Annotated in this window: 49 protein-coding genes (1 of these 49 running past the window's edge); 6 read left to right on the top strand and 43 right to left on the bottom strand. The window is 43.2% G+C overall.

The genetic code is table 11. The features are described 5' to 3' along the window. The 10 genes from OCV43_RS04365 to OCV43_RS04320 form a co-directional block, all read right to left on the bottom strand. Positions 1 to 981 carry the 5' portion of a deoxyguanosinetriphosphate triphosphohydrolase gene (locus tag OCV43_RS04365; RefSeq protein ID WP_022244023.1) on the bottom strand. It extends 27 nt beyond the left edge of the window, so 981 of the gene's 1,008 nt are visible here — the first part of the coding sequence; the start codon lies at positions 979 to 981; its stop codon lies beyond the left edge, outside the window. A 160-nt stretch (positions 982 to 1,141) separates the two neighbouring features. Next, the gene (locus OCV43_RS04360) at positions 1,142 to 2,320 is read right to left on the bottom strand and encodes an aldo/keto reductase (RefSeq protein WP_227701151.1); all 1,179 of its coding nucleotides are present in this window, start codon (positions 2,318 to 2,320) and stop codon (positions 1,142 to 1,144) included. 462 nt (positions 2,321 to 2,782) lie between these two features. After that, positions 2,783 to 4,918: a beta-propeller domain-containing protein gene (locus tag OCV43_RS04355; RefSeq protein ID WP_262623506.1), complete on the bottom strand. Its 2,136-nt coding sequence runs from the start codon at positions 4,916 to 4,918 to the stop codon at positions 2,783 to 2,785. 65 nt (positions 4,919 to 4,983) lie between these two features. Continuing rightward, positions 4,984 to 5,493 (bottom strand): RNA polymerase sigma factor, encoded by a 510-nt coding sequence (locus OCV43_RS04350; RefSeq protein ID WP_262623505.1) that lies wholly within the window; start codon positions 5,491 to 5,493, stop codon positions 4,984 to 4,986. 95 nt (positions 5,494 to 5,588) lie between these two features. Continuing rightward, entirely contained in the window at positions 5,589 to 7,184 is a 1,596-nt protein-coding gene (locus OCV43_RS04345) for a potassium/proton antiporter (protein WP_262623504.1), read from the bottom strand. A gap of 78 nt (positions 7,185 to 7,262) precedes the next feature. Next, a complete protein-coding gene (locus OCV43_RS04340) occupies positions 7,263 to 8,006 on the bottom strand; it encodes a DUF6062 family protein (RefSeq protein WP_262623503.1) in 744 nt (247 codons plus the stop codon). 91 nt (positions 8,007 to 8,097) lie between these two features. Continuing rightward, positions 8,098 to 9,432, bottom strand: coding sequence for a methyl-accepting chemotaxis protein (locus OCV43_RS04335; protein WP_262623502.1), 1,335 nt, complete (start codon positions 9,430 to 9,432; stop codon positions 8,098 to 8,100). 52 nt (positions 9,433 to 9,484) lie between these two features. Further along, positions 9,485 to 10,792 (bottom strand): alpha-amylase family glycosyl hydrolase, encoded by a 1,308-nt coding sequence (locus OCV43_RS04330; RefSeq protein WP_262623501.1) that lies wholly within the window; start codon positions 10,790 to 10,792, stop codon positions 9,485 to 9,487. Between the two features lie 346 nt (positions 10,793 to 11,138). Further along, the gene (locus tag OCV43_RS04325; protein ID WP_262623500.1) at positions 11,139 to 13,772 is read right to left on the bottom strand and encodes a heavy metal translocating P-type ATPase; all 2,634 of its coding nucleotides are present in this window, start codon (positions 13,770 to 13,772) and stop codon (positions 11,139 to 11,141) included. A gap of 14 nt (positions 13,773 to 13,786) precedes the next feature. Beyond that, on the bottom strand, positions 13,787 to 14,101 hold the full coding sequence (locus tag OCV43_RS04320; RefSeq protein ID WP_022244014.1) for a metal-sensing transcriptional repressor: 315 nt from the start codon (positions 14,099 to 14,101) through the stop codon (positions 13,787 to 13,789). Positions 14,102 to 14,560: 459 nt separating this feature from the next. On the opposite strand from OCV43_RS04320, the gene OCV43_RS04315 reads away from it, so the two are divergent. Beyond that, on the top strand, positions 14,561 to 15,904 hold the full coding sequence (locus OCV43_RS04315) for an MATE family efflux transporter (RefSeq protein ID WP_022244013.1): 1,344 nt from the start codon (positions 14,561 to 14,563) through the stop codon (positions 15,902 to 15,904). A gap of 287 nt (positions 15,905 to 16,191) precedes the next feature. Here the strand turns inward: OCV43_RS04315 and OCV43_RS04310 are convergent, their stop codons facing one another. Beyond that, positions 16,192 to 17,748 (bottom strand): phosphate--AMP phosphotransferase, encoded by a 1,557-nt coding sequence (locus OCV43_RS04310; protein ID WP_117842007.1) that lies wholly within the window; start codon positions 17,746 to 17,748, stop codon positions 16,192 to 16,194. A 284-nt stretch (positions 17,749 to 18,032) separates the two neighbouring features. Between OCV43_RS04310 and OCV43_RS04305 the strand changes: the two genes are divergently transcribed. Both OCV43_RS04305 and OCV43_RS04300 read left to right on the top strand, forming a co-directional pair. Beyond that, positions 18,033 to 18,275, top strand: a complete 243-nt coding sequence (locus tag OCV43_RS04305; protein WP_227701473.1) for a hypothetical protein — start codon at positions 18,033 to 18,035, stop codon at positions 18,273 to 18,275. Between the two features lie 116 nt (positions 18,276 to 18,391). Continuing rightward, on the top strand, positions 18,392 to 19,147 hold the full coding sequence (locus OCV43_RS04300; protein ID WP_022244011.1) for an exodeoxyribonuclease III: 756 nt from the start codon (positions 18,392 to 18,394) through the stop codon (positions 19,145 to 19,147). Between the two features lie 56 nt (positions 19,148 to 19,203). On the opposite strand, the gene OCV43_RS04295 is transcribed toward OCV43_RS04300, so the two are convergent. From OCV43_RS04295 to OCV43_RS04285, 3 genes are all read right to left on the bottom strand, one after another. Then, positions 19,204 to 21,864, bottom strand: a complete 2,661-nt coding sequence (locus OCV43_RS04295) for a sensor domain-containing phosphodiesterase (RefSeq protein WP_262623499.1) — start codon at positions 21,862 to 21,864, stop codon at positions 19,204 to 19,206. A gap of 5 nt (positions 21,865 to 21,869) precedes the next feature. Beyond that, positions 21,870 to 23,348: a methyltransferase gene (locus OCV43_RS04290; RefSeq protein WP_262623498.1), complete on the bottom strand. Its 1,479-nt coding sequence runs from the start codon at positions 23,346 to 23,348 to the stop codon at positions 21,870 to 21,872. A gap of 86 nt (positions 23,349 to 23,434) precedes the next feature. Next, the gene (locus OCV43_RS04285; RefSeq protein ID WP_331494967.1) at positions 23,435 to 24,223 is read right to left on the bottom strand and encodes a peptidoglycan recognition protein family protein; all 789 of its coding nucleotides are present in this window, start codon (positions 24,221 to 24,223) and stop codon (positions 23,435 to 23,437) included. A gap of 222 nt (positions 24,224 to 24,445) precedes the next feature. Here OCV43_RS04285 and OCV43_RS04280 point away from each other — a divergent pair, with 222 nt between their 5' ends. Further along, positions 24,446 to 24,580, top strand: coding sequence for a hypothetical protein (locus OCV43_RS04280; protein ID WP_022244007.1), 135 nt, complete (start codon positions 24,446 to 24,448; stop codon positions 24,578 to 24,580). A gap of 21 nt (positions 24,581 to 24,601) precedes the next feature. Here the strand turns inward: OCV43_RS04280 and OCV43_RS04275 are convergent, their stop codons facing one another. The 17 genes from OCV43_RS04275 to aroE form a co-directional block, all read right to left on the bottom strand. Then, on the bottom strand, positions 24,602 to 25,984 hold the full coding sequence (locus OCV43_RS04275) for an MATE family efflux transporter (RefSeq protein WP_262623497.1): 1,383 nt from the start codon (positions 25,982 to 25,984) through the stop codon (positions 24,602 to 24,604). Continuing rightward, entirely contained in the window at positions 25,974 to 26,423 is a 450-nt protein-coding gene (locus OCV43_RS04270) for a winged helix-turn-helix domain-containing protein (protein WP_117842012.1), read from the bottom strand. Before OCV43_RS04270 ends, OCV43_RS04275 begins: the two co-directional genes overlap by 11 nt. Before the next feature lie 94 nt (positions 26,424 to 26,517). Then, entirely contained in the window at positions 26,518 to 27,810 is a 1,293-nt protein-coding gene (locus tag OCV43_RS04265) for a C40 family peptidase (RefSeq protein WP_262623496.1), read from the bottom strand. A gap of 125 nt (positions 27,811 to 27,935) precedes the next feature. Continuing rightward, the gene (locus OCV43_RS04260) at positions 27,936 to 28,073 is read right to left on the bottom strand and encodes a hypothetical protein (protein WP_227701468.1); all 138 of its coding nucleotides are present in this window, start codon (positions 28,071 to 28,073) and stop codon (positions 27,936 to 27,938) included. A 217-nt stretch (positions 28,074 to 28,290) separates the two neighbouring features. Continuing rightward, positions 28,291 to 29,277: a Gfo/Idh/MocA family protein gene (locus tag OCV43_RS04255; RefSeq protein WP_022244003.1), complete on the bottom strand. Its 987-nt coding sequence runs from the start codon at positions 29,275 to 29,277 to the stop codon at positions 28,291 to 28,293. After that, positions 29,274 to 30,620 carry an MATE family efflux transporter gene (locus OCV43_RS04250; RefSeq protein WP_262623495.1) on the bottom strand — a complete coding sequence of 449 codons (1,347 nt, stop codon included), beginning with the start codon at positions 30,618 to 30,620 and terminating at the stop codon, positions 29,274 to 29,276. The genes OCV43_RS04255 and OCV43_RS04250 overlap by 4 nt, the downstream gene beginning before the upstream one ends. A gap of 27 nt (positions 30,621 to 30,647) precedes the next feature. Further along, the gene (larC, locus tag OCV43_RS04245; protein WP_227701466.1) at positions 30,648 to 31,964 is read right to left on the bottom strand and encodes a nickel pincer cofactor biosynthesis protein LarC; all 1,317 of its coding nucleotides are present in this window, start codon (positions 31,962 to 31,964) and stop codon (positions 30,648 to 30,650) included. Further along, positions 31,951 to 32,706 (bottom strand): nickel pincer cofactor biosynthesis protein LarB, encoded by a 756-nt coding sequence (gene larB, locus OCV43_RS04240; RefSeq protein ID WP_227701465.1) that lies wholly within the window; start codon positions 32,704 to 32,706, stop codon positions 31,951 to 31,953. Before larB ends, larC begins: the two co-directional genes overlap by 14 nt. Continuing rightward, on the bottom strand, positions 32,685 to 33,569 hold the full coding sequence (locus OCV43_RS04235; RefSeq protein ID WP_262623494.1) for a phosphatidylserine decarboxylase: 885 nt from the start codon (positions 33,567 to 33,569) through the stop codon (positions 32,685 to 32,687). Before OCV43_RS04235 ends, larB begins: the two co-directional genes overlap by 22 nt. Positions 33,570 to 33,618: 49 nt before the next feature. Beyond that, on the bottom strand, positions 33,619 to 34,302 hold the full coding sequence (locus OCV43_RS04230) for a CDP-alcohol phosphatidyltransferase family protein (RefSeq protein WP_022243998.1): 684 nt from the start codon (positions 34,300 to 34,302) through the stop codon (positions 33,619 to 33,621). 7 nt (positions 34,303 to 34,309) lie between these two features. Beyond that, entirely contained in the window at positions 34,310 to 35,350 is a 1,041-nt protein-coding gene (locus OCV43_RS04225; protein ID WP_262623493.1) for a lysylphosphatidylglycerol synthase transmembrane domain-containing protein, read from the bottom strand. Continuing rightward, on the bottom strand, positions 35,340 to 36,041 hold the full coding sequence (locus OCV43_RS04220; RefSeq protein WP_227710824.1) for a phosphatase PAP2 family protein: 702 nt from the start codon (positions 36,039 to 36,041) through the stop codon (positions 35,340 to 35,342). The genes OCV43_RS04225 and OCV43_RS04220 overlap by 11 nt, the downstream gene beginning before the upstream one ends. Before the next feature lie 157 nt (positions 36,042 to 36,198). After that, positions 36,199 to 37,557 carry an RsmF rRNA methyltransferase first C-terminal domain-containing protein gene (locus tag OCV43_RS04215; RefSeq protein ID WP_262623492.1) on the bottom strand — a complete coding sequence of 453 codons (1,359 nt, stop codon included), beginning with the start codon at positions 37,555 to 37,557 and terminating at the stop codon, positions 36,199 to 36,201. After that, complete coding sequence (locus tag OCV43_RS04210) at positions 37,535 to 38,707, bottom strand: class I SAM-dependent methyltransferase (protein ID WP_331494966.1); 1,173 nt, start codon at positions 38,705 to 38,707, stop codon at positions 37,535 to 37,537. The genes OCV43_RS04215 and OCV43_RS04210 overlap by 23 nt, the downstream gene beginning before the upstream one ends. Then, complete coding sequence (locus tag OCV43_RS04205; RefSeq protein WP_227701461.1) at positions 38,707 to 39,219, bottom strand: shikimate kinase; 513 nt, start codon at positions 39,217 to 39,219, stop codon at positions 38,707 to 38,709. The genes OCV43_RS04210 and OCV43_RS04205 overlap by 1 nt, the downstream gene beginning before the upstream one ends. A 61-nt stretch (positions 39,220 to 39,280) precedes the next feature. After that, positions 39,281 to 40,054 carry a type I 3-dehydroquinate dehydratase gene (gene aroD / locus OCV43_RS04200; RefSeq protein ID WP_022243992.1) on the bottom strand — a complete coding sequence of 258 codons (774 nt, stop codon included), beginning with the start codon at positions 40,052 to 40,054 and terminating at the stop codon, positions 39,281 to 39,283. 15 nt (positions 40,055 to 40,069) lie between these two features. Continuing rightward, positions 40,070 to 40,945, bottom strand: coding sequence for a shikimate dehydrogenase (aroE, locus tag OCV43_RS04195; RefSeq protein WP_022243991.1), 876 nt, complete (start codon positions 40,943 to 40,945; stop codon positions 40,070 to 40,072). Between the two features lie 294 nt (positions 40,946 to 41,239). Between aroE and OCV43_RS04190 the strand changes: the two genes are divergently transcribed. Beyond that, on the top strand, positions 41,240 to 41,401 hold the full coding sequence (locus tag OCV43_RS04190; RefSeq protein ID WP_227701458.1) for a hypothetical protein: 162 nt from the start codon (positions 41,240 to 41,242) through the stop codon (positions 41,399 to 41,401). Between the two features lie 145 nt (positions 41,402 to 41,546). Here OCV43_RS04190 and OCV43_RS04185 read toward each other — a convergent pair whose 3' ends face one another. The 12 genes from OCV43_RS04185 to OCV43_RS04130 all read right to left on the bottom strand — a co-directional run bounded on the left by OCV43_RS04185 (position 41,547) and on the right by OCV43_RS04130 (position 56,523). Then, a complete protein-coding gene (locus tag OCV43_RS04185) occupies positions 41,547 to 44,135 on the bottom strand; it encodes a translation factor GTPase family protein (RefSeq protein WP_262623491.1) in 2,589 nt (862 codons plus the stop codon). 41 nt (positions 44,136 to 44,176) lie between these two features. Further along, on the bottom strand, positions 44,177 to 45,505 hold the full coding sequence (locus OCV43_RS04180; protein WP_262623490.1) for an AAA family ATPase: 1,329 nt from the start codon (positions 45,503 to 45,505) through the stop codon (positions 44,177 to 44,179). Positions 45,506 to 45,534: 29 nt separating this feature from the next. Then, complete coding sequence (locus tag OCV43_RS04175; RefSeq protein ID WP_262623489.1) at positions 45,535 to 46,830, bottom strand: vWA domain-containing protein; 1,296 nt, start codon at positions 46,828 to 46,830, stop codon at positions 45,535 to 45,537. 48 nt (positions 46,831 to 46,878) lie between these two features. Then, the gene (locus tag OCV43_RS04170; protein WP_262623488.1) at positions 46,879 to 47,850 is read right to left on the bottom strand and encodes a leucine-rich repeat domain-containing protein; all 972 of its coding nucleotides are present in this window, start codon (positions 47,848 to 47,850) and stop codon (positions 46,879 to 46,881) included. Positions 47,851 to 47,882: 32 nt separating this feature from the next. Next, on the bottom strand, positions 47,883 to 49,166 hold the full coding sequence (locus OCV43_RS04165) for a M14 family metallopeptidase (protein WP_262623487.1): 1,284 nt from the start codon (positions 49,164 to 49,166) through the stop codon (positions 47,883 to 47,885). A gap of 149 nt (positions 49,167 to 49,315) precedes the next feature. Continuing rightward, a complete protein-coding gene (locus OCV43_RS04160) occupies positions 49,316 to 49,747 on the bottom strand; it encodes a flavodoxin (protein ID WP_022243985.1) in 432 nt (143 codons plus the stop codon). A 12-nt stretch (positions 49,748 to 49,759) separates the two neighbouring features. After that, positions 49,760 to 50,377, bottom strand: coding sequence for a DUF3793 family protein (locus tag OCV43_RS04155; protein ID WP_117842031.1), 618 nt, complete (start codon positions 50,375 to 50,377; stop codon positions 49,760 to 49,762). A 511-nt stretch (positions 50,378 to 50,888) separates the two neighbouring features. After that, positions 50,889 to 53,150 carry an ABC transporter permease gene (locus tag OCV43_RS04150; RefSeq protein ID WP_334307682.1) on the bottom strand — a complete coding sequence of 754 codons (2,262 nt, stop codon included), beginning with the start codon at positions 53,148 to 53,150 and terminating at the stop codon, positions 50,889 to 50,891. Positions 53,151 to 53,158: 8 nt separating this feature from the next. Further along, positions 53,159 to 53,857 carry an ABC transporter ATP-binding protein gene (locus OCV43_RS04145; RefSeq protein WP_117698032.1) on the bottom strand — a complete coding sequence of 233 codons (699 nt, stop codon included), beginning with the start codon at positions 53,855 to 53,857 and terminating at the stop codon, positions 53,159 to 53,161. Positions 53,858 to 54,046: 189 nt separating this feature from the next. After that, a complete protein-coding gene (locus OCV43_RS04140; RefSeq protein ID WP_262623485.1) occupies positions 54,047 to 55,921 on the bottom strand; it encodes a heavy metal translocating P-type ATPase in 1,875 nt (624 codons plus the stop codon). 10 nt (positions 55,922 to 55,931) lie between these two features. Beyond that, positions 55,932 to 56,150 carry a cation transporter gene (locus OCV43_RS04135; RefSeq protein WP_117842033.1) on the bottom strand — a complete coding sequence of 73 codons (219 nt, stop codon included), beginning with the start codon at positions 56,148 to 56,150 and terminating at the stop codon, positions 55,932 to 55,934. 13 nt (positions 56,151 to 56,163) lie between these two features. After that, the gene (locus tag OCV43_RS04130; RefSeq protein ID WP_117698030.1) at positions 56,164 to 56,523 is read right to left on the bottom strand and encodes an ArsR/SmtB family transcription factor; all 360 of its coding nucleotides are present in this window, start codon (positions 56,521 to 56,523) and stop codon (positions 56,164 to 56,166) included. A gap of 178 nt (positions 56,524 to 56,701) precedes the next feature. Between OCV43_RS04130 and OCV43_RS04125 the strand changes: the two genes are divergently transcribed. Then, on the top strand, positions 56,702 to 57,640 hold the full coding sequence (locus OCV43_RS04125) for a tyrosine-type recombinase/integrase (protein ID WP_262623484.1): 939 nt from the start codon (positions 56,702 to 56,704) through the stop codon (positions 57,638 to 57,640). The last annotated feature ends 31 nt before the right edge of the window (positions 57,641 to 57,671 follow it).

Below are 57,671 nucleotides of genomic sequence, written 5' to 3'. Positions count from 1 at the left end.
AAAATATTCTGAGAATTTGGCAATTGCATACTGGTCGGTCATTCCTGCGATATAATCACATACTACCCGTTCTTCCTCTTCGCCTTCCGCAATCATATCGGTATACTGCGCCGGCATTGTCATCGGATGTTCCATATAATATGTAAACAGTTTGCTGAGTAATCCTTCTGCCTTTGTCTCTTCTCCTTTGGCAATGGAATTGGTATATACGCTTACAAACATGAACTTCCGTAAATCCTGCATTGCCTGGAAAATTTCATCGGACATAATGATATCCGGCTTATCCATGCTGTTGGTTATAATATCATGAATCAGTGTATCCAGCCGGTCTGCCGAATTCTTTCCCAATACCTTCCGTATCTCAATTGGAATATCTTCTTCCACCATTATCTTTCCACGCACCGCATCATCGATATCATGATGAATATAGGCGATTTTATCGGAGAAACGGACGATTTTGCCTTCCAGTGTATGTGGCATCGTACTGGTCTGATGATTTAAAATGCCATCCCGCACTTCCCAGGTCAGGTTCAGTCCCTGTCCGCCTTTTTCCAATTTCTCTACGATACGTACGCTCTGTTTATTATGTTTAAAACCACCGGAGCAAAGTTCATTTAACACCCGCTCTCCGGCATGACCAAATGGCGTATGTCCCAAATCATGCCCTAATGCAATGGCTTCCACCAGATCTTCATTCAGCCGCAGTGCCTTTGCAATGGTTCTGGCATTCTGTGATACCTCTAAGGTATGCGACATACGGGTACGATAATGGTCACCCTTCGGTGTTAAGAACACCTGCGTCTTATTCTTCAGACGGCGGAATGCCTTACAGTGGAGAATACGGTCTCTGTCTCTCTGGTATACGGGACGTATATCACAAGGTGCCTCCGGATAATCCCGTCCTTTGGAATTCTCGCTTAATGCTGCATAAGGGCTTAACATCTCATGCTCCATGCGCTCCATCCGTTCCCGAATTGTCATATCCTTATCTTCTCCCTTCCTGTCACATCACCATTTCATGATGTAAATGCACTGCCATCATCTTTACCATTATGAGGACGTCATTCGACCTCTGCTATTATAATTCTGTGTCCACCTTCAAATTTCCTTTATTTTTTACAAAATTTCATAATATTTTTTTCTAATACTTTCCAATGCGCTTCGAAATCGCCCTTGCTACCTTATAAACCGGATTCTCCATCTTCTTTGCCACCTGTTTTAATTCCTGCCGGATGGCAATGGACTGCGGGCAGTGTTTCTCACATTTTCCGCACTGACGGCATTTTGAAGCGTTGGTGGGATTTGTCTTTAAAGTGGTACACATAATATATGCCTTCATACCAGAATAAAAGCTGTCGGTATAGCGTGTATTATATGCTGCAAAACAGGTCGGAATATCTACTCCATGCGGGCATGGCATACAGTAGCCGCAGCCGGTACAAGGTACCTTCATATGCTGGTTAATGGATTTCTTTACCTTTTCAAAGATTTCCAAGTCTTTCTCTGTCAATGCATCAGCTGTGGCATCCGATGCAATCCTTACATTTTCCTCTACCTGTGCAATATCATTCATTCCGGAAAGCACTACTGTCACCTCCGGATGGTTCCATATCCAGCGGAGTCCCCATTCTGCCGGGGAACGATGTGGTTCTGCAGATGCAAATATGGCTTTGGCAGCCTTTGGCAGTGCATTCACCAGCCTGCCGCCCCGCAGCGGCTCCATGATAATCACCGGAAGTCCCTTCGCTGCAGCATATTTTAAGCCTTCAGTTCCCGCCTGGGTATGTTCATCCATATAATTATACTGTATCTGGCAGAAATCCCAGTCGTAAGAATCTATGATTTTCTTAAACTGGGTGGCTCCGCCATGGAAAGAAAATCCGATATTTCCAATCTGACCGCTTTTCTTTTTCTCTGCAATCCAGTCCTGTATTCCAAGTGCGGTCAGCCGCTCCCATGCTGCAATATCATTCAGCATATGCATCAGATAATATTCCACATGGTCTGTCTGAAGGCGTTCTAACTGTTCCTTAAAATACCGCTCCATATCACCTTCTGCCTTAATATAATAATGTGGCAGCTTGGTGGCAATTTTTACCTTATCACGATAGCCTTTTGCCAGGAACTTTCCCAGGCATGCTTCACTTCCACCGTAAGTATATGCGGTATCAAAATAATTGACCCCGGCTTCCACTGCCGCTGCCATCTCCCGCTCTGCCTTTTCCTGGTCGATTGCGGTTCCTTTCTTAGAATAACGCAGGCAGCCATAGCCTAAGATGGACAGCTGGTCTTTGTTTCCCGGATTTTCTCTATATTGCATGTTTATTCTCCCTTGCACTTGTTGTTATGGCTGCTGCGAAATGGAGAATGATAATAAGGATATCTTACCACTGCTTTGACGGGATGCGCCTTTTGTTCACCTATAGCGAATACCACTCCGGCTGCAAGGGGCTCTAATAATTTTAGGACAATTCTTTTATATATGGCAAACGGTGCAAAGTCACATCCATGTTCCTCTGCACCTCGCTGGTACGTCCCTGTACCAGCGTTGCCTGGTATTACCAAAATTCTAAGAGCCCCTAGCAGCCTGCGCAAATGTATTCGTCTACAGGCGAACAGAAGACTGCATCCTGACAAGTATTAAGAAAACAGACATCCCTATTTATCATTTCTCCATTTCGCAGTTACCGATTCTGCATAAGTTGCCGGGTGATGATATTTTCATACCACCACCCGGCACATATACTGTTATTATAAAGCTATCGGGAAAGTTTTGCAAGAATCACTCCCGCTCCTTTATCTTTTTAAATCCATCGGTCATGTCATAGGATGTAATGTTATCATTAATCCAGAGGTAAAATACATTGCCACTATACATTCCACGGACATTCTCGTAATTGACTCCGTTAATGCCCGGAATTTCTGCCTGTTTCTTAAAGGTTCCATTTTCATAGGAATATATCTGGTAGGTCTGCTTTGTTCTGCTGCTGCTATAATCCTCACAAACCAGACCGATTAAATTCTTATCCTTTGAAATGATGACACTCTTATAATCATATAATGCTTCGCTATAATCTACATCCTTTAATACAAGCTTTGCTTCTTCGGTTACTTCTCCCGGATTTTCTATATTAAACATGGAAAGCTTAATGTTTTCTATATTTCCGGTCTTCTCATCAGATTCATAACCGATGCCCAACAAATGTGTATCATCCCAGAAATGCAGATATTCGGAGAAGCCGGTCACCTTGAGTTCGCCGATAATTTCCGGTTTTGCCGGGTCTGATAAATCCACGGTAAACAGCGGGTCGGTATTCCGGTAGGTTACAAAGTAACCAGTGTTTCCCATAAAGCGGGCGGCATAGATTTCTTCTCCCGGTGCAATGCCCGTCAACTGTCCGGTTAATTTCATGTTCTCATCCAGAATATAAAGTGCATTCACCTCATCCTCTGTACTATAATCGGTGGTCAATACCCTGAGATATCCATCACTGGCATTGATTGCAAAGGTATCTCTGACATAACCCCTTACTGCCGTTGCCGCCACACCACTGATTCTGCCCTCATCCAGTGCAAATTTTGCAATATTGGTAATCATTGCTCCATCATAATCTTCCTCATATAAATACAGGGCATCTTTGCTGATATAAGTCTGGGCATATCCAGAGATTACAAGCTTACTGTCCAGCACTTTATCCGGCTTATTTACATCCAGCGAAGAAACCAGTATACCACTTTCTCCTGATGACTCCGGCAGATAAATTTCACCGGCGGCAACCTTTTCTCCATTTACCTTCGGAATCACTGAGGTATATTCCTTTTCTACATATCCCACCACATCGGATGTCATATGATACTGTGTAAAAAGATAGACTACATCTCCGATTTTCCGGGAAGTATTATAATAACCATCCTGGATTAATCTTCCTTCAAATTCCGGATTCCTGCGGTCTACGATACTGTATACCTGAATCTGTGTGGTGCTTTTTCCATTCATTTTATAGCAGAATGCACTGTCTTCAGAAGCATCTGATACAGCAATTTCTTCATCTGAGCTTTCTTTATCTGAGTTTTCCTTATCAGAGCCAGCTTTGCTGCTTTCGCCCAAGGATGTCTCATAGCCCTGCACAACCAGAATCAGCTGGTCTCCATCCACATAAATTTCCATCACCCGGTCTGCTGCGCCACAGTCTTTCGGGAGAAATCGTGTTACTTCTTCTAATTTTCCATCCTGGATATCCGTTATAACAATGTATTTATCCTCTACCGTATAAATGTAACTGCCATCAATTTTAGCAATATCACTCTCGTCTACACCTTCCATCTGCAGATTTGTCGTAGAATAATCTTTTCCGCCTTCCTTGCTGCCCTCCGACAAATCGGCAACGGCACTTCCGTACTCAGTTCCATCACTGTAGTAATATTTGTCACTGCCGGAATTCATTGCTCCCGATGCAGCATAGCTTGTCTCTGCACTTGTTTCCTCTTCTATCCAGTTCTGCTGATACCCCTTAAGAAGAGTCTGATATACCTCCTTATAATCCGATGCAGGATGATACATTGTTCCAAGAGCTGCCACATCCACATACCCTGTTTCACCTGCTTCTCCCACAGTCTGCTGCGTATCTGTCATTGCTACGGAATCCGTCTGCCCTGTACCGGAATTCTTATCGAAACGGGTCACTGTTATATAAATTCCGCTGCATACTACCAGTGCCAGCACTGCCACCATACTTCCAAGTCTGCGCCATGGAATTATTTTCTTCGATTTTTTCGGTTCCAAGTGCTGATTTTCCTGCTGCTGTTTTGCTTTCTGTTCCTGTAATTGTTTTTCTATCTGTTCCGGTTTCAGAGTCTCTGGTATCTCTATCTCTTCCGCCGCTTTTCTTAACTGGGTTAAAATCTCCTGTTCATTCATACCGGCACCTCCATCTCATCTGAATTTTCTGTTGTTTTCCAGACTTTTTGCATATCTTTCGTTTCTCACTTCCAATATTTCTCCACCATTTTCTTTATTCCCCGGCTCTCTTTTGAGCGGACGGTATTTTCGTTAAGGTCTAACAGTTTTCCGATTTCCTTACTGCTATACCCACAGAATAAATGCATGGCGATAATCATTCGTTCCTCGGAAGGCAGCTCAAAGAACAGGCTCCGGACTGCTGCATGCTCATCCATTCCGGATTTTCCCATATGCTCTAAAAGCTCCGGTGTCAGCTCTTCCGGACGGGTTGCATACTCTTTTAATTTACGTTTGCACTTATTACTTAAAATACGGAATATCCACGCCCGGAACGCTTCTGTCTTTCGAAGCTCCCCGATTTGTGCAAATGCATCTGTCACGGTATCGCTGACCACATCCTGTGCATCCTGCGGATGCTTCAGCACATATAACGCAAAGCGATACAAATCCTGATAAACTCCTTCATATAATTGTGCAAATGCACCGGTATCCCCACTTTGTGCCCTGCGCACCAGCTGCAGTTCCTGTTCCATATGCTCACCCTATACCTTCCTAAGTCCTTTCCTTTGACCGGTCTCATATATATAGTGTCGCTGAATTCCATTCTGTTGCATATATTTTAAATTTTTTATAACTGGCTGATTACCAGCACATCATTTTCACGAATCACAGTATTTCCGTTCGGTATCACAACCTTCTCATTCCGCTTTAGAACAAGAACCAGCTTCTCTTCTCCCAGTTTTATTCTGGATAATGGCTTTCCAATCCACTTGCTGTCTTTTTCGATTGGGATTTCTGTCAGACAGATGCCAAGATTTTCTTCCGGAGATAAAGCACTTAAGACTATCTTGTCTCCGGCAAGCACTACCGTGTTGCCATTTGGAATGATACGCTCCTCGCCTCTTAGAATCAGTACCAGTAATAAATCCGGCAGGGAAGTAAGGTCTTTTATCTTGCGGTTCTCCCATGGATGTCCTGCTTTGATGCTGATTTTAACAAACTCCACCGGCATTTCATCGGAGTAGTCACTGAAGGTCTTCATGACGTTGCCATTTTCGTCTATCATGTCAAGCTTCTTTGCCACCAGTCCAAGCAGTGTACCCTGAATACTGATAGAGAACAGGACAATGAAAATAACTATGTGGAACAAATCATTTTTCGTATATGCCGGGCTTACTGTTGCCATAATTGCAAATACTATGGATGCCGCTCCACGAAGCCCCGCCCAGGACACCAGAAGCTGCTGCTTTACCGGGCAGCGGAATGGCATCAAGATAGCAAATACAGAAACCGGCCTTGCCACAAATGTTAAAAATACCGCAATTGCCAGTGCAATCGGCAGTATCTTCGGCAACTGGGATGGATATGCCAGCAGACCAAGCAGGAAGAAAATCAGCATCTGCATCAATCCGGTGATTCCATCAAAGAAATGCACCAGTGATTTTTTGTGATGAAGTGGAGTGTTGCCAAGGATAATTCCGGCAATGTATGCTGCCAGATAACCATTTCCATTTATCATGGATGCTCCGGCGTAGGATACCAGCGCCATACTGAATACAAATATCGTATCAAATCCATCCGTTGCAAAATTCACTTTTTTTAAAATGAATGCTGCTGCCAGTGCCACAACTACCCCCACTAATATGCCAAAAGTAATCTGTGAGAATATCATGACAACCAGCGAAAAACCACTTAATTCTCCGCTCATTATTGTTAATATAATTACGGTCAGCATATAAGAACATGGGTCATTACTACCACTTTCCACCTCCAACATGGATGCAGTATTGTTCTTAAGATTCAGCCGTCTGGAACGAAGGATTGAAAAGACCGATGCCGCATCCGTAGAACTGATTACAGAGCCAATCAGCATACTTTCCCAGAAATCCATTTTCAATATAAAATGACAGAATGCTCCGGTTGTTACTGCGGTCAGTATAACACCCACTGTTGATAATAATACTGCTTTACCAGCCACCGGCTTTGCCTGTTTCCAGTTGGTTCCAAATCCACCGTAAAACATGATAAAGATTAAGGACACCGTACAAATCTGTTCGGCAATCGTAAAATTATCAAAAGGAATCTTTAAAATTCCATCTGTTCCAAACATCATGCCAAGAAGAATATATGCCAACAGCATTGGAATTCCCAGTTTGTTGGACATTTTATTCAATGACAGGCACAATAAAATCACTGCTGCTACCAGTAAAATATAGCTTGTCATAAATACCTCTCTTTCCTGTTTTTATTTACCTGTTGCTCTTACGTCTTCTTCTATCCCCTTTTCTTTTATTACTTCTACCTATTCCTTCTTTTCTTCTGCCTCCATGATACTTCCTGCCTTTACCAGTCCTCTCTGCAGTGCATCCCTTGCATTTTTCCAAGGCTGCTCCTTATAACGGTAATCATTCTTACAGATGAACCATTCTAAATCATCCCGCACCCTCTCATATCCGTTAATAAAAGTCTCATTTAAAGTCATCAGAAATTCATTCAGGTATTTCTTACCCATATATTCCGGAGCACCGGAAAACAGAACTTTATAATGATTTACACAAAAGCCTTTGGATGCTGCAAACTGTTTGCGGAAGTCTTCTTCTTTTTCATATAAATAGTAAATGGTATTGATATAATTTGTAAAGCTGTGATTAATGTAATCACACACAAAGCACTTTTTCTCTTTTTCTTCCACAAAAGTAATCACCGGATGGACTGGCTGGCTCTTTTTCTTGAAAAGTACGGCTGCCTGAGGCAGTGGTGCTTTCATTGCTTTTTTTAACTCCTTAGCTGTCTTATCCATATGGGTCTTTAACATCATGGCAAGTCCTAATTTATTCGGATATTCATATAACATTTCCAAATGTTTCTGACAGAAGCCCTGTTCATCGCTCTGCTCCCGGATATCTCCCTCCATGTAACTTGCACCCGGTCCAATGGTATAATTGATAGCATTTTCTTCTAATTTCTGATACATTCTGCAGACCGGACATTCGCTTTCCTCTGCAAATGCATCCTGTATTGGTATCGTATAAATCTCTGTTTTCATTTTAATCTCCTTAAAGATACACAAAAGGGTATTCCATATGCACTCCTTCGGCCTGTGGAATACCCTTCTCTTTGCAATTGTATACCGTTTATTACATCATGTTTTTCTCTACTTCTTCTTTCATGGAAGAAACGTTAAACTTACGGATATTTTCATCCAGTTCTGCTACTACAGAAGTAATTCTGGCAGTTGCATTCTTACATTCTTCTACCAAAGCTTCAAACTCGTTCATTGCCTCAGATGTATCTCTGGCACTTGTTGTATTTGTCTCTGCTACTGCAGCAAGCGAATCCATTTTCTCTTCAATGGCACTCTTATGTTCATTCAAACCACCGACTTCTGAATTGATTCCCTGAATAGAAGTGCTGACACTTTCAATTTCATGATTCAAGGCAGTAAAGATTGTCTCTGTCTCACGAATCTTTGTATTCTGCTGTTCAAATGCTTCTGATACTTTTCCGGTAATCTCTACACTGACATTAGAATTATCAATCAGTTCATTAACAATTTTATTAATCTGCTCTGAAGACTCTCTGGACTGGTCTGCCAAGGTACGGATTTCTTCTGCAACTACGGCAAATCCTTTTCCCTGTTCTCCTGCCCGTGCAGCTTCAATACTTGCATTTAAAGCAAGCAGATTTGTCTGGCTTGCAATTCCTGCAATAATCTCTGTTGCAGTACGAATCTGTAAGGCAGACTGATTGGTTCTGTCTGTCTGGCTCTGCACTTCATCAATAGACTGCCTGTTCTGTCTGCTGATTTCCACCAGCTGCTGCATAATCACCTCTGCTGATTCATTGCAGTCTTTCATTTTTAATGCACTGTCTGAAAGAAGTGTAATATTGCTGGCAATTACTTCAATAGCATTGCCGATTTCTGCTACTTTCTGCTGTACATGCTGTGTTTTCTCTGCCTGTGAAACGGTATTATCTGTAATGGAAGCAACTTCACCGCTCACCTGATCCAACGCTTCATTCATAGTGTCAAAGGACTGGCTGAATGTCGTAGACAGTTCGCTTAATTCCCTGCTGGCTCTACGGATTCCGGTCACAATCTGTGCAAAGCTTCTTACCATATCATTGGCAGAGCCTAATAATTTGCTGATTTCATCATTTTTTTCATTATGTTTTGGTTCTTCTAACTGAAGGCTTCCATCCGCAATCTTATCCATACTGCCAATTACAGCTTTCAGTTTTCCGGCAATTGCTACTGCAAGCCACAGGGAACCTGCCACAAATACCGCTAAAACCACAATTAAAATAATCGTTCCCACACCTGCATTTAATGCTGTATTCTGTACCAGATGCATTATGATAATTCCGGCAAGTCCAACCAGAAGAATCGGAAGTGAAATTACTGCAATTAATCCAATTGCCAGTTTCTTTCCTATATTATTTTTTTCTGAAGATTTACGTTTCTCTGCCATTACTGCTCTTCCTCCTTATAGCTCTTATCTCTTATTCTTATGCATTGTCTTTTTATCCGGTTATCTTTAAATAAGCTGCGGAAAATGCCGGCATATCGAGACCACCCTGAAATACCGCTTTTTCTCCGGTCAGCAGGTCAACTGCTTCTGCTGCTCCTGCATCAAAGGATGCATGGAAGGGATTCTCTTCCAGATTGATTGCTACAAGAATCCGCTCACCATCAAAGCTTCTCTCAAATACAATCTGCCGGTTTGTTAAGAATACCTTGCGGTAGCTGCCATAGCAAAGTGTTTTTTCCGATTTATGAACCTTCGCCAGTCTGGAAATATAATCGGTAAGTTCATTCCATTCCGGTGCTTCAAAAGACGGACGGAGTGCTTCATCCCCACCATTTTCTTTCTTTCCTTCTGCAGCCCATTCACTTCCATAGTAGACACATGGGATGCCAGGAATTGCAAACAGCATTGCATATACCAGTGGAAGATGTTCTTTTTCCCTTAAAGTGCTTGCCAGACGGTTCACATCATGATTATCCAGGAAATTCAAAAGATGCCTGCCCTGATACATTCCGCAGAAATGCTGCTCCAGGGTATAATTGATTTCAAAGAGGTTGCGGTCATTAAAGCTGGACCACATTCCCTTATATGCCTGATAATTTGTTACACTGTGCAACATATTCTGTTCATCCAAAAGACGATTATAATCACCATGAATCATCTCGCCCAGGAGATAAAAATCATCCTTTTTCGAATCTACGAACTGACGTAATCTTCTTACAAAATCCATATCCAGACTGTATGCAACATCCAGACGCAGTCCGTCAATATCAAATTCTTTTATCCATCCTTCTACTGCTGAAAAGATATGCCGGATTACTTCTTCATTCCGCAAATTCAGTTTTACCAGCTCATTATGTCCTTCCCAGCCTTCATAGGAAAGTCCGTCGTTATAATTATTATTCCAGCCAAAATTCACATTTGTGAACCAGTCCTTATATGGAGAATTCTCTCTGTTTTTCAGTAAATCCTGAAATGCAAAGAAGCCTCTTCCCACATGGTTAAACACTCCGTCCAACACTACTTTGATATTGTTGTCATGTAATTTTCCACATACTTCTTTAAAGTCCTCATTGGTTCCAAGTCTTACATCTAACTTTGTATAATCCCTGGTATCATAACCGTGACGGTCTGATTCAAAAACCGGACAGAAATATATTGCATCCACTCCAAGCTTTACCATATGCGGAATCCAGTCTTCCACTTTCTTTATCCGATGAGCCAGAACACCATCATTTTCTGTTGGTGCCCCGCAAAATCCCAATGTTGAAATCTGATAAAATACACTGTCATATGACCACATAAAAACTGTTCCTCCTGTCTGTCCATCATGTGCTGTGGTTTTTCCGCTACTCGTGGAATAAAGAATGTGCCTTGGCACATTCTCGCGCCTGCGGCGGTCGCTTGCGACATCTACCTTATACGCCGCAGTGCGCATCCTCGCGGAGCGTTTTTTACTTTACAGGAAAGCAATTTCCTGTAAAGTAAAAGAGGACGGTTCCTTTTGCGGGAACCGTCCTCCTAACTTCTTCCCTCTGCCTTCGCCCATGTTGTTTCAATTACACTTATTATAACATAATTTTATAGCATAAGGGAATTTTTTTCTTGCATTTTTCCTAATTTTTTTTGATTTTTATAACGTTATTTTGTTATTTTTCAACACCGGTAAGCTGATATCCTGCTTTTTCAATCACTTCTGCAAATGCTGCATCCGGAATCTCTTTGTCCATGGTTACTTCAGCACTCTTTGTCTCAAGGTTGACAGCTGCCTTTACTCCTTCCATGGCATTTAATGCTTCTTCCACATGTTTCTTACAGTGTTCACACATCATTCCTTCAATTTTAAGTGTTTCTTTCATTTTATTATCCTCCTTATCATTTTCATTATTATCTGTCACTTTTTCTGCTGACTGTTCTATCTGACTTCCTGCTGCTTTTTCCACTATCTGTTCTGCCACATTTCCTGCTGTCTGCTCTAATCGCTGCGGTTTAAAAAGCTTTAACCGGAGAGCATTGCATACTACACAGACGCTGCTTAAGCTCATTGCTGCTGCACCGAACATCGGATTTAATTTAATATGAAATGCCGGGTATAAAGCGCCTGCTGCCAGTGGAATTCCAATGCTGTTATAGAAGAATGCCCAGAACAGGTTCTCCTTGATATTGCGGATAACCGCTTTACTTAACCGGATGGCTGTTACGGCATCCATCAGATCATTCCGCATCAGTACCGCATCTGCACTTTCGATTGCCACATCTGTTCCTGCTCCAATGGCAATTCCTACATCGGCTCTTGCCAGTGCCGGTGCATCATTGATTCCGTCTCCAATCATGGCAACCTTATGTCCCTGCTGCTGCAGTTTGGCAATATGCCGTTCCTTATCCTCCGGCAATACTTCTGCAATTACTTTTGGAATTCCAAGCTTCTTACGAATGGCTTCGGCGGTACGTTTATGGTCTCCGGTCAGCATTACTACCTCAATGTGCATCTTACGGAATGCTTCAATGGCATAGCGGCTGGTTTTCTTTTCCACATCTGCTGCTGCAATGATACCCAGAAGGCTGTTATTTTTCGCAAAGATTAATGGAGTCTTTCCTTCTTCTGCCAGCTTGTCCAGAGTATCTCCAAGGTCATCCAATGACACTCCCTTTTCTTTCATAAAGGCTTCGTTTCCCGCATAATAAGATGCATTTTCGTCTTCAGCCTCAATTCCTCTGCCCAGAATTGTCTTAAAATTTTTCATGGCAAGGGGCATAATCTCCTGCTCTTTCGCATACTGCAGAATTGCCTGTGCCAGCGGATGCCCGCTTCCCTGCTCAACGCCTGCTGCAATTGCCACAAATTCTTTTTCGTTTAATTCTGTGGTTCCAACACTCACATCTGTAACTCTTGGCTTACCTTCTGTTATGGTTCCGGTCTTATCCATAACTACGGTATCGATACTGTGCGCCGTTTCCAGTGCTTCGCCGGACTTAATCAGGATTCCGTTTTCTGCACCTTTTCCGGTTCCTACCATAATAGCTACCGGTGTCGCAAGTCCAAGGGCACACGGACAGGAAACAACCAGCACCGCGATTCCAATAGAAAGTGCAAATTCAAAGGCTGCCCCACTGATGAGCCAGATGATTGCAGCAATCACGGCAATTGTAATAACCACCGGCACAAAGACTCCTGCAATCTTATCTGCCATCTTGGCAATCGGTGCTTTACTGGAGCCAGCTTCTTCCACCAGATGAATAATCTGGCTGATGGTGGTATCTTCTCCGACTTTGGATGCACGGATTTTCAAGAAACCATTCTGGTTAATCGTTGCGGAAATTGCAGTATCTCCCACTTCCTTATATACCGGAATGCTCTCCCCTGTAATGGCAGATTCATCGAGGCTTGACTGTCCCTCTTCAATCACTCCGTCCACCGGAACGGTTTCACCGGGACGAACCAGCACCAAATCACCTTTTACCAGTTCCTCTGCCGGAACCGTAACTTCTTTGCCATCTCTTAAGACCTTTGCCTGCTTCGGAGCCAAGTCCATCAGCTTCTCAATAGCTTCACTGGTCTTTCCTTTGGAACGGCTCTCTAAATATTTTCCAACAGTAATCAAAGTCAGAATCATTCCTGCAGACTCAAAATAAATATCCATGCTGTACCGGCTTACCAGTGCCATATCTTGATGTCCCAGGCCATAACCAATCCGGAAAATGGCAAATACACCATAGATAACGGAAGCCGATGCCCCAAGTGCAATCAGCGAATCCATATTCGGGCTTCTGTGTACAAAAAGATTCTTAAATCCTACAATAAAATATTTCCGGTTCAGATACATAATCGGAAGCAGCAATAAAAACTGGGAAAAGGAAAATGCCAGTGCATTCTCATCTCCGTGAAATGCAGCCTTGATAAATCCCGGTACCGGAATTCCAAACCATTCATAAAACATATGGTGCATGGAAATATACATCATCGGAATCAGAAAAATAACAGACCAGATCAGACGGATTTTCATCTCATGAATTTCCTGCTCTGCCTTATTTATCCTTTTCCCTTTGCCGGTACGTTTCTCATTTCCGGCATTTGCCAGTGCAGCACCATAACCTGCCTTCTCTACTTCTGATACAATGATATCTTCATTGACCTTATTCTCGTCATAGGACACCTGCATACTGTTGGTCAGCAGATTTACGGATACATTTTCCACTCCGTCAATCTTTGACACACACTTTTCCACACGGGAAGAGCATGCAGAACACGTCATACCTGTGACTTCATAACGTTCCTGTTTCACACTTTTGTCCTCCTCTATTTCATCAGTTTCTGAAGGGTCGCACAAAGCTCATCCACCGCTTCTTCCTTTCCGGCACGGATGTCATCCACCACACAGGATTTGATATGCTCCGCTAACAACACTTTATTAAAGGAGTTCAGTGCAGAATTAATTGCAGACACCTGCGTTAAAATATCCACACAGTAACGGTCTTCTTCCAACATTTTCTTTACACCCCGCACCTGTCCTTCAATCCGGTTCAAGCGTTTTAATAAATCCTGATATTCTGCTTCCTGTCTGTGCTTCTTCCGTTCGCAGCAGGATGAACACATCTCTTTTTCTTCTGCCATAGTCAGGCTCCCTTCTATCTTCACATTCCAATACACATTTCCCGATAGTCATATACCCCCTACCGGTATGCTCATATTATACCCCCATAGGGTATTTGTCAATCATTTTTCTATTGAATGTTCCAATTCATATTTAAGCCATCTTCTTCCGCTCTATGATATTATCTTGACTTTTCCTATGATTTATGCTATTTTCATAACGCTAAAACTGGTGTGGATTTTTCTAGTCTGACTACTTTTCGCCACACAATTATCCTTGTGATAATTGTGTGGCGTTTTTTACTTTACAGGAAATTGCTTTCCTGTAAAGTAAAAAACGCTCCGCGAGGATGCACACTGCGGCGTATAAGGTAGATGTCGCAAGCGACCGCCGCAGGTGCGAGAATGTGCCAAGGCACATTCTTTGTTCTTTCTCACACTTTGGATTAGTGAGAAAAAAGAAAAAAAGGAGCAATTATTATGAATGAAGATTTTATGAAAGAAAAACCGATTTTACCACTGCTGACTACCATGGCACTTCCTATGGTTATCTCCATGCTGGTAAATTCTCTTTATAATATTATAGACAGTCTGTTTGTGGCTAAAATCAGTGAAGATGCCATGACTGCCCTTTCCCTGGTCTATCCGGTGCAGAATTTTATCAATGCTGTGGCAATTGGATTTGGTGTCGGAATTAATGCTTTAATTTCTTTTCACCTTGGTGCAAAAGAAGGGGAAAAAGCCAATATTGCTGCCACCCATGGATTCTTCTTTTCTATTTTGCATGGTGTCATTTTAACGATTGGAAGCATTGCCCTGATTCCTACGTTTTTAAGCCGCTTTACCACCGACAGCAATGTTCTTAAGTCAGGTGTAGAATATGCAAATATTGTATTTGTATTCAGTATCATTATTATGATGAATTTAACCTTTGAAAAGGTCTTTCAGTCTGTCGGCAGAATGAATGTCTCCATGATTGGACTGATGCTAGGCTGTATTGCCAATATCATTTTAGACCCGCTTTTGATTTTCGGAATTGGCTTCTTCCCGAAAATGGGAATGCGCGGAGCTGCCCTTGCCACCGGTATCGGACAGCTGCTGACTCTTATTTTTTATCTCTTTGCCTATTTTCTGCGCCCAATCAGTGTACGGATTAGTCGAAAATATCTTATCCGGGACAAACATCTTGATTTGAAATTATATGGTATCGGCATTCCTGCCATCTTAAATCTGGCTCTGCCGTCCTTACTGATCTCATTTTTAAACGGACTCCTTGCCGCATATGACCAGTGTTATGTGGTAGTCGTCGGAATCTATTACAAACTGCAGACCTTCCTCTACCTTCCTGCCAATGGAATTATCCAGGGGATGCGTCCGCTGGTGGGCTTCAATTACGGTGCCGGTGAAATCAAGCGTGTGAAGAAAATCTATCATCTTACCCTCTGTATGAACGGTGTCATTATGCTTCTTGGTATGATTATCTGCTTTACTGCATCACCTTACCTTATCGGAATGTTTACAGACAATGCCACCACAATTTCCGTGGGAAGCAATGCCCTTCGGATTATCTGCTGTGGTTTCCTGATTTCCACCGTATCCATTACTGCCTCCGGTGCTTTGGAAGGGCTTTCAAAGGGCGGACAGTCCTTAATTATTTCACTGCTCCGTTATATCCTTTTTATCATTCCGCTTGCATTTGTTCTCTGTAAAGCCTTTGGTCCACAGTGCGTATTCCATGCTTTCTGGATTACGGAAATTCTCACTGCCGCAATTGCAGCCCTGCTGATGAAATCAAGCCTCCGGCTTCCGGGCACACAGGCATAAAATACATTAGAGAAAGCTGCCAGCAAAATTTTGCTGACAGCTTTCTCTATGCTATTTCTTATTCATATATAATTGTTACGCCGGAAAAGGATGCATCCAGATAAATCGTTGCCTGTGGCTGCTGCATCATCGCATTATCAAAATACACTTTCATGCTATCAAAGCCTATGGACAAAAGCAGTGCTGCGCCAAGTATCGGCCATGGTGTATGTCACTCATTATACACAAACACATTTTTCTGTAAATGCCTTTGGAATAAGTGGTAAGAAATACGAACCAAGTGGTAATTATTTCCGTTCTTTTTCTTCTTTCAGACGCTTCTCAATTGCTTCTACCACCGTACGAAGCACTTTAATTCTGGCATAATACTTGCAGTCTGCCTCTACTAAAATCCATGGTGCATAAGTGGTAGAGGTACGAATCAGCATTTCATCCACTGCCTTTTCGTAAGCATCCCATTTCTCACGGTTGCGCCAGTCCTCATCGGTAATCTTCCACTGCTTTGCCGGGTTTTCCATACGCTCCTTAAAACGACGCTCCTGCTCATCCTTATCAATGTGCATCCAGAATTTTAAAACAATGGTTCCATGATGCGCCAGCTGCTCTTCCATTTCGTTCATCTCATGGTAAGCACGCTTCCATTCCTCTTCCTGACAGAAGCCTTCGATTCTCTCAACCATAACGCGGCCATACCAGGAACGGTCAAATATTGCCACATGACCATCCTTTGGAAACTGTTTCCAGAAACGCCACAGATAATGATGTGTTTTTTCTGCATCATTGGGTGCTGCCACCGGATTTACCTGATACCCCCTTGGATCCAATGCCTGGGTCAGCCGTTTGATGGCTCCGCCTTTTCCACCGGCATCCCAGCCTTCAAATGCCAGCACCACCGGAATCCGGTATTTATAAAGTTCATTATGAAGCTCGGAAAGTCTTGCCTGAAGACGTGCAAGTTCTTTTTTGTACTCCTCTTTTTCCATCTTCTTTGAAAGGTCAACTCCAGCCAGTACGGAGCTCTTAAGTACCTGCTCCTTTTGTGATGCGGCTCCTGCTTCCTGCAAAGTATCCTTTTCCTGTTTTATTTCCTGCGCCTTTGTTTTCTCCTGCTCCCTCTTCTCCTGTTCGGCTTTCTTATCTGCGATTGCCTGCTCCAACACAGAAACTACGATTTCCGTCATCTTTGCTGCTGCATATTCCCGGTCGGTACATTCTAAAATATGCCACGGTGCATATTCAGAATCCGTCTTTTCCAGCATTTCTTCATTCATGGCAAGATATTCTTCATAATGCTTATTTCTCGCCAAATCGTCCTTTGTTACCCGCCATGCAGTCTTCTTATCTTCCAGAAGCTTATCAAAACGCTTCTTCTGCTCCTTCTTTGACACATCTGCAAACAATTTGATAATTACCATACCATCATCCGTTAATTGTTTTTCAAAGGAACAGATTTCTCCAAATGCATAATCAAGCTGCTCCTTTGTGGTCACACCGTCAAAGCGGTCCACCAACACTCTCCGGTACCAGCTTCTGTCAAAAATTGCAATTCTTCCCTGGGATGGAATCTTCGTCCAGAAACGCCACAGGAACGGATGCATTTTCTCTTCCTTGGTCTCCACTGCAGTAGCATAAACGGAAAATCCCCTCGGGTCTAAAGGCTCAATGATTTTATTAATCAATGTTCCTTTTCCTGCTGCACCAAATCCCTCAAATACAATCATGACTGGAATCTTCTGTTCCTTACAGGCTCTCTGCAGATAGGATAACTTTGGCTGCAAATCGTCCATCCACTCCTTATATTCCTTTTTCCCCATCTTCCGGTTTAAATCTACCTTCTCTAACATCGCATGTCCTCCTTTGCTTATAACTCCATAATACGTTGCATTTTTATATATAAAAATAGTATAATATTTTTCTTGAAGAATATCCAGTCTAATGGGTATAATGAAACAAATATGTGATTGCGAAAAGAAATTATTATTTCAAAAGGCTGTATTTGAAGTACCGGTGGCTTTGACATGAAATACCGCAGTTCTAAGCTGCATATTTTTCTTTTTGTGATAGAAAGCAGTCTTTCCAATGTTTGACAAGATGCCGGTACTGTCCGCCGGAGTACGGATGCCTTTTAATGGCTGTTAGGGGCACTTGGAATTTCGTCCGGCACCCGGCAACGCTGGCACAGGGACGTGCCAGCGAGGCACATATGAACATGGATGTGAATTTGTGCCGATTGCCGGACCTTACAAAATATGCCTCGAAATTCTTAGTGCCCCTTGCAGTTATTATGTGGCATCCGCACCCGGCGGACAGTGACGGCATCCGGTCAAAGCAACGGAAAGACAGTTTACCATCAAGAAAAATATGCAGCTAAGAATTGCTGGCATTTCACTTCACATAAGCCACCAATTCTTCGAATACAGATCTTTTTCAAATAAAACACCGCTTTTTCGCAATCACCGATATGTATCAATAAAAAGGAGACTCACTATGAAATTTATTTCCTGGAATGTAAATGGCTTACGTGCCTGTGTCAATAAAGGATTTTTAGATTTCTTCCATGAAATCAATGCAGATGCATTCTGTATTCAGGAGACTAAACTGCAGGAAGGACAGATTGACCTTTCCCTTCCGGGCTATTACCAGTACTGGAATTATGCGAAGAAAAAAGGCTATTCCGGCACTGCCATCTTTACCAAAAAGGAACCTCTTTCTGTAAGCTATGGCATTGGCATCCCGGAGCATGATGAAGAAGGACGTGTTATCACATTAGAATATGAAAACTACTATCTCATCACCTGCTACACACCAAACTCCCAGAGCGAACTGGCAAGGCTTTCCTACCGTATGGAATGGGAAGATGCTTTTTTACAGTATTTAAAGGGATTAGAAGAAAAGAAACCGGTTATTTTCTGCGGTGACCTGAATGTTGCCCACAAAGAAATTGATTTGAAGAATCCGAAAACCAACCGTAAAAATGCCGGATTTACAGATGAAGAACGGGAAAAATTCTCTGTTCTTTTAGAGAATGGTTTTATCGATACCTTCCGTTATTTCTACCCGGAACAGGAAGGCATCTACTCCTGGTGGTCCTACCGTTTCCACGCAAGAGAAAAGAATGCCGGATGGCGTATTGATTATTTTCTGGTTTCCCAGTCCTTAAAAGAGAAGTTAAAGGGAGCTGCCATTCATACGGAAGTTCCTGGTTCCGACCATTGTCCGGTAGAACTGGAGATAGACTGCTAAACTTAAAATGGGTAAAAAGCTTTCCTTCCATCAGCTTTTTACTCATTCTTTTATTTCTACAGATACTTCTTTTCAAAGTCCTCTGCACGCATTGGCTTACCATAATAATAACCCTGAATATACTGCACCTTCATGCTGCGGAGCTTCTCCACCTGTTCCGTTTCCTCTACCCCCTCTACACAAATCCGTACTCCGATGGTCTCTGCCAGTTCTGATACCATCTTTACAAAGGCCTCTGAATACTCATCTTTTCCAATGTCAATGATAAAGCAGCGGTCTATCTTGATAATGTCAATCGGCAGCTCACGGATATGGTTCAAGGAAGAATAGCCTGTTCCAAAATCGTCCAGTGCAACCTTTACGCCAAGGCTCTTGATATCCGAAAGAATCTTCTTCATACGCTTCATATCGTTAATTGCAAGGCTCTCTGTTACTTCAAGGGTAAGGTTTGCCGGATCCATCTTTGTCTCTTCCAACACTTCCCTGACTTTTTCTTTCATATCATTCTGCAATAGCTGTACCACCGAAAGATTTACATTGACATGATACTCCGGATGTCCCATGTCATTCCAGTATTTACAACGGCGGCAGGCTTCTTTCAATACAAAGCTTCCGATTGGATTGATAAGTCCTAAATATTCTGCCAGTGGAATAAATTCAGACGGGGAAATCATCCCCATTGCCTCAGAATTCCAGCGGATAAGTGCCTCGGCTCCACTACATGGGTCTCCCGGTCTGGAAATATCCACAATCGGCTGATAATACACCTCAAATTCCTGGCAGGAATTTGTAGTGGCATAACGCATATTCTTCTCTAAATCAAGCCGCTTAAAGGATGTCGCTTCTACATTTTCATCATAGAATTCTATACGGTTTTTACCACCCTTTTTGGCTTCGTATAAAGCAATATCTGCTTTTTTGATTAATTCCTGTACATTGTCTCCGTCATCTGGGAAACATACCACCCCCATACTCATGGTACAGTAGTAATCTCCACCTTTTAAGAACCATGGCTTGGAGAAAATATTCCTAATCTCTGTTAAAATCTCATCCAGACGCTGATATTTTTCCTGATTAACAATGATGATAAATTCATCACCACCCATGCGGTAGCAGGTAGATTCCAGTCCGGTCACTCCCCGCAGGCTTCTTGAAATCGTCTGCAGCAGAATATCCCCATACTGATGTCCCAGACCATCATTAATATGCTTAAAGTCATCCAGGTCAATATAGCAGAGTGCTCCCTTGCCACCCTGTTCCCTGGCTCTCTGGATATAGATTTCCACATCATGCTCACAACGCATTCTGTTATAAAGTCCCGTCAGGAAATCATTATTCGCCTGGCGTTCAATCTTCTGCTGATAAAGCTTTTTATCCGTCACATCATAAACCGTCAGCAGCATAACCATTCTGCCATCCACCCAGTTAATCTGGGTATGATAAATGTCAAAATACCGGTTATCCTCTTTGGAATAATATTCTACAAAATTGCCGTTTCCATAACGCTTATTACCGGAACGGAAAATCTCATCCTGCTGCTTTTCAAACCGGTCATCTGCAAATAACCTGTGAAACTGCTGGTTCGTATAAAGAATCTTCTCCGAAAGCATATCCCTTACACAGATTCCACAGCCTACATTTTCAAGGATTGCCTCTAAGGATGCATAAGAACTTGCCAGCGAATTCTTTGTAATCCGCTTAATCAAAATACTCTGCACAATCTGTTTTACTTCATTTAAAAATTTAATATCGGAAACATCCCAGATACGGCGTTTCCGCAGTTCAAAGAAGCATAAATACATGGCAGCTTCCCCGTTAATCTCTACCGGCAGGCTGATTGCCGCCTGAATATTCCATTTTTCAAAAAACTGTGCAAATGCGGGCGGCAGTAAGGAATCTGCTGAAATCATATAAGGCTTGCCATTGGTAAAAGGAAATTCTGATGTGGAAATGCCCTGGCATTTTGCAATCAATGCATCCTCTTCCTCCAGACAGCATTCACTTATCATATCCGCAGTCTCGCCATCCCGGTTAATACGGAGCAATGCTGCATTACTGATTTTCAGATAATTGCATACATCTGTCAGAATTTCGTCTGCAATTTTGGAAAAGCCATTTTCACTCTCCAGCATTTTCACGATAGAAGTCATGACCTCTGTACGCTGTAATTCTGTCTTAATCTGCTCCTGGCTTTCCCTGTTTTTGGCAAATGCTTCCTGTGCCAGAAGCTCATCCAACTTTGTAGCAAAATACTGTTTGGATATATAGGTTAAAAAATCAAGTGAATTGTAATACTGCTTTGTCGTAGTCTTCTGGATATTCTCCGGAATCTCCTGTTCTGGTGCGGCTATATCAGAAAGCACACCAATGACAATCCAGATTGCTGCAATCTTACCGCCTACACGGATTGCAACACCGTTCATTTTCAAATAATCCTCTTCCAATGGTTCTTCCACTACATCTTCCATCTCAGAGGTAATCAGTCTGTTCAGCAGCACAATATGGCGTGCCATACCGACTTTTTCATGAATATAATTCAGTTCTTCCTTGGAACCATATGCCTTGGTCACAACCCCCTGCATCTGGCTTAAGCATACACAATATAAATTATTACAGGCACAGAAACGGTCCTGTAATCCCTGAAGCACTCTTCCGTCAAGTAATTCCGCTCCAAACATTAACTCATTATTCCCCTGCATGTCCAACTTCTGCTTCATTTTTGTTACCCCTTTTTACCGACTATAAATAAATAAAAACCTTCTTTTTCCCGTATACAGAACTCGTCTAATAGACGATATTCCATATGTCTCCGCAGCTGTTTCTTTACAAAGCCGCCCTCATTGGAATATAAAATCATATGACCACCATTTTTCAGGAATTTTCCTGCACAATCAAAGAACTGACTGTAAAAGGCATCCTGTTCTTCTCTTGTTTTCTTCCCTCTCAATGGCATATTGGAAATGATTTCATCAAAAAGGTATTTATGTGTAAAATCAAAAAAATCACGATTAATATAATTAATCTGCCTTCCTGCCGCTTTGGCATTCTCTCTTGCCTTTATCACAGCCTCTCCAAAAATATCCAGTCCGTACATATCTCCCGCCGGCACCAGAAGGTCACGTTCTATTAACATGGTACCAACTCCGCAGCACGGATCTAATACCTGTGCACCCTTTTTCAGATAAGGTTCTGCCAGCTTCATAAATAATGCTGCATTTGCCGGATGAATGGATGCTGCAACTGCTTCCTTCCGGTAAGAAAATCTCCGCATTGGAATCGTAAATAATTTACAGGATGGATATAATGTGCCATCCGTATTCTTCGTAAGCCGCAATTCTATTTCATAGCCATCTACCGTATTTAACAGCTGATGTCCGGTTAAATCTTCTAATGTTGCTGCCGCTTTCCGGATAAAGCTGCCTTTTTCTTCCGGTGCAATGCCCCTTACTTCCATGCGGAAGCGAAATGGTGGATTGCCCTCATGCAGCCTGTTTAATAACTCCATAAGATTTGATTTTGCATATGCCTCTGCTACCGCTTCCGGTTCTGCAGCAATCCGGTGTCCCCCGGACAATAGCAACAGCATCTCCCGGAAAGTACGAATCTTTATCACATCCCTGAGATGTGTTGTCTTTACTTTTACACCTGCCGGAACCAGCACCGGGCGATCTTTTTTTATCTGTTCTGCCGTAATCTCACGATATGCAGGATTGGTTGTCAGAAGCACTTCTACCTCTTCTTCATATCCAGTAAAACGATGCTTCTTATTCTGGTTCAACCCACCTAACAATTTATCCAGAGCATGCAGTTCTTCCGTTCTGTGCTTCTTTTCGCTTTCTGCCGGAACTTCTGTTAACAATTCCTTGTAACGCTTCCCGAATGCGTCCTGATAAGACTCTATATCAAGTCCATTCATTGCAGTAAGATAAGAACTTTTCACAAAGCGTGTATTCTCCCTCTGGTATGCCTCAAACAGTGCTTTTGCCGCCCCTGATTCATTTGTCTCACCCAGAATAAGTGCTGCATTTTTCCGGATTTTAGCATCTTCGGAACTCAAAAAAGCATACAAAACCGGATGCGTTGCATGGTATTCTTTCCATTCCTTCAATGCATCCTGATTTTTTATGCTTTTCTTTAATTCTATCAGATTTTCACGTATATTCGTCTCTTCGGTCAGTGCCTTACAAATCTCTTCTAACATGTTTTTCCTTCTTACAACCAGTGGACTTTTCGTCTCTCCACTATCAATGATTTAATATTACTTGAAATCAGAAGATTTGGCAAGACTTACTCCTTGTCATTTTTTAGATTTTCCGGGGCAACTCCATTCTTTTCTATATAATCTGCCACATCCACCTTAAACTGCTTCCAGGCATCCTCGTGTTCCACATAATATTTCGGACAGTTTTTTCCGGTTACGTCATAATGACGGATGACATCATCCATGGTCAGATCATATCTGCCACAAAGCCATGCCACCAGATGCACTAATGTCTGGTAGGTGGCATCGTTGAATCTTCCGGTATCGTCCGGGATACAGCATTCGATGGAAATAGTATCACTGTTCCTGTCATTGGATGCATAGGAAATCTCTTTGCATGGGATGCATTGAATCAGTTCACCATCCAGTCCGATGACAAAATGACTGCTGGCATGTGTTTCATGGCTGTCCTTTAAGCCTTCAAAATAATCACGGTTCTGCTGCGCTGTGGTTCCCGGATTTGCAGTATAATGCACCACAATGCCATTTACCTGATCAATTGCAAGTCCCGGTCTGGAATAATCATTTATCGTAAGAAGCTGCACATCATAATCCGGCGGATTTTCTACCACTTTGGTAATGGCTGCCGGCACATCTGCTGCTGCCAAATGTTTTCCCCTTATCCATCGGAGCAATTTCCCACCTAATACAAATATGAAAATTACTACAAGAGCAATTCCTAAAAGCAGCAGCATTCTCTGAATCCGCACCTGCTGCTGTCTTCTTCTGCGCCGGTATTCTGCTGCTGTATGTGGTTTCTCATATGTATATTTTTTTCTTCCTGTTTTTCTCTTTCCTCTTCCGGTCTGTCTCATTTATTTTTATCTGCTCCTATATGCGTTATCTGTTATTTCATTCCTTATCATCATACACCAAATGTTCCTTACATTTTATTAACAAAAACTTAATTTTCTTTTATGGTAATTTTACACAATTTTTTCATATCTTTTTTGTTGACATTTACCAAAGGTAAGTATATAATACTAAACGAACAAAGAGGTTTGTTCAGATAATAAATTGCATAAGGAGGGATTTGTATGTTCTTAGAGCAGGATGCAGTGCTGGGTCTTTCCAGGTTCGTAGCAAAATACGAAGCATATGTAAGAGAGATGAAAGCACAGAAGAAAGAACCTGTTACCATGTTAGCTTATCTGGTAGAAATGGTTCAGTAGACCAGTTGACCAAACGGCGCTTCATAGCCGCCGCTTTCCGTCACTGGTCTTTTTTTTTGTTCTTTTTTTCTCACTCTTTTGGAAATAACAAAACACAAATGGAATGCTGATGATTGCAGTCAGCCCATCTGACAACGCCTGCGCAATCTCCACTCCCGCCAGCCCGATCCATTCCGGTAGAAGGAAAATCAACGGAAGAAATACAATTCCCTGACGGCACGCTGATAGAAATGCCGCCTTCCCCTGCTGCCCGATTCCCTGAAACAGCATATTACTTAAAATTCCTATGGGAATCAGCGGAAAAATCAGGCACTGGCTTCGAAAAGTAAAAATGCCGATTTGTGCTGCCATATCTTCTTTTAAAAAGAAGCTCATGATTATCGGAGCGAAAAGGAATCCTGCCAGACCGATTCCTGCCGCCGCTATGATGCTGCTCCATAAAGTAAAAATAAATGCCTGCTTTAACTTTTTTTTATTTTCAGCTCCAAACTGATACCCTGCCACCGGCTGAAAACCCTGACCATATCCGATAAAAAGGCTGAAAAATACCATAAATAACCGTCCGTCTACAGACATTGCTGCTACTGCCGCATCTCCATATCCTACCGCCTGCCGGTTTAACAATACGGCTGCCACGCTGGCAAATCCCTGCCTGCAAAGCGACGGCAGACCATTTTTTATAATGCTACCATAGTCCTTTATTTTGAAAAAATTTTTACTTTGTTTCTTTCCATTCAGTTTCATTCTGCCATGCCAGAAACAGCCTCCCAGTACCATCGCTGCCACTGTCTGTCCGATAAATGCCGCTAATGCGGCTCCTTTTACTCCAAGATTTAAGACAAACAGAAACACCGGTGTCAGTATAATATCAAGAATTCCACCGGTTACCATTCCTGCCATGGATGCTTTCGCCCTGCCTTGCGCCCGAAGAAGCGTACCAAGTACCAGTGTCTCTATGGTAAAGGGTGCCGACAGCAATACAAAGAGGGCATATTCCCTTGCATATGGAAGCAGCTCTGTTGTTGCACCGGAAAGCTTCAGCAAAGGTGTCAAAAAAATCAGACCTGCCCCCAGACTTATAAGTCCAAGCAGCAGCCCTGACATAATTGCCGAATTTGCAATCTGCTCTGCCTGCTCTTTTTCTTTCTTTCCAAGGAGCCTTGAAACAAGGCTTCCCGCTCCCATGCCAACAGTATAGCCCACTGCCTGTATCCATGCCACCAGTGCAAATGTAATTCCGACCGCTCCGGTTGCCCTGCTGCCAAGTCTTGTTACAAAGAAGGTATCCACGATACTGTAAGCAGAAATTACCAGCATACTAAGTACCGTAGGTACCGCCAGTGACAAAATCACACGATGCACCGGTTCTGTTTCCATCCTCTGTTCCAGGCTCTTATTCTCCATGAGTGCCCTCACTGTCTGATGGAACATATTTATATCCGACTCCGTGCACCGTTATGATATAACGCGGCCGTCTGGGATTCTTTTCAATTTTCTTCCGGATACTCTTAATATAGGAATCTATGGTTCTGTCATAGCCATCAAAGGCATCCTCTAACGCATAAGTAATCAACTGGTTTCTGCTATATACCCGGTGGGGAGATTTCACCATGGTATATAAAATTTTATATTCATTAGGTGTCAGATGAATCTTTTTCCTGCCTCTTCTGATACAATGATTGTCTACTTCTAAGATGCAGGCCGTTCCAATTTCAATCTGACTTCCTGCCCGCCTGTCTTCTTCGTATACAATGCGGTAGCCCTCTTCTAAAAGCTGCTGGCAGAGTTCCTGGGGCATCCTTCCTTCTGACTCCTGAATGATAATGGTTCCCTTTGTTCCCATATATCTTCTATCCTTCCTGCTACAATCTTTTCTACTAATTTATACTCTTTTCTATTGTAGTCAGTATCTCCACGGATAAAAATTTTTATTCTCTTTATACAATTCTTCGGATAGAAAGAATCGTCCGGTAGCCTGCATTTGATACTTTAATTCCGGTCTTTGCTGAGCTTGCATGCACAATCTGTCCGTTTCCGATATAGATTCCGATATGACCGGAATACCAGATTAAATCTCCCGGCTGTGCCTCTGCCAAAGATGCCACTGCGCTTCCGCAGGCTCCCTGCTCACCGGAGGTTCTTGGCAGATTAATTCCAAAATTCCTATATACACTCTGCACAAAGCCGGAACAATCCGCCCCATTTGTAAGACTGGTTCCACCATATACATATGGATTTCCTACAAACTGCAATCCATAATCTGCAATCTGCCTGCCTAAACCGGCATCAGACGCAGACGCCGCTGTTCCGCTGTTTCCGGATGCAGCATTTCCAGATGTTGAAGCTTTAGATGTTGCATTCCCTGCTGTTGTATGATTGGTGCTCTGCTTCGCTGCTGCCTTCTTTTGTGCTGCTGCCTGCTGCTCTGCCGCTTTTCTTCTGGCTTCTGCTTCCTGTGCCGCTCTTCTTGCGGCTTCTTCTCTTGCTAACCGTTCTGCTTCTTCCTGAACAGATTCTGCATGGGGATATTCCGTATAGGTTTCTACATAATCTGCCGCTACATAGCCCTCCCCTTCCTCTGCATCAACTTTTAACCAGCCATCCAGTGTCTCTGTTACCGTTAGTATATCGCCTCCCGGTACCAGTCCTAATACGGCAGCCTCCGTGGATGCTTCCGTACGCACTTTTAAAGTTGTTGTAGTTACCCGGGCAAGCTGTGTGCCAATTTCTTCCGCAAGTGCTCTTGCTTCTTCTCCCACACAGACATATTCTGCACTGACATATCCGCTGACTGAACCGGAAGTAATATAATACCAGCCCTCTTCTGCCGCCTCTATCACACCTACCGTATTACGGTAAAGTTTTCCAAGCACTTCTCCTTCTGTAGACGGTTCTTTTCGAATATTCACATAATTCGGTGCGATTGCAACCGCAAGTTCCGGCTGGTCTGCTGCCGGCATTTCCTCTTCTGCATTTCCAAGTGAAAGTTCTGCCACACCATTTATTTCTGCTTCGCCTGCTGCTTCACCTTCTGCCAGTTCACCAGCTCCTGTCTGTATCTGCTGCAGTGCATACTGCTCAGATAAAATGCGCTGCTCATTCAGTGCCCGGATTACGCCTGCACCGGATGCAGCTGGTGTCTCCATGGCATTGACATTGGTCCATAATGAAGTTGTGGTTGTCAGGATTGCGGCTGCAAGCCATAATTTTTTTACTGTTTTGTATTTCATATCTGTCTCCTTACCTATGTAATCATCAGGTATTGTGGAAGAAATATTTTATTTATTTTTGCTAAGTTGCAAAATAGCCGGGCAGGCCGGCAAGTACTAAGGCTGTATCATAACTGCAAGGGGCACTAAGAATTTCGGATTGTATTCTTTTTATCCGGCAACCGACGCAAATTCACATCCATGTTCATCTGCGCCTCGCCGGTACTTCCATGTACCGGCGTTGCCTGTTCCCATACGAAATTCCAAGTGCCCCTAACAGCCATGAAAATGCCTTCGCACTTTGCCGGACTGTCTGGCTATTGTTCATTTTCTAAAATAAATTCAAATAATTTCTCTTCTCGCAATTTCCTATGTAATCATTCGCAAGTTGTTACGAACTTGTTACATCTTATTACATAGATATGGAGATAGTGTGGAGATGGAAGGATTACCTTCGTCAAATACAATTTAGTCAAGTACGATTGACTAAATCATACTTGACTAATTTTCATCACACGGAAATACAATTCCGGCATCCGCTCTTGCCCGGGTCAGTATCCGGCTGACCGCAAGGCTGTGGTCGAGCATTTCGTAGCAGGTTGCAGTGTCCTTTGATGCTATCTCATTTACAAAGGAAACAAACTCTGCATACATCCGGTGTGCATCTCCATTTCCATCATAGGATACCTCTCTTCCATCCCGGTAATGGATGGTCACTGCGCCGCAGACATTACACGGGCTGTTCTGGGCAATGTAGCCTTCGCTTCCTTCAATGCGATATTCCGGCTGTCCCTGACAGTCCTTTGCGCCTATTGCAACTGCCTGAAAGCCGGGATAAGATAAAATTGCAACACCGCTGGTGTCAATTCCTTTTTCCATGTTTGCGGTATAATGCACAGACTGCGGTTCTCCAAACAAGCCTTCTAAATACTGGATATTATATAAGTTTAAATCCATCAAAGCTCCACCTGCCTGCTTTGCATCAAAAACAGGAATGTTTTCTCCATTCTGGAAACGGTCATATTTTCTGGAATACTGGCTGAAATTGCAGACTGCCATTTTAATTTTGCCAATCGTCGGTAACTGCTCTTTGATAAACTGATAGTTCGACTGATACCGTGTGGTAATAGCTTCAAATAAAAATACTCCCTGCTTCTTTGCAAGGGCACAAAGCTCCTCTGCCTGTCTTTCATTGGCTGTCATGGGTTTTTCTACAATAACATGTTTTCCACGAAGAACTGCTTCTTTTGCCATTTCAAAATGTAAAAGATTTGGCACAGCAATATAGACAGTATCAATTTCCGAATCCAGAAGCTTTTCATAATCACTTACAGCAAGCTGCATCTGATACTGTTCTTTTAATTTTTCTGCTTTTGCTTCACTGCGCTTTGTTCCACAAATTCCATAGCAGGAAAGCCCTTTTACCTGCTGCAATACCGGAAGTACTTCTTCTACGATAGTTCCTGTTCCTACGATTCCAAGCTTCATTTCTTTTCTTCCTTTCCACGGATATACGGGTCTCTGTAATAAGATATGACAAGCTGTATACACATCAGGCACCAGATAACCGGCTCACAGATAATTACACCAAAATATTTCAAGATTGGGATAAACAATAGAACAAATGCAATTTTTCCTACCATCTCTATCATGCTTGAAACCAGTGGCACTACCTTTTTACCAAGTCCCTGTAACACATTTCGAAGTACCAGCAGAATTCCAAGAACCGAATAAAACGGTGTATTCCAGCGGATATATCTGACACCATTTTCAAGAACTACACTTTCGGATGAGCCGGAGAGCAATGCAATCAGGGAAGGTGCGGCAAATGCAACCATAACGGTAATAAATACTGCCCAGCCAACAGATAGTATCATGGCATACCGTACTACCTTAAGGATACGGTCACGCTGGTTTGCTCCCCGGTTCTGGGATACAAAGGTTGCTGTTGCCATTGCCAGTGGCATTAATGGCAACGAACAAAAACTGTTTAATTTTCGTGCTGCTGTATGTCCCGCAATAATCAGATAACCCAGCTGATTGATAGCATATTGCAGGATTACTGTTCCTGTAGATACAATAGCTAACATAAAGCCCATGGAAAGCCCCTGGCCTGTCAGTTCCCGGTAAAGTGGTCCATCTACTTTAAAATGTTCCCGTGCCGGTATTAAAATCTTACATTTTCTCATAATATAAATGGCACATAATACTGCAGAAATTCCCTGTGCTACCACCGTTGCCACTGCTGCACCGCGGATTCCCATCTGAAACTGTGTAATAAAAAGAACATCCAGTACAATATTGATAACGGACGAAATAATCAAAAATGCCAGCGGCATGAAACTGTTTCCAATTGAACGAAGCAATCCGGACAACAGATTATATGCAAACATTACTCCAACACAGATTGTTACAATATAAATATAAGAATAGGATTCCTCTATGATTTCTGATGGTGTATGTAACAAGACCAGAAGCGGACGAAGTCCAATCTGTGCAATCAGCATTACACCAACCGTCACCGCTGCTCCAATTACCAAAGAGCCTGCAACTGCACGCTTTAACAAGTCTTTATCTCCTACACCAAAGCTTCTTGCCACTACCATGCTAAGTCCATTTCCAAACCCCAGTGCAAATCCTACCAGCAGTTCATAAACCGCTGCACATGCACCGATTGCTGCCAGCGATTCATCACCCAGAAAATGGCCTACTATCATGGTATCTGCCGCATTATAGAGCTGCTGAAATAAATTGGAAATAATAAGTGGAATTGCAAATAAAATCAAAGATTTTAAAATATTACCCTCTAATAAATCTGTTTTTGTATGCATCCTTTTAACCTCATCCTTTTCATATCCTTATTTCAACTCCTGCAATACATCATCATATACCTTCTGAAAAGGAAGTCCTCTCTCTCTGCATACCTCCCGGATGGATTCATACTCCGGAGTAATACGCACTTCTCCTTCACCCTCACATATTTTAACCGCCACCTCACCGTAGGAGGTCTGCCGCTTTTCTGTCCTTCTTGGCAGAATCGTCCGCACCATTTCTACATAGCGGATTCCAATGGTTGTTGTCTCACGAAATATAATTGCTTCTAATTTTTCCCGGTCTTCTTTCTTGCAGATTACTGTCAACTGATATGCCGGGCGGTTTTTCTTCATATAGACCGGTATATAATGGACATCTCTTGCGCCATTTTCCAGTAAAAGCTCCATGGCATAGCCCAGTGCTTCCCCGGTACAGTCATCGATATTACATTCCAGTTTTAAAATAGAATCACTTTCATAGACCGGTTCTTCTGTTTCCAGCAACAATGCCCGGAGCAGTCCCGGCCGCTTATAGTCCCGCTTTCCGGCGCCCAGTCCGTTTCCCACAATCCGGTAACATTCCGGCAGCTCTTTTGACGTACAGATAGCCGCTGCAATTGCAGCACCTGTCGGAGTCACATATTCTCCCGGTTCACCGATTTTTCCAAGCGGAATTCCATATTCCATCACAATGTTAGTCACTGCCGGAACCGGAACCGGCAGGATTCCATGCTGGCAGCGCACCGTTCCTTCCCCTTCCCACAGAGCAGGAATAATGACCTCATCTACTCCAAGATTATCAACACAAGCTGCCGCTGCAATAATATCTACGATTGAATCCAAGGCTCCCACCTCATGAAAATGTACTTCTTCCACCGAAACACCATGGGCTTTTGCTTCCGCTTCTGCTAAAATCCTGAATATTTTCTTAGCAAGTGCCCTGGCACTATCAAGCATATTCGTGCCATCGATTATGGAATAAATTTCCGTCAGACCGCGGTGTTCGTGATGATGATGTTCCCCATGGGTGTATGATTCTTCCGAATGGGAATGCTCTCCATAGGTATGTGATTCTTCCGAATGGAAATGCCCTCCATGTGCGTGCGATTCTTCCTTCCCATATAAATACTTCATATCATGATCATGATTCTCATGGGCGGCATCTAAGATGACCTTAAAATCACATGCCGACAGAGCCGCCTTTTGTACTCTGCTGATTGCAATCCCAAAGCCGGATACCGGAATGCTCCTTAAAACAGTTTCTAAGACTTCTCTGTCTGCTCCTGCATCCAGTAAAGCTGCCACTACCATATCACCACTGATTCCAGTATGGCAGTCCAGATATAAACTACGCTTCTTCATCATGTACCCCCAGTCTGTTTATCTGTGTTGCAAGATAGCCTGCACCATAACCATTATCAATATTTACCACTGCAACACCATTGGCACAGGAATTAATCATGGTAAGCAATGCAGAAATGCCTCCCATATTCGCTCCATAGCCTACGGAGGTTGGTACACCGATTACCGGCCTGCTTACCAGTCCGCCTAAAACACTTGCCAGTGCTCCTTCCATGCCAGCCACTGCAACAACACAGTTGGCTTTCTGGATTACCTCAAGCCGTGAAAGGAGACGGTGAATTCCACTGACTCCCACATCATAAATACGTTCCACATTGGCTCCGAAAAACTCTGCCGTCTGCGCAGCCTCTTCTGCCACTGCAATATCTGCCGTTCCAGCCGTACATACCGCTATCAGTCCACTGCGTTTTTTATCTTTTTTTTCAATTTTTAATATATGAGAAACAGGGTCATAGGTAACCTGCGGTAATTCCTTGTGCAACAGCTCATACTGTGCCAAAGACGCCCTGGTTCCCATGACCTCGCCTTCATCCTTGTATATTCTATGAAAGATTTCAAGAAGAAACTCATCCCGTTTTCCCTGACAGAATACCACTTCTGCAAAACCGGAACGCATTTTCCGATGGCTGTCTATCTTTGCATAGCCCATCTCTTCAAACGGTTCCCTTTTAAAAAACTGCTCCGCTTCTTCTACGGTCATCTTTCCGCTTTTCACCTGTTCTAATACTTCATGCGCTTCCATTCTGACATCCTTCCAATCTTTTCCCCCTGCCGGACTTTCGTCTCGACTCCTTTATTGGAATTATACACAATATCTGCGTCCAGTTCTACCCTGTCTTTTTCCAGGCACAAAATTACCGTAGAACCGCCAAATTCAAATTTACCTTTTTCTTCTCCACGGTGCACCGGGCAGTTTTCTTTCTCATTACAGATTCTGCCTACCATAAGTGCGCCCACTTCCATCATTAAAATATTGCCAAAATGCTGACTTTTCAGCACAGAAAATTCTCTGGTATTTTCCTTATAAATCGGATATATTTCTCCCGCCAGCGGATTTACCGTATGAAAAACACCCGGAATCCTATAGATGTACCCCATTCTGCCATCATCCACAAAGCTGTAATGATGATAATCATCTACCGTCAGACGGAAAATACAAAGGGTTCCGCCCTCATAATGACGGGCGATTTTCCTGCTGCGGAAAAGACTCTCCATGGTATATTCCGTATCCTTGACGCGGACTTTTCCCTCTGCTGTAATGGGATATATGCTGAGCCTGCTGTCGCAGGGTGCACAGAAATTCTCCTTAACACTGTCAAATTTCCGGTGTCCCGGCTTGACTTTCCTGGTGAAAAAATCATTATAGGAACGGTATTCCCGTTCCTCATAATCTGTCATATCTATATGATTCTTTTTTATAAATGGTGCAATTGCAGCCTTTGATACCGGCTGGTTCAAAAGGAATCCACCTGCTTTGGAAACAAAAGGTTTCACTAAAATTCCAAGTAAAATTCTTCCGGCAGCAGTCTCATACAATGCCTTTAACACTCTGCCCTGTGCTGCATTCTCACCAATTTCATTTCCCTTCCGGTCTACACAACGCATCTTCGTTTCCTCCTCATTTTTCCTCATCACAGGAAATGTTACACAATTTCTACCTCATCAGACGGTCTAAAATGGAATTCTCCAGTCCCGGAAAGCACAGTGAAATATGATATTTTGAGAATAAGAAGATTGCAATTACTGCACACGCCACAAGGATAACCAAAACTGCAAGAAATGCATTAGATGGCTTTCTCAATTTAAAATCTACAATGAATAATGTGCCAACTACTGCCAAAACAAAGAGTAGTAACACACTGAATTCACGCTCCGCAATTACAAAGTTCAGCATAAATGCCAGTGGAAGTACGATTGCCATCGTTGTAATCGGCAGTCCGTGATAATATTTATTGGCACCCTCTTCTACTCTCTGACGGTTGGTTTCCAACACATTGAAGAATCCGAGTCGAATCACGGAGCAGACACAATAATATGCCAGAACAATAGTTCCAAGAATACCTCTTACACCAAGCACATAACAGATTACTGCCGGGAACGCACCAAAGCAGACTACATCGCAAAGGGAATCAATCTGAACGCCAAATAATTTTTCATCATCAGTACGGTTCTTTTTGGTTCTTGCAATCTTTCCATCAAACATATCAAATAATCCGGATAATGCCAGACAGATAATCGCTGTTCTGTAATGTCCTCCAATTGCCTGAGTAATTCCAAAAACAGAACACATCAGACTAATATATGTAAGTACTACTGTATAATCATAAAAACCTATCATTTTCCTTCTACCTTTCTTCTCTCTTCTGTTTACGCGGTCTTCCTATCGTAAAATGTGCTACGGCTGTCATAACTGCGCTTAAAATCAATTCTGTGTAATAACTGAGTCCCCTGCTTACCACCATCGCCGGCAATGTCAGTGTGCCGCAGATTGGTGCAAAAATAGATAAAAACAGTGATTCACTGATTCCCATTCCTCCCGGTAACGGAAGCATATCCACCGCAACGGAAATCATTCCCTGTAATACAACAATGGTTACCATCCCTGTTCCATCGATTCCGAAGGAACGGCAGGTCAGATATGTTACAAAAAAGAGTAACAGTCTTTGTACTACGGTAATCAAAAATACATTGGTTACGACCAATTTATGGGTACGGAAATATCCTGCCACATCCTGATACTGCTTCATGGCATTCGCCATTTTTTCCCGGTAATACTCAGTACGTTTCATCAGATGAATTTTACCAAGCCCTCTTATGATGGCATCCATCATATTAGCTGCCAGTGTCGGATGGAAAACCAGAAACATCATAAATGCCACACAAAAGACATTTAATAAAAGTCCCAGATAACACCATCCCAGCACAGGTTCAAGATAATGCATAAGCTGTGCCGGACGAATGATTACAACCAATGTGCCGAGTACCACAAGTACCAGCTTATAGGTAATGGTTACAATCATTAAAACCAGTGTCGATACCGGTATGGACAGCTTATCCTTTTTCATATAATAAATCTGTGCCGGCTGTCCTCCGGTTGCCGATGGTGTAATACAGCTGAAAAAGAATCCAACAAAGGAATACAGGAAACAATGCATAAGTTTTATCTTCTGCCGGATGCTTCGCATCATATAATATATGATAACAGATTCACTGCAGATAAAGAATACCACGCAGACCACCGCAACAAGCCAGTACCGGTAATCCGTATTCCGGATATACCCGAACAATTCACCTAAATCCTGTCCATGAAAGATTGCATATATGGTAATTGCAAATACGGTAATAAGAAAAACTGCATTCAGTATTCCTTTTTTCTTACTCATCATAATGCTTCACCCCGAATATCTTTCTTCCGATTTTATCAAAAACTTTCATTACCGGACGGTATATTCCGGTATGCTTTGATACAAACCAGCAGAATTCTGCCAGAAAAATGCCTGCTACCAGATCAATCATATAATGCTGTTTGGTAAACTGGGTGGATGCACAAATTAATGCTGCCATCACAAAAGAACATCCTTTGTACCAGCCCGGTATCTTACGGCTCTTTCTTACTCCGATGAAGCAGAACCAGCTTACCAGACAATGGATGGATGGAAAGAGATTCGTCGGTGCATCCGATGCATAGATAAAACGCACCAGCCAGCTGCAGAAATCATGCCCTGTCACTTCCGGTCTGATATTCGTGGTTGGAAGCAATATAAAGAAGATACAGCAGATTACTCTTGACAACATATCCGCTGTTGCAAAACGGAAAAATGTTTCCTTATCTTCTCTCGATACCAGAATATAATTGATTATACTGAATGCAAAAAATAAAACATACAGAATAATCCACTCTTTTACAAAAGGAATGCTCCTGTCCAGATTGCTGGTCAGGTCATAATGCTTTGCATTTGCCATCAGCCTCTGGGTGCCCCAATAAATAATGGTATTAAAAATGGCACACCATGCCAATGGCAGTGGTCCGTATGATGGTATCCATTTTGCTATGTATTTTTGATAAAATTTTCCCAACTTTGTCTCTTCACACATAATTTTCTAACTTTCTATTTTTTCCGACTTAATAATCATATTCGATTTTCCTTTAAATCACAAGCAGATATTCCCGGTGTTTATTAATATTTCCTTAATTTTGTTTTATTTTAAGCAGCTTTTTTCAGATTCTCTCTTTTCAGATAATATCCACCATACGAAGCCCTTTCGGATAATGATTCTTCATGATTCCACCTGCCAGCTTGCCCCAGCCGATGCTGTAGCCATCTACGCAGATTAAATACCAGCCCTTTTCTCCTCCCCATGAAAAAGTCTGTCCCATCAGATACTGTCTGATTTCCTGACTGCCAGAAGAAAGCATGGCAACATGAAATGCCTCTTGTGGCTGCATGGCAAGTGCCAGTGCATGGGATGGTTCAAAACGGTTCTTTTTTAAGGTGCCAAGATGCAGTCCCGGCCGCAATACCTTCAGCCCCTTTAAAGCAGGAAATCCTTCCGGCATCAGATAGAGCTGCTCTCCAAATTTAAGCAATGCTCCCTGAGGTTTTTCTTTTAAATTCTCTTTTACAAAAGAAAGATATTCCGGGCAGTCTTTTTCCTTTATGCCCTTTTCCGTCAGTCCAAAGCCGCCATAACCTTCGCCTGCTTTCGTTATCACTGCTGCAAAATGTCCTTCGCCTTCGATTTTATGCGGAAACAGTCGGATGCAGCCTTCTTTGTCATGAATGAAGCCTTCACTGTCAATTCCTTCTGCAATCTGGCAGTCCGGATGACGTTCTAAGAAACGGTGCACGCTCCCTTCATCCTCTTCCGGTGCAAAGGTGCAGGTGGAATATACCATCCTGCCGCCGGGTCTTAACATCTCATACGCACAGTCTAAGATGCCGTCCTGCCGGTCAGCACACAGCTTCACATTGTCAAGGCTCCACTCATTTCCGGCCTCTTCATTCTTCCGGAACATGCCTTCCCCGGAACATGGTGCATCCACCATGATTTTATCAAAGCAGACCGAAAAATGCTCTGCCAGCTGCTCCGGTGTCTCATTTAATACCAATGCATTTTTAATTCCCATCCGCTCAATATTTTCAGATAAAATCTTCGCTCTCGCCGGATGAATCTCATTACAGATTAAGATTCCTTCCCCTTTCATAGCTGCCGCAATCTGGGTACTCTTTCCACCGGGAGCTGCACAGAGGTCTAAGATGATATCCCCCGGCTGTGCCTTAAGACATTCTGCCGGTACCATTGCCGACGGCTCCTGAATATAATACACACCGGCATTGTGATAAGGATGTTTTCCCGGACGAATCTCTTTTCCATAGTAAAAACCGGTCTCACACCATGGAACCGGTTTTAGCTTCCAATCTGTCTGTTGTAAAAATTCTGATACACCGGTTTTCCCTGTATTAATCCGGAACGACTGCTGCCGCTCCTGCCCTAAGCTTTCAAAAAATGCAGGATACTCTTCCCCTAACATTTCCTTCATTCTCTCTAAAAACTCTGCCGGGAAACTATTATTTTCCTGTTCTGAATGCATCCGTATTTCTCCCTTCATCCACTTGCAGTAATCCGTAGAGTAACGGTTTTAGCTGGAATTCTTCGCACATGGCATCCACTTCTTTTAAAAGCTTCTGCTTATGCTCCTTTGAAATCTTTGCCTTTCTCGCCCGGATCAGAAGATTCTTTGGCGTATGGGACAAATCCACAAATTCTAAGACCTGGCTCTTATATCCGCAGCACTCTAAGAGGTTGGCACGGATTGCATCCGTTGTCAGTGCTGCAAAACGCTCTTTGATAATGCCATAACGGGTCATCAGATGCAGCTTTTCGCTCTCCATCTGCTCATTTAATTCATGCTGGCAGCATGGCACGGAAAAAATCATTTCCGCATCCCAGCTGATGGCATTGTATAAGGCAAAATCCGTTGCGGTATCGCAGGCATGCAAAGATACTACAATATCCACCGGAAACGGTGCTTTGTAGCCATTGATATCTCCCAGTTCAAAATGCAGGGTGTCATATCCGTATTTTTTTGCTGCCTGATTACATTTTTCTATGACATCTTTCTTTAAATCCAGTCCCACAATCTCTACCGGAATCTTGCGCACTTCCGTAAAGTAGTAGTACATAATAAAAGTAAGATAGGACTTACCGCAGCCGAAATCAATGATATGAAGCTTCTCCTTTTTGCAGTCCTTCACATAATCATCGATGATTTCAACAAAACGGTTAATCTGCTTAAACTTATCATACATGGTGCGGACGATTTTGCCCTCTGCAGTAAAAATTCCCATATCCACCAACGGCGGAATGACCTTACCTTCTTCTAAGAGATAATTTTTCTTCCGGTTATGGGTTGCAGTCTCATTTACTGCATTCTGCAGCTTTTTCTTTTTATAAGACGGCACTCCTTTTTTGGATACCAGAAGAATATGCTCTGCTTCTATATCAAATCCATTGAGCTGGCGAAAATGATTCTGCATCAGTTCTTCCAATGCTGTCTCTAATTCTTCTACAGACAGATTCTCATGAAATACCTGCTTGTCCGTATATTTTTCCATCTGGAAAAAGGTTTCCTTTTTCTGTACGATAATTTTACGATACTCTTCCTGCTTTGTGGCAGGCTTACTGATAATCAGCTTCCTGCAGCTTTCTGCGATTGCTTCTATATACTCTCTCATTTCCATTATGCTTCTCTTAACTTTGCAATAATCTCATCTGCGATTGTCTCTGCACTCCTGCCGTCTGTTGCCACCGCAAGGTCTGCAACACTTTCATAACGGCTGCGGCGTTTCTCCATCAGTTCACGGATGTACTCCACATTCATATGGCCATTTAAAATCGGGCGGTCCTTGCTGTAGCGGACTCTCTCATAAATGGTTTCCGGTGTGGCAGATAACAGAACGATTCTGCCATTTTCTTTCATAAAAGATACATTTTCTTCCCGCAGCACTGCACCGCCACCGCAGGATACGATGACACCGTCTTTTTCTGAAATATCTTTTACAAGCTGTGTCTCCAAATCTCTGAAATGTGTTTCACCATACTGTGCAAAAATGTCAGAGATAGCCATTTTCTGCTGCTCTGCAATCATTTCATCCATTTCGCAAAGAGGAACACTTAATTTCTCTTTTAATACTTTTGCTATGGTGCTCTTTCCGGCTCCCATAAATCCAATCAGAAAAATATTCTCTGCCATTTTCTAATTCCTTTCCATATGTATGATTCCAAATATCGATTGAAATTCTTCCCTATTATTTTTACTGTCTATTGCTATTCTGATGTATGATTTCCAATATCCGCCGCAGTTCTTCTGCATCTATCTGTCCCGGTGCGCTGCTCTTTCCGGCTGCGCCAAAGGTAACTGCCGAACCAAAGATTTCTCCACAAAGACGGCTGATTAAGCCCTCTCCTGCCATAGACATGGTAATAACAGGTGTCTTCCCTGTTTCCTTCCAGCTTTCCGTTACCGTAAGCAGTGTTAAAACATCCTTGCTGCTTTGTGGCATAACGGCAATCTTTGGAATATCTGCGCCAAGTGCTTCCATTTTCTGAAGTCTGGCAAGGAGTTCTTCTGCTGCCGGTGTTTTTTCAAAATCATGATTGGATGCAATGACTTTTACATGATTACTATGTGCTGCCGCTACTACTGCCTTTACAACAGCATCCCCGGAAAATAATTCCACATCCACGCAGTCCACAAAGCCGGATGCAATTGCAGCTTCATTTAAGCTTTGATATGCTCCGTCGCTTAAGGCAGCTTCTCCGCCTTCCCTGCTGCTTCGGAAGGTAAATAAAACCGGAAGTTCTCCCAAACATTTGCGAAGCTTTTCTAACAGTGCGACTACTTTTTTACTGTCTGCAGCTTCTTCATACCAGTCCACACGAAATTCCACCAGATCCGGTTTTGCAGCCTTCGCCCGCTCTGCGCCCTCTAATATTTCTTTTTCCGTCTTTCCTACGACCGGAACACAAATCTTTGGCATTCCGCTTCCGATTTCCAATGTCCTGATTCTGACTACCGTCTGCTCCATTTCTTACTCCTTATCCTACTGGAAAAACTTCTCTTTTACTTCCCGTACCGGCATCTCTTCTCCGGTGTACAGGCGGAATGCAGCAACACCCTGCCACAGTAACATTCCTTTTCCATTGAGGCAGGTGCAGCCTGCTTCTTTTGCTTCCCGGAGTAATCTTGTCTCTTCCGGATTATAAACGGCATCTGCAACCACCAGTCCCGGACGAAATGCGGATGTATCTTTCACAACGCTTTCTTTTTCCATCGGTTTCATTCCAACGATTGTTGCATTGGCAAAAATGTCAGAGCTTTGAATCTCTTCTGTCATCTTTGCAGTATCTGCAATGTCATACACATTTACCACAATGCCCGGCACTTCTTTTCTAATCTTCTCTGCTGTTTCCAGTGTTCTTTCGAAGAAGTCATCTTTGATATTGAAAATGCTGATTTCTCTTGCCCCGTCCAGCGCACACTGTACCTGAATGGCAGTGGCTGCTCCGCCGCCTCCTGCTACTGTGATTTTCTTTCCTTTTATCTCAATTCCATGGTCTCTTAAATTGCCTACAAATCCTTCACCGTCTGTCATATGTCCGATTAATTTTCCATCTTCATTTACTATGGTATTGACTGCTCCGATAATCCGGGCTGCCGGTGAAAGCTCATCCATATATTTTGCAGCTTCTGTCTTACATGGCATCGTTACATTGCAGCCACGCATGTGGAAAAGGCGCATGGCATCCAAGGCTGCCTTTACTTCTTCTACTTTTATATCGAATGCTACGTATGCATAATCTAATCCTAATTTTTCAAAGCTATAGTTATACATTGCCGGGGAGCCTGAGTGTCCTACCGGGGAACCGATCAATGCCAATAATCCTGTATGTCCTGTTATTCTTCCTTTTCCTTCCATGTCTTCTCTCCTTCTGTTCGAAATGATTCTGTTCGGGTGATTAGAAAAGACCGAACCAAAATAAATCTATCGTTGCCGTCATTGGCGGTGTTCCTTTTGTAACAGGAAATGCCATCGTTCTAAGACACTGCATTTTGCTTTTGTGATTTAGCCGGTCTTTCCAATGTTTGACAAGATATCTGTGCTGTGCGCCGGAATGCGGATGCATGAAGCAGGCTGTTAGGGGCACTTAGAATTTCGTCGGCAAACCGGCAACACTGGCACAGGGATGTGCCAGTGAGGCGCATCTTAAGCATGGATGCGAATATGCGCCGGTTGCCGGACGAATTCGTAACTTTATCGAAATTCTTAGTGCCCCTTGCAGGCTTGCTGTGGCATCCGCCTCCGGCGGACAGTGCAGATATCCCGTCAAAGCAGGCGGAAAGACAGTCTACTACAAGCAAAATGCGTATCTAAGAACGATAGGACATTTCCTGTTCATCAAAAGAAAACATCCCCCAATGGCAGCAACAATACCATTTATCTGATTTTATCTTTTCTAATCACCCGAGTGAAACTCTTTTTCTATCATAGCTTTTTTTCCATGCCATGGCAATATTTATCAGAAAATATTCTGTCCATTCCGGTAATTATCCCACATGGCGCTGTTCGCCCGTTTTACTTCCTGTTCAAACTCCCGGGCAGATATCAGCTTGCAGTCCTGACCGCGGATAATCATCTGCTCTAAGCCATCGGAGGTTGCAACCGTTACATCATAATGATTGTGATGTTCGTGGGCAAAGCGTTCAATGTACTGGTCTGCCGTTTCTGCTTCCTTCGTAAAGACAATATGGATATTGTGATAATCCAACTGTTCTGTCTTATGTCCGGTCAGGCGGTATGCATCAAACACCACAATGACTTCGCCACCGAAGATGCCCTGATAGTTGCAGAGAATGTCCTGCAATTTGCCTCTGGCTCCATCCAGATTCACTTCTGCCAGTTCATGTAAATCCTTCCATGCATAAATTACATTGTAGCCATCCACCAGTAGATAGCGTTCCAGTTTTTCCGGCTTGTGGTAAGTACGGACGGTTGGTGCATTGTTTTCTGCTTTGCGTTTTCGCACGACACCGTTTTTGCGTTTTCCTTCCTGCCGGTTGGCATAGAAGGTTTTTTCTAAAATAGCATCGATTTCATCGGTATCTACCCAGTCCTCTACTACGCCGGGACGGTGGACTTTTATCCGTTCTTCTTTCGCACCGCCATCTTCTTCTAAAACAGATGGCATATGCATGTGCTCTTTTACTTCATACCACGGCACCAGATAGCCTGCTCCGTGGGCACAGAATACGGAATCTGATGTATTATATAAATCTGCCTCCGGCTGATAACCGATAGCTTCTACCACCTCATCCTGATTCTGGCACACCTCGTAGCCCTGCAATGTGCAGAAGAATTTGCCACGCCCTTTGGCATAGGTATTTAATTCCTTCTGATAATCCGAAAGCTTCGATACCGGGCCGCTTCCGGTGAGCAGTGCCATTCCATTTTCTATCTGCGGAGCGTCCATTCTGCTGTTACGCTGCTCCATATCATGCATTGCACGACCCAGACATTCTTCCGGTATTTCCAGACGAAATGCATAATAAGGCTCAAGCAGTACAGAATCTGCTTCCATCAGTCCCTGCCTTATAGCACGGTAAGTTGCCTGCCTGAAATCGCCGCCTTCGGTATGCTTTGGATGTGCCCGGCCGGACACTACGGTAATCTTCATATCAGTAATGGCAGAACCGGTTAATACGCCCTTATGTTCCCGCTCTGCAAGATGGGTCAGTATCAGCCGCTGCCAGTTCTTATCTAAAATATCTTCACTGCAGTCTGTCTGAAAACACAGTCCGCTTCCGCGCTCACCCGGCTCTAACAGAAGATGTACTTCCGCATAATGGCGCAGTGGTTCAAAATGTCCGACTCCTTCTACAGTATTGCGGATGGTTTCTTTATAAATAATCTTCTCTTCGCCAAATTCCACTACTACGCCGTAGCGTTCTTTTACCAGTTTCTGTAAAATTTCAAGCTGTACTTCGCCCATCAGCTTAATGAGAATCTCTCCGGTTTCTTCCCGGTATACAATATGCAATTCCGGATTTTCTTCCTCTAACTGCTTTAATTTTGGCAGCATGACCGCCACCGGAACTTCCTTCGGCAAAACCAGTTTTACACTGCGTACCGGCTCTAAGACCGGAAGTATGGACTCTTCTTCAATGCCAAGTCCTTCTCCCGGATAAGTCTTTGTCAGTCCGGTAACAGCACAGACTGTACCTGCTGCCGCCTCGGATACTGTCTCATATTTTTCTCCGGAATAAATACGGATCTGATTGACCTTTTCCGCCCACTCTTCTTCTCCGGCTTTGCCATTAAGCATGTCCTTTACACGAAGAGTTCCTCCGGTCACTTTAAGATAAGTCAGCCGGTTTCCCTGTTCTTCTCTTGCGATTTTAAAGATTTTGGCACCAAATTTATCCGGATACTGCGGTGTCCTGCCATATTCGTAAAGTCCGTCTAACAGTTCTTCCACACCCTGCACCTTTAATGCAGAACCAAAATAGCAGGGGAAAAGCTCCAGCTTTGCAATCATTTGTGCAAGGTCATTGGATGCAAGACTTCCTTCCGATAAGAATTTCTCCATGGCTGCTTCTTCGCACATAGCCGCCTCTTCATAGAAGCCTTCGTTCTGCTCCTGTGTAAAGTCAATGCAGTTGCCGCCTAAATGCTCCTTGATTTCCCATAAAAGAGCCTCTTTATCCGCTCCCGGCTGATCCATTTTATTGATAAATAAGAATACCGGAACCTGATAAAGTTTTAACAGACGCCACAGCGTTCTGGTATGTCCCTGCACACCATCGGCTCCGCTGATGACCAGCACTGCATAATCAAGCACTTTAAGGGTCCGCTCCATCTCCGCAGAAAAGTCCACATGCCCCGGTGTATCCAATAAAGTGATTGCCATATCTTTCCAGGAAAATTCTGCCTGCTTTGAGAAAATCGTAATTCCACGCTCCCGCTCCATGGCATTATTGTCAAGATATGCATCCTTATTATCCACTCTTCCCAGATGGCGTATGCTTCCGCTTGTATACAACATACTTTCCGATAATGTTGTCTTTCCTGCATCTACATGTGCAAGAATTCCGATTACCAGCTTCTTCATGTTTAAAGGTATCCTTTCTGACATTTTTTTACGCTGTACAACTAGTCCCGGTTCAGCTCGGCTAAAAGCTCTGCCCGCTTGCTTCCAATCAGCAGCTCCTGATTATACTGTAAATAGCGGTCGCAGTTGTGCTCGGCTAAGAATCTTGCGGATTCTGCCACGGTAGCAAGATCTGTTACAAATACCACCATTTCCTGACCGCCCTCAAATGCCTGCTCCATAAAATCAAACGCATGCTCTAAGGCTGCTGCGGTCTTTTCTTCGATTGTTTCTAATGTCTTTCTCTGGATATCAAAGGCTGCCTTTTTTTCCTCAAAGACTTCTTTCTTTGCCCCTTCGGAATTACGGTATTCTTTCAAGGCTGCAAAGTCGCGGTCTGTCTTAGCCTTTTCTTTTCCATAGCTTCGGAACAGATTCTGTAATCCGTCCAACAAAAGATTGACCACGCTGAGTCTTTCATCAAAAGCTGCATCATAAATCCGGGCAAATACTTCCGACCGAATCTTTCCTTCCAATATTAACGGAATTCCATAGTCATCCTTATATTTCTGGTATAAATCAAAATATGCTGCCGCATCCTCTGCCACATCCTTATGATGTAAAAATTCTCCTACAACGGTTTCATCTACCGGAAGCCCCATTTCTTCATAGGTCTGCATCAGAATGCTTAAGTCCTCCCAGCCTCTTGCTGTGACAAACTGCAAGCCGTCTACATCTGCTTCCACCCGGTAGAAATTCTTTGGACGAAGCTCAAGATAGCTTAAAATTGCACCATGGATATGTCTTGATCTGGCATAAGCTTTCCAAACACCAAGGTCTGCCTCTACCTGCATACAGCGGACACGGTCCAAGGTTACCATATCAAATTCCCGCACCGATTTATTGTATTCCGGCGGATTGCCTGCTGCAACAATAATCCAGCCCTCCGGCACTGCCTGATTACCAAAGGTCTTGCACTGCAAAAACTGCAGCATGGTCGGTGCCAGTGTCTCTGACACACAGTTAATCTCATCTATGAAAAGGATTCCTTCCGGACAGCCTTCCTCGATTTTCCGGTATACTCTGGCAATAATCTCACTCATGGTATATTCCGTTATGGAATACTCTTTGCCTGCAAATTCCATTTCTTTGATAAAAGGAAGTCCCACTGCACTCTGTCTGGTATGATGGGTAATCGTATATGCTACCAGTCCGATTTTGCACTCCTCTGCAATCTGCTCCATAATCTGGGTCTTGCCGATTCCCGGCGGTCCCATTAATAAGACCGGTCTCTGACGAATCAGAGGAATCTTATATCTGTCCTCATCATCCTTTTTCAAATATGCTGTTACGGTATGTTTGATTTCTTCCTTTGCCTGTTTGATATTCATCTGTTTTCTTCCAATCTATATTATTTCTCTCATGCATTCTGTTCCAGCTCTTCCGGCTCCAGCTGCAGCCGCATTGCCCATGGCGGTACTGCCGTCTCATCATAGGCTCCCAAGAATAAAAATGCGGTCTTATATTCCGGCTTCTTTAGCGGATAAATGCCCTTGCCATCGGTAAAATACAAGAGTCCATCCAGATGCCGGATGCTTCCTTCTTTGATTAGTTGGTTTACATAAGTAAACGCCGGTCGAAAATCTGTATTTCCGCCGCCCACTACCTGAAAGCTTTTTAGCAGCCGCTCCATTTCTTCCTGACTACTGATTACCTCATCCATTTCCACTTTATCATCGCACTGGATAATCCGGATTCTGCATCTTCGAAAGAAGCTGTTCTGCTGGGATAAAATGCCAAATGTCTCATTTAAAAAGCCTTTGATTAAACTGCCGCTGGTGGAATAACTGGTGTCTACCACCACTACAAATTCCCGGATTTTCTTTACTTCCCGGCTCTCCACCGGTTCTATCAGGGGCATATTCTTATAAAGCCGCAGCCCATAGGTATAATAATTCAAATCATACTCATCGGGATTGCATTTTAATTCTTCCTGTAGTATGGAAAATTTCTGTAAAAATTCCTTATAACTCCGGCGGCTTTTCGCAGCACTGATCTGTGTCATCAGAAGTTCTTCTCCCTTTTCCGGCTCATCTCCATGCCGCTTCTTTGCCATACTGGTCTGCCTTGCTATCTTATTCCATTTATTTCTGGCTGCAGATGCCGCGCCATTGCCGGTTTCCTCTTTCCAGAAACGGTGGTCATCCGTATAAAATTCATGATTTAAGGTAAGAAGCTCTTCCATGGATTTTCCCCGCAGCCAGCGGTATACCACTGCTGCAGAAATCCGCCCCTCACCCTTCAATGCTTCATAGGTCTGCTGCCGCAGAAAGCTTAATGCGCGCCTGGTACAGGGCTTGTCCATGCCGTCAATGGTCTGCTCCACTACAATATCGCAGGCAAGATTCCAAAGCTTCGTATCTCTGTTTCCTTTTAAAAATAAGTGTGAAAAAATACAGTGCAATATCGTGTGCAGGTACGCCCGGTTCATAAATGCCGGATTATTCCGGAATACGCGTATTACCTGTCCTGCTGAGAAAAAGAGGCTCTCTCCGTCCGTAGCCATTGTCTCTAAGCCTTCCATTGCCTGAGGCTTCAATGCAGAAAGTGCCACATCAAGATATCGCAAATCCAGATAGATTTCACTTCTTGCATGCTGCAAGATTTTTACAGACATATCATTTTCCCATTCGGTCTGGGTCTTAATATGCGCCATCTTCTGCTCCTTTCTGCCACTGCATATTTTCTTAATTTTCTGCTGTTTTTACCACTCAATATCATAACAGGAAGAAGCTGCTTCTTCCTTATAATATTTCTGCTGCCAGCTGCTTAAGCTGACACTGCCTTCTGCCCAGCCGGCTTCTGCCGCCTGCTCGATTAATGCAGTGATTCCACTCCGCTCCATCACCTGAAGCCGGCATATCAACTCTAATAATGCTAAATCTTTTTTCTGAATCAAAACATCGCATACCTCACTGGCATGTTCTTTTAAATAAGAAAGATAACGTTCACGGGCTTCTTCCTTTAATTCCACCGGATATGCCAGTCTGCAAAGTGCCATTCTGGCTGCAGTCCACATCTTCTCCTCAATGCAGATCCGCTCAAATATCATATCGTATGCGGCGGCATCTACCATCCGCTCATGAAAACACTGTCTTGCCCGGAAACCTTCCCCCGCAATATTCAGTGCAAATATATGTGCCGGTCCGATTTCTTCATAGGAATCGTAATATTCCGGATAGAAAAATAAGGCTTCCTTAAATTCCACTTCCAAATCAGCCCGAACCTGATTTAAGATAAGCTGTGCGCCACTGGCTTCTTCCATGGAAGAACGAAGCACCAGCCGCTTTAAGCTCCGGCAGTTCATAAAGGCATCGCTTCCTAATTCTTTTAAGAAACGCCCCAAGGTAAGTGTTCGTAATTTGCGGCAATTATAAAATGCCAGATTCCCGATTTGTTCCACGGAATCCGGCAAAGAAATTTCTTCGATATCATTTCCGCATAATGCTTTCATAAAACTGTCCACTCCGCCAATGGTAACGGCATCTGCCGGAACATGTTTGCTTTCCGAAAAACAATATGCGCCTATTCTCTTTACTGTGAATCCATCTATCTGCTCTGGAATTACAACAACCGGTGTCGTCCCATATACACGCTCTATGCTTATGGAATGTTCATCCAGCGGCTGTATCTCATAGCTGTATGCTGTGTTCATCTTACGCTCCAGTTTCCTCATCTTTTCTCTGCTACAATATAACACATCCCCGGTTATCGCACAAGTTCCGTCATTCCGCCTTCTAAAATCAGACGGTTATCTTCACAGATTCCGGCAAACTGGCTCATCGGAAGCGGGCTTACCCCCATTCCCACCTCAATGGTATAACCGGGACGATTGTATGCCTGAATAAACCAGTCTTTGAAACCGGCATAACCAGATACAGATGGGGTCTCTTCCACCCGGTATCCGCTGACCTCGCCAAAATATTCTGCAATTCTTCTGGAATCTGCCGGTTCATAGTCAAGATACCGCCAGTAAATCACTTCTCCCTGGGCATGATATGCCAGAATTAACGAAAAATTATGGGCTCTTGTAAATTCATAGACACTGCGGCTTTCCGGTGCCACAAGGGGAGCCTCTCCCACATAATCTCTTGGTGCCGGTGTTGTAAATCCCATGGCAAATTTAATGTTTCTGGCATTTTCCCAGCCCGCCGGAAATTGCAGATTCAAATCAATTCCTTCTATATTGGCTTTCCATCCATTCGGAAATGGAATCTTCGGATAATCAGCTGCAATGCGCTCTGCCTCTTCTAAGGATGCACCCTCTTCTAATACTCCATTCACTAAATCCACGCCATCCGGGTTTACCAGGGGAACAAGATACAGGGAAAATCCATAAAAAAGCCACGCTGCCTGCACAGTATAAAGCATGCGTCCCGCTGCAAATGCATGGGCATATTCTTCCGCAAATTTAAGCAGGACCGGTGTGGTAATCCATTCGTTTGCATGATATGCTCCACTGTAAAAGACTTCCCGCTCTCCTGTTCCAATCCGAAGATAGGGAATTTCCTTTCCCATCGCACTTTTTCCAATATTTCCCTGAACCAAGAAAGGATAGCGTACCGTAAGCCCTTCCAATATCCAGTCATTGAGATAAGAAGTGTAAGCCACATCTTCTGCTACAAGCGAAAAAGAGAATGGAATTGCAAGAATACTTCCGGTCCGCAGTGCCAGCGGATTTACTGTTGGATTAGCTGTCATAATCGCTGATACACTGGTGTCATAATTTGCCGCAATACCCCATAATGTCTCACCGGATTTTATTTCATGCATCGTATATCCTTTTAAATAGGGGAAAAGCTTCCCCCACACTACATCATCTATTTTACAGTTAAATTCTTCCCCGCTCTTTTTCCTTAAAAACTGCCGCAATGCCCTGCAGGTATTCTCTCCCAAAATTCCATCTTTCCTTATGTCATATCCCGCACGGTTCAATGCCAGCTGCACATACTGTACCAGCACGGAGCGTTCTCCCAGATTCAATACTTTCATTCTTTCACCTGTTTCCAGTCCTTCTTATCAGTATATGCAGCTGTTTATAAAATGTGAAAAAGCCTTGCAGTTTTCTGCAAGACTTCTTCTGGTTATGATATATAATACAATTTGTTTGTACCCTACGGAAATGATTTTGTTTTTGGAATTTACATTCCTGCTAACTGTTTGCCTAAGCTTTCGCATGCAGCGACTGCATCGTCATCCGGTGCTTCCTGACAAATCACACCTTCGCCATTTACAACGGTTGCTCCTGCGCTTGTCATACGGTCTACCCAGTCACGCATCCACTGTCCATCGCCCCATCCGTAAGAACCGAATAATGCGATTTTCTTTCCTGCTGCAAAGCCTTCTACTTCTTCAACGAATGGCTCCATCTCGCCTTCTTCTAAGACTTCTGCACCCATTGCAGGACATCCCATTGCAAATACGGAAGAAGCTTTTAACGCATCCATATCAGCTGTACTTACATCAACAACCTCTGCTTCTTTGCCAGCTGCTTCAATTCCTCTTCCAACAGCCTCAGCCATTGCCTGTGTGTTTCCTGACTGTGTCCAATAAACTACCTGAATCTTACTCATTTTTTCTACCTCCTAAACAGCCGCTTTCTGCGGCATGCTGTCATTATAAATACCTATGATGTCCCGCATTCCCACTCCATTGGAGAGAAGCTGGATGATGGTCTCTTTTTCCATATCATAGCGTGCGAAAAGACGTTTCTTTTCCGGAACGTGTGCATACACTTTCCAATAACCCTGATAGAGTGCATTCTGTCCATTCTGTTCCATAAATCCTCTTACATCTTCTACCGGATAGCCAAGCAGCACTCCCATTTCATGAGGAAAACCAGGTTCTCCGCACATATAACCCTGGTAACGTTTCTGAAACGTACTGAGAATATTTCCGAGCGTAAAGTCCTGATAACCGGACTCCTGCAGCAGCTCTCGTATCTCTTTACGCATCAGATACGCCTCCAACGGTTTCTTCCGAAAAAGAAGGTAACGAGCTTTTTCCCTGGTCCTGAGCAGTAGCAGGAACGAAATTCCGGATTTTCTCAGGCACTGTTTTACCGCATCTTCCATGCCTGTTGAAACGACTAAGAGATTGGATATCTTTACGCCTGCGATCAATGGGGCACATTGTAGCGCTAACTGCGTCTCTGCATTGTGTAAATCCATCTGTTGTACAATTTCCAGAATCTCTGTACTCATAGCTTCTTTTCCTTTCGTTCTAGTTAGTTATTTCTAACTTGTGTTTATCATAACTAATTATGTTTCTGTTGTCAACACAAAATGTGCGTGGTGAGAATTCTTTATCATATTGAGAATTTCGGGTGGTCTGATATGGTTTTAGTTTGGCAGGGTGGGGAGAAATTATACTTGTATAAAGATAGCAATATTTTCATAATGTCAATAATATAAAAAAACAGCAGTTTCGCTGAAAAAGGGCGACACCATATCTATAAGAGCTGCTAAGAATTTCCATTTTATATATTGGTCTTTCCGGCAAGCGGTGCAAAGTCGCATCCATGCTCCATTGCACCTCGCCGGTACATCCCTGCACCGGCGTTGCCAGTCTGTGATGAAATTCTAAGCAGCTCTAATTGATATGGTTGATGCCCTCTCTTCAGTGAAACTGCTGGTTTTGTTAATATTCTCTAATTTCTTATTGTTACAATATTTAAGTTTCGCTTTATGCGAGTAATGAAAAACTTTTCCGATTCTACTCTACATTCTTCAAAGCTTCGTCCATCGGTATCTTCCGAATCTTCCGAAGGCAGAACAATGCCACTACGAAGTATGCTGCCAGTACCATAAGCAGTATTTTCCAGTAGATGTTCGGGTCATAGTAGATGCTCAGCCAGCCGGAGTAATCACTCATCATTGCCCGGTAGATGACATTAATGGTCTCGGTAGCAATTGCTTCACCCAGGATAACGGATATCACCACAATCCAGGTGGTGGCTGTCAGATATAATTTCCCGATTTCTCGGGTGTTGTAACCCAATATTTTAACCATGGATATGGATGAAGCATTCCGCTCGATAATCAGCTTTGTCATCAGGTAAATAAGGATTGCTGCCAGTGCAACAGAAAATACATTCATCAGATAGAACATGCCGCCCATAGATACATCAAGCTGTCTTGATACCTTGGTGAGGTCATCTTCTGTAATGGTCGTCATGATATAGGCATCCTCAATATCGGTAATCTTCTTATCGGAGAAATATCCATTGAAATAATCCTCCTCTTTGTCAAATACATCCCGATATTCCTCTTCCGGCATAAAAATTGCCACCGCTGCCGGATACTCATAGATTCCAGCCACCTTAAACTTGTATTTCTTATCTCCATAAGTTTCCTTTAACTCAATGGTATCGCCTTCTGCGAGCCGGTATTTTTCTGCATAACTATCCGAAATGTAGACACCTTCTTTTGGGAAATCAATATCAACATAAGCACTGTCTTTTTCAACTCCATAGACGCTGACCTCTTCGCTGCTGAATTCTGTCGGCATTGTCTTTAAACTACCGGCAAGATAAGTCTCTGCGCCATCTGTTTCCGTTGGAACCGGTGCTTTTAATACATACTGATAATCTGCAAGCATGTGGGACAGCACTTCATCCTGATAATGCTCTAAAAGTGGTGACATCATCATGCCGAAAACCAGCAGAATTTCTGCAAAAGCAATACCGATAAATAAAGTCAGGTAGCCCGCACGGTTCTGTAAAATAATACGGATACGGAACCGGTTAAAGAATTTGAAATGCGGCAGTTTTACTGCTTTTTTCCGCTTTCTTCTGCTCAAATCCCTGCGCAAGAAATTCAGTGGTGAAATACGCAGTTTGGAAGAAATCAAAAGCAGATTTATAACAATCATTATGATTGCCGGAATCACCGTTGTCAGGATAAACGCATCCCCATTCCAGATGGTATGGTAGGTCGGCAGACTATAGCTTCCATAGTACAAATCTGCTACCATATTTTTAAATACGGTATAGCCAAGTATATTTCCAATAATTGCTGCTACGATTGTCACCAGTACCGGAAGATGCAGATAATGCCGCAGCAGTTCTCCTCTGGTATAGCCGGATGCACGCAGCGTTCCGATGACTGCCGCTTCTTTTGTAATCGTATTATTGGTGGTAACTGCAAAGACAAATGCCATAATCGCTATCAGGATATATAACAACGTCATTACCATTGTTTTGTCTCCACCCATATCATCTCCCGTAAAATGAATTGCCTGATTGGAAAATGCCGGTATGTATGCTGCTATTGCCGCCTTACTGCTCAGCACTTTCATAAAATCTTCTGCTTTCTCTTTTGCTTCCGTATCATCAGCCGGAGTTTTTTCATATTTCCAGGAATAGCTGTAATGGAGATTTCCGGTACCATAAGCATCAAAGGCATCCTCTGTGGCAATGGCAACGCCAAATTTTATGGCATCAAACATCAGATCCTTGCTATCGGAAAACAGAGCACTGTAATCCGATAATGCCACAAGACCACTGATGGTCTTTTTCTCGCCGCCTACTTTAATGGTGTCTCCTACTTTTAAGGAATTATTGTCCGCATACATCCGGTCAATTGCAATTTCATCTTCCTGCTGCGGCATTTCTCCATCCATCAGACATACTTTATCCACTTCATTTCTTGGTTTAAAAATGCGGAGGGTACTGTCTGACTTTCCATTTACCACCTCTTCTTCCAGATAGTAATTCTCATAAATTGTTACGCCCTCTTTTTCCAGTTCTGTAAGCAGCGTATCGTCAGCTTCTTCCATCAGTTCGAAATTACCGTCTTCAATATTGTACTTTTCAAAACTCTCATTATAGGCAGTTATCATACTGCTTCCTGCCACCAGAAATCCCGATACAAATCCGATAGTAGCTGTCAGGAACAGGAAAATCACAAGATATTTTCCAAAATCTGTTTTCAATTCCCTTGGAATTCGTTTTCTTAATGGACTCTTCACTTTCATCACCGCCTTTACCAGTCAAGTTCCTGTGCAGGAATCTTCACTTCATTGGTGTAATCCTTTCGAATCTGTCCATCACGCAGCTTAATGACACGGTCTGCCATGTTTTTGATGGCATCATTATGGGTAACCATAATAACAGTATTTCCATATTTCTGATTTACATCCTCAATCAGCTTCAAAATCTCTTTGGATGTATTGTAATCCAGTGCTCCGGTCGGCTCATCACAGAGCAGAATATCCGGGTTCTTTACAATGGCACGGCCAATGGCTGTACGCTGCTGCTGTCCACCAGATAACTGGTTTGGCAGCTTATGACGATGCTCATAAAGTCCCAGTGTCTTAAGCAATTCGTCAATGTCTAATGATTTATCACTCAGATATGCTCCTACCTCGATATTTTCCTTCACATTGAGGTTTGGGATCAGATTATACATCTGAAATACATATCCTAAATGGCGGCGGCGGTAATTCGTCAGTGCCTTTTCGTTCATATCTGCTGTTTTCTCTCCATTGATGGAAATATAGCCGCTGTCTGCACTGTCAATTCCTCCGATAATATTCAAAAGTGTTGATTTACCGGAACCGGACGGTCCTAACAATACGCAAATCTCACCTTTTTCAACAGAGAAATTAATTCCCTTCAAAACTTCTGTTTTTGCCTCTCCCTGTCCAAAACTTTTTTTCAAATCCTGAATCTCCAGAAACATATTCATCCTCCTTTTTCTTTTCTGACTCTTTTTTCAGTTCTTTTATTTTGTTACTCCTGCTTCCCTCTTTCCCAATGCTGTACTATTTCCAATTTCATGTTAGCTTTTTGCAACTTTTGTTAGTATAGCCTATCCGTTTGGTAAAAGAAAGGCGTTTACTGATTCTTTTTCTCAATAAACGCCTTTATACTATTTCTTCGCAATGCGCAGTGTCCGCATGGAATTTAAAATTGCAATGACAGATACACCTACATCTGCAAATACTGCTTCCCACATATTAGCAATACCAAATGCACCGAGTATCAGCACAATTGCTTTTACGCCAAGTGCAAATACGATATTCTGGCGCACGATGGAAAGTGTCTTTCTTGCAATCTTCACAAGAGATGCAATCTTTCGCACATCATCATCCATAAGAACTACATCTGCAGCTTCAATTGCCGCATCAGAACCCATACTTCCCATTGCAATTCCAATGTCTGCTCTGGTCAGTACCGGTGCATCGTTGATGCCATCACCCACAAATGCAAGTTTTTCTTTCTCCTGCTGTTCTTTCAGAAGTGCCTCAACCTCACTTACCTTGTCACCCGGCAGTAATTCTGCATGCACTTCATCCAGTCCCAGTTCATCTGCTACTGCCTGTGCTGCTGCCTTACGGTCTCCGGTCAGCATAACGCATTTCTTCACGCCTACCTTCTTCATGCTATGGATAGCTTCTTTTACGCCCTCCTTAATGGAATCGGAAATTACAATGGTTCCGGCAAACGCTCCATCTACCGCAACATAAATTACAGTTCCGGCACTGCTGTTTTCGGTATAGGAAATATTCCGGGCTGCCATCATTTTGGCATTTCCAAGCCATACTTCTTTTCCATCTACAAATGTATGAATTCCATGTCCGGCAATTTCTTCTGTTCCGGTTACCCGGTTCATATCCGGTTCTTTGCCATAGGCTTCACGCACGGAATTAGCAATCGGATGATTGGAATATCCTTCTACATGGGCTGCAAGCTCTAAGAGTTCCTCTTTACTTCCATTTACCGGAAGTACCTCAGATACCTTGAACTCGCCTTTGGTCAGTGTACCGGTTTTGTCAAATACGATAGTGGTCATCTCAGCCACTGCCTCTAAATAGTTACTCCCTTTTACCAGAACACCTAAGTTAGAAGATGCTCCGATACCGCCGAAGAATCCCAATGGGACGGAGATTACAAGGGCACACGGACAGGAAATAACAAGGAAAATGCAGGCTCTCTGAATCCACTCAGCCCAGCCGCCGCCTAAAATAATCGGTGGCAGGATTGCAAGAATTACTGCTCCAATGGTAACAACCGGAGTGTAATATTTTGCAAATCTGGTGATAAAGTTCTCCACCCTTGCTTTCTTGCTGCTTGCATTCTCCACCAGTTCCAGAATCTTGGATACTGTAGAATCTTCGAATGCTTTTGTTACTTTTACCTTTAAAGTACCGCTTCCATTGACACAGCCGCTGATGATTTCATCACCTTCTGCTGCTCTTCTTGGAACAGATTCTCCGGTCAGTGCCGCGGTATCGACCATGGACTCACCTTCTACTACAATTCCATCCAGCGGAATACGCTCGCCTGGTTTTACCACGATGACAGTGCCGATTTCCACATCATCCGGATCTACCTGGACTAATTTGCCATCCTCTTCCACATTGGCATATTCCGGACAAATGTCCATCATATCTGCAATGGACTGTCTGGATTTTCCAACTGCATAGCCCTGGAAAAGTTCTCCAATCTGATAGAACAGCATAACTGCAACACCCTCGGAATACTCCCGTACTCCAAATGCTCCAAACGTTGCAATCATCATCAGAAAGTTCTCATCAAATACCTGTCCATGACTGATATTCCGAAATGCCTTAAATATAATATCATAGCCAATCAGAAGATACGGCACAAGATAAATAATAAAAATCAGGACTGGCTGTGTAATCTGTTCTAAGATACCAACGTGTTCCAATACCAGAAGTGCTACAAACAGCACTGCAGTAACCAGAATACGTTCCAGCATTTTTTTCTGATTCTTTGTCATAAGCTATCTCCTATCGCAGAATCCGGCAATCCGGTTCTACCTTTGCACATACTTTGGCTACTTCATCCATAATTTCTTCAAAACGCTCATCTTCTGCATCGATGGTCATTTTCTGTGTCATGAAGCTTACTACTGCATCATTGACTCCCGGGATTTTCTTGATTGCTTCTTCCATTTTTGCTGCACAGTTTGCACAGTCTAAGTCTTCCAATTTAAATTTTTTCTTCATTATAATATCCTCCTCATTCTTCAATATGTTCTCTGCCCTGGTCGATAATGGTTCTTACATGTTCATCTGCCAGTGAATAAAATACGGATTTACCTTCCCGCCTGCTGCTGACCAGCTTCGCCTGTTTTAAAATCTTAAGCTGATGGGATACTGCTGACTGCGTCATGTTCAACGTCTCTGCCAGATCACACACACATACTTCTGAGCCAAATAATACAAACAGGATCCGGATTCTGGTAGAATCACCAAATACTTTAAAAAGCTCTGCCAGATCATACAATTCATCTTCGTCCGGCATCTTCTCTCTTGCCTTCTTCAGAAGCTCTGCATGAATGCAGTTTTCTTCGCAGCATTCTACATCGTTCATTGCCATCTTCTCACCTCCAGGTCGTTTTAACATATGAGCATTTGTTCATATGTTCATAATACGCTTGGGATTTCAAATTGTCAATATGAAGTTGGAAATTTTTATAAAAAATTTTTCTATGATATACTCTTATATCTATATTCAGGCAGGACAGCCTCCTGCCACATACAAAGGAGTATTTATTATGCATGATTTTAACTTTGAAATGAACCAGTATTTAACCTACTGCCGCACCCAGAAACGCCTTGATGGCAAAACCTTAAAAGCATACCGCATCGACCTTACACAGTTTGGTGTCAGCCTTGCGGCTGCTTTTCCTTCTCTCTCCAGCATATCCGAACTTTCTCCCGCCATATTAGAATCCTATGTTGCCACCCTTCATGAACAATTCAAACCGAAAACTGTGAAACGAAAGCTTGCCTCCCTCAAAGCCTTTTTCCACTACCTCGACTACCGCGACCGCATTGTCTCCAACCCTTTTAACAAATTGCATATCAAATTCCGGGAACCGGTGATTCTGCCTAAAACCATTCCGCTTCCTACGATTGAACTGCTTTTATCTTCTATCTATCACCAATACTCCTACGCCGCTACCGATTTCCAGCGTAAAAATGCGCTCCGGGATGCTGCTGTTATCGAGCTGCTCTTCGCCACCGGCATCCGAATCTCTGAGCTGTGTTCTATCACACCGGATGACATCAACCTTTCCAACCGGACTCTGCTTATCTTCGGCAAAGGTTCCAAAGAGCGGCTCCTCCAGATTGGCAATGACGATGTTGTCCACACCCTGCTGGAATACCGGAAATGTTACCTTCCTGACATTAAGCGTACCAACCGCTTCTTCGTCAACCAGGCAGGACGCCCACTCTCCGACCAGTATGTCCGTCGAACCATCCGGAAATACTGCAGCCTTGCTTCCATTGATATGCACATCACTCCGCATATGTTCCGCCACACCTTCGCCACCAGCCTCTTAGAAGCCGATGTGGATATCCGCTACATCCAGGAAATGCTTGGTCACAGTTCCATCCACATCACGGAAATCTACACCCATGTTTCCACAGCAAAGCAGCGGGACATTCTGATGAACAAGCATCCGAGGAAGGATTTCAGGGTGGGGTAAAAGATAAAAAGGACTGTTAGAATTGGCAATA

This window comes from Roseburia amylophila, assembly GCF_025567465.1.
GTDB classification, from domain to species: Bacteria; Bacillota; Clostridia; order Lachnospirales; family Lachnospiraceae; genus Roseburia_C; species Roseburia_C amylophila.
The sequence above is the reverse complement of the archived record's forward strand: the minus strand, read 5'-3'. Positions and strand labels throughout refer to the sequence as shown.

Bases quoted from the DNA above. Each gene is read 5' to 3' on its own strand.
- OCV43_RS04360 (WP_227701151.1), bottom strand. From the start codon at position 2,320: ATGCAATATAGAGAAAATCCGGGAAACAAAGACCAGCTGTCCATCTTA.
- OCV43_RS04355 (WP_262623506.1), bottom strand. From the start codon at position 4,918: ATGAATGAACAGGAGATTTTAACCCAGTTAAGAAAAGCGGCGGAAGAG.
- OCV43_RS04350 (WP_262623505.1), bottom strand. From the start codon at position 5,493: ATGGAACAGGAACTGCAGCTGGTGCGCAGGGCACAAAGTGGGGATACC.
- OCV43_RS04345 (WP_262623504.1), bottom strand. From the start codon at position 7,184: ATGACAAGCTATATTTTACTGGTAGCAGCAGTGATTTTATTGTGCCTG.
- OCV43_RS04340 (WP_262623503.1), bottom strand. From the start codon at position 8,006: ATGAAAACAGAGATTTATACGATACCAATACAGGATGCATTTGCAGAG.
- OCV43_RS04335 (WP_262623502.1), bottom strand. From the start codon at position 9,432: ATGGCAGAGAAACGTAAATCTTCAGAAAAAAATAATATAGGAAAGAAA.
- OCV43_RS04330 (WP_262623501.1), bottom strand. From the start codon at position 10,792: ATGTGGTCATATGACAGTGTATTTTATCAGATTTCAACATTGGGATTT.
- OCV43_RS04320 (WP_022244014.1), bottom strand. From the start codon at position 14,101: ATGGCAGAAGAAAAAGAGATGTGTTCATCCTGCTGCGAACGGAAGAAG.
- OCV43_RS04315 (WP_022244013.1), top strand. From the start codon at position 14,561: ATGAATGAAGATTTTATGAAAGAAAAACCGATTTTACCACTGCTGACT.
- OCV43_RS04310 (WP_117842007.1), bottom strand. From the start codon at position 17,748: ATGTTAGAGAAGGTAGATTTAAACCGGAAGATGGGGAAAAAGGAATAT.
- OCV43_RS04305 (WP_227701473.1), top strand. From the start codon at position 18,033: ATGGCTGTTAGGGGCACTTGGAATTTCGTCCGGCACCCGGCAACGCTG.
- OCV43_RS04300 (WP_022244011.1), top strand. From the start codon at position 18,392: ATGAAATTTATTTCCTGGAATGTAAATGGCTTACGTGCCTGTGTCAAT.
- OCV43_RS04295 (WP_262623499.1), bottom strand. From the start codon at position 21,864: ATGAAGCAGAAGTTGGACATGCAGGGGAATAATGAGTTAATGTTTGGA.
- OCV43_RS04290 (WP_262623498.1), bottom strand. From the start codon at position 23,348: ATGTTAGAAGAGATTTGTAAGGCACTGACCGAAGAGACGAATATACGT.
- OCV43_RS04285 (WP_331494967.1), bottom strand. From the start codon at position 24,223: ATGAGACAGACCGGAAGAGGAAAGAGAAAAACAGGAAGAAAAAAATAT.
- OCV43_RS04280 (WP_022244007.1), top strand. From the start codon at position 24,446: ATGTTCTTAGAGCAGGATGCAGTGCTGGGTCTTTCCAGGTTCGTAGCA.
- OCV43_RS04275 (WP_262623497.1), bottom strand. From the start codon at position 25,984: ATGGAGAATAAGAGCCTGGAACAGAGGATGGAAACAGAACCGGTGCAT.
- OCV43_RS04270 (WP_117842012.1), bottom strand. From the start codon at position 26,423: ATGGGAACAAAGGGAACCATTATCATTCAGGAGTCAGAAGGAAGGATG.
- OCV43_RS04265 (WP_262623496.1), bottom strand. From the start codon at position 27,810: ATGAAATACAAAACAGTAAAAAAATTATGGCTTGCAGCCGCAATCCTG.
- OCV43_RS04260 (WP_227701468.1), bottom strand. From the start codon at position 28,073: ATGGCTGTTAGGGGCACTTGGAATTTCGTATGGGAACAGGCAACGCCG.
- OCV43_RS04255 (WP_022244003.1), bottom strand. From the start codon at position 29,277: ATGAAGCTTGGAATCGTAGGAACAGGAACTATCGTAGAAGAAGTACTT.
- OCV43_RS04250 (WP_262623495.1), bottom strand. From the start codon at position 30,620: ATGCATACAAAAACAGATTTATTAGAGGGTAATATTTTAAAATCTTTG.
- larC (WP_227701466.1), bottom strand. From the start codon at position 31,964: ATGAAGAAGCGTAGTTTATATCTGGACTGCCATACTGGAATCAGTGGT.
- larB (WP_227701465.1), bottom strand. From the start codon at position 32,706: ATGGAAGCGCATGAAGTATTAGAACAGGTGAAAAGCGGAAAGATGACC.
- OCV43_RS04235 (WP_262623494.1), bottom strand. From the start codon at position 33,569: ATGCGTTGTGTAGACCGGAAGGGAAATGAAATTGGTGAGAATGCAGCA.
- OCV43_RS04230 (WP_022243998.1), bottom strand. From the start codon at position 34,302: ATGATAGGTTTTTATGATTATACAGTAGTACTTACATATATTAGTCTG.
- OCV43_RS04225 (WP_262623493.1), bottom strand. From the start codon at position 35,350: ATGATGAGTAAGAAAAAAGGAATACTGAATGCAGTTTTTCTTATTACC.
- OCV43_RS04215 (WP_262623492.1), bottom strand. From the start codon at position 37,557: ATGCATTCAGAACAGGAAAATAATAGTTTCCCGGCAGAGTTTTTAGAG.
- OCV43_RS04210 (WP_331494966.1), bottom strand. From the start codon at position 38,707: ATGGAAATGAGAGAGTATATAGAAGCAATCGCAGAAAGCTGCAGGAAG.
- OCV43_RS04205 (WP_227701461.1), bottom strand. From the start codon at position 39,219: ATGGCAGAGAATATTTTTCTGATTGGATTTATGGGAGCCGGAAAGAGC.
- aroD (WP_022243992.1), bottom strand. From the start codon at position 40,054: ATGGAGCAGACGGTAGTCAGAATCAGGACATTGGAAATCGGAAGCGGA.
- aroE (WP_022243991.1), bottom strand. From the start codon at position 40,945: ATGGAAGGAAAAGGAAGAATAACAGGACATACAGGATTATTGGCATTG.
- OCV43_RS04190 (WP_227701458.1), top strand. From the start codon at position 41,240: ATGGATGCGAATATGCGCCGGTTGCCGGACGAATTCGTAACTTTATCG.
- OCV43_RS04185 (WP_262623491.1), bottom strand. From the start codon at position 44,135: ATGAAGAAGCTGGTAATCGGAATTCTTGCACATGTAGATGCAGGAAAG.
- OCV43_RS04180 (WP_262623490.1), bottom strand. From the start codon at position 45,505: ATGAATATCAAACAGGCAAAGGAAGAAATCAAACATACCGTAACAGCA.
- OCV43_RS04175 (WP_262623489.1), bottom strand. From the start codon at position 46,830: ATGGCGCATATTAAGACCCAGACCGAATGGGAAAATGATATGTCTGTA.
- OCV43_RS04170 (WP_262623488.1), bottom strand. From the start codon at position 47,850: ATGAGGAAACTGGAGCGTAAGATGAACACAGCATACAGCTATGAGATA.
- OCV43_RS04165 (WP_262623487.1), bottom strand. From the start codon at position 49,166: ATGAAAGTATTGAATCTGGGAGAACGCTCCGTGCTGGTACAGTATGTG.
- OCV43_RS04160 (WP_022243985.1), bottom strand. From the start codon at position 49,747: ATGAGTAAGATTCAGGTAGTTTATTGGACACAGTCAGGAAACACACAG.
- OCV43_RS04155 (WP_117842031.1), bottom strand. From the start codon at position 50,377: ATGAGTACAGAGATTCTGGAAATTGTACAACAGATGGATTTACACAAT.
- OCV43_RS04150 (WP_334307682.1), bottom strand. From the start codon at position 53,150: ATGAAAGTGAAGAGTCCATTAAGAAAACGAATTCCAAGGGAATTGAAA.
- OCV43_RS04145 (WP_117698032.1), bottom strand. From the start codon at position 53,857: ATGTTTCTGGAGATTCAGGATTTGAAAAAAAGTTTTGGACAGGGAGAG.
- OCV43_RS04140 (WP_262623485.1), bottom strand. From the start codon at position 55,921: ATGACAAAGAATCAGAAAAAAATGCTGGAACGTATTCTGGTTACTGCA.
- OCV43_RS04135 (WP_117842033.1), bottom strand. From the start codon at position 56,150: ATGAAGAAAAAATTTAAATTGGAAGACTTAGACTGTGCAAACTGTGCA.
- OCV43_RS04130 (WP_117698030.1), bottom strand. From the start codon at position 56,523: ATGGCAATGAACGATGTAGAATGCTGCGAAGAAAACTGCATTCATGCA.
- OCV43_RS04125 (WP_262623484.1), top strand. From the start codon at position 56,702: ATGCATGATTTTAACTTTGAAATGAACCAGTATTTAACCTACTGCCGC.